The following is a 55355-nucleotide window of genomic DNA, read 5'->3' as shown; positions in this document are numbered from 1 at the left end:
GCGATCCAGCGGTTCGGAAAATATGCCGTCAGCCGAGAGGAAGTGATCGATTTTGCGTCAAAGTACGACCCGCAACCGTTCCACCTGAGCGACGAGGCGGCGGCGCAGACCCATTTCGGTCGGCTGTCTGCCAGCGGCTGGCATACTTGCGCGATGACCATGGCGATGCTGGTGGAGAATTTGAAGGAACGAAAGCAGGCTGGGCTCGGGTCACCCGGGCTTGACGAGATACGCTGGTTGAAGCCCGTCTATCCAGGTGACACGCTTTCGGTCGAAACGGAAATTGTCGACAAGAAGCGAAGCGCGTCACGTCCGGAGATGGGGAGCTTCCGCTCGAACGTGCGCGTCTATAATCAGGACGGCGTGGTCGTGATGACCATGAAATCCATCGGACTGATCCGCGTACGGGACCAGAAGGCTGCTACCTGACGGGTCAGATCGCCTTGCATTGAACGTCACCAGTCGCTTCATAGACCGGGCGCTCGAACGCGTCGGTCACGATCATCCTGCCCTTGAACTGTTCGGTTGTGCCTACGGGTGTAACCGGGCCGTCAGCCGTTAATGTGACCGCATTTTCCTTGCCGGTATAACGCGAAAAGCTGCCCTTCGGCATCCTTGCAGAACCGGCATCAGGCGCAAGAACCTGGATGTGGTCGCCATATTTGATAACTCCGCGCTTGTCCTGCGCCAACAGGACTGCGCCAAGGCCGCCGCCTTCGGCGACGAATGCACAGCCGGTGCCGTGGAGCTTGTTCTGGCTGATATCCGGGTAGAGGATCGGCTGCAGCGCCAATGGCTTGACCGGTGGCTTGCCGTCCTGCGCTGCCTCCACTGCGGCGACAGCTTCGGCATCGGTTGGCTCCTTGTCTGAACAAGAGGCAAGTCCGAGAACCATGGCGGACAACACGGCAATCTGCGCCTTGGCGTGCAGCATCACTTTCTCCCGAACAGCTTTTCTATATCGGCATGGGCCAGCTTGACCCATGTTGGACGGCCATGGTTGCACTGCCCCGAGCGGGGTGTCACTTCCATTTCGCGCAAGAGGGCATTCATCTCCACGACGGACAATGTCCGCCCTGCCCGCACCGAACCGTGGCAGGCCATCGTCGCCAGGACGAGATCGAGCTTTTCTCCCAGGAGCAAGGCATCGCCATGGTGCGCTAGGTCATCTGCCACATCCGCCACGAGTTGTGCCGGATCCCCCTTGGCCAAGGCCGCAGGGACGGATCGTACCAGCATCGCGCCAGGACCGAAGCGCTCCAGCGCGAGACCGAACTCGGCAAGCTTGGGCGACGCTTCTTCCAGCCGGTCACACGCGACTTCTTCAAGCTCGACAACTTCCGGGATCAACAACGCCTGAGCGGGTGCAGTGCCCTGCCCTGCCCCGGCAGCACGCAGCCGTTCGAGGACGAGACGTTCATGCGCCGCATGCTGATCGACAATCACGAGACCGTCTTCCGCTTCTGCAACGATATAGGTGTTGGAGATCTGTCCACGGGCAACGCCAAGGGGATGCCGTGCAGATTCAGTGACCGGTTCGACGGCGACTTCGGCTCGCGCCTGAGGCGGCGCCAGCACGGATTGCTCGTAGCCACGCCACGCTTGCCCAGCCTCGCTCACGCGCGTCTCGGGGCGCCATTGCTGCGAGAACATGCTTCCCTGCGTACCGGGCGAGGGTGACGGCACGATCGGCTCTGCCTGCCAAGCCGCCATTGCGCTTGCCGAAGGAGCTTGCGCACTGCGCTGATCGCCTGTGGACAGCGCATGGCGCAGGCCAGAGACAACCATGCCGCGCACGAGGGCCGGATCGCGGAAACGGACTTCGGACTTGGCGGGATGGACATTGACGTCAACTTCGCTCGCCGGGACCTGCAGGAACAGGGCAAGGACTGCATGGCGATCGCGTGCCAGCATATCGGCATAGGCACCACGCACCGCACCGATCAGCAGGCGATCCTTCACAGGGCGCCCATTCACGAAGAGATATTGGTGATCGGCAACGCCGCGATTGTAGGTTGGCAATCCGGCTATCCCGGTGAGGTGATAATCACCCCGGTAGAGGTCCACCTCGACGGAATTTCCGGCCAGTTCACGGGCAACGAGTTGAGCGACCCGCGCCTCGAGCGTGTCTCCGGCCTGCACATGAAGCGCGCGGCGGCCATCATGTTCCAGGGTGAAGCCTATGTCAGGCCGGGCCATGGCGAGGCGGCGAACGACGTCGGAAGCGGCCGCCCATTCCGAACGCGGGCTGCGCAGGAACTTGCGGCGCGCGGGGATCTTCTCGAACAGTTGTTCCACCCGGACGCGCGTCCCCGGGGGAAGCGCAGCAGGTCCTTCTGACACGAGAACACCGTTATCGACCACGCGCTTCCAGCCATCGGCGGTGCCTTGCGGTCGGGATTCGATGGTGATGCGAGCGACGGAGGCGATTGATGGCAGGGCTTCTCCACGGAAGCCGAGGGTTTCGACCATCTCGATCGCCTCGTCTGGGAGCTTGGACGTGGCATGACGTTCGAGCGCGAGCTCGATCTCGTCGGGCCGCATGCCGCACCCGTCGTCCGACACCTCGATCATCGCCAGCCCACCTTCGGACAGGCGCACGTGGAGGTGGCTTGCGCCGGCGTCGATGGCGTTTTCAACCAACTCCTTGAGCGCGCTTGCAGGGCGCTCGACCACCTCTCCGGCGGCGATGCGGTTGATGAGCGTTTCGGGAAGGCGGCGGATGACTCGCATGGTCCTGACACGACTAGCGCCGAAGCCGATTTATTTCGAGACAAGTGGTGAAGTTATCCGTCCAATCCCGCACAAACCCATGGGCTTTGCGCCAAGCGCCTGCTAGGAAGCCGCCTTCCCGGGCGCACTTTCTGGAGGGGTCTGGCGCGTGCCCGTGCGCCAAACCGCAGATTATCACGGATTCTTAGATGGCTTCGATCTTTTCCCGATTCTTCAAGTTCGGTTCCCAGAACATCGCGATCGACCTCGGCACGGCCAACACGCTGGTTTATGTGCAGGATCGCGGCATCGTTCTGAACGAACCTTCCGTCGTCGCCATCGAGACGATCAACGGGATCAAGCGGGTCAAGGCCGTGGGCGACGATGCCAAGATGATGATGGGCAAGACGCCCGACAACATCGAGGCGATCCGCCCGCTTCGCGACGGCGTGATTGCCGATATCGAAGTGGCCGAGGAGATGATCAAGCACTTCATCCGCAAGGTTCACGGGTCGAAGAGCCTCCTGCGCTATCCCGAAATCGTGATCTGCGTGCCCTCGGGTTCCACCAGCGTCGAGCGCCGCGCCATTCGCGACGCGGCCAGCAATGCGGGTGCCAGCCAGGTCTACCTCATTCTTGAACCGATGGCTGCGGCGATCGGCGCCGACATGCCGGTAACCGAACCGGTCGGTTCAATGGTGGTCGACATCGGTGGCGGTACGACCGAGGTTGCCGTCCTTTCGCTGCGCGGCCTTGCCTACACCACCTCGGTGCGCGTGGGTGGTGACAAGATGGACGAAGCGATCGTCTCCTATGTCCGCCGTCATCATAACCTGCTGATCGGTGAAGCCACGGCGGAGCGTATCAAGAAGGACTACGGTATTGCCACGGCCCCGGCCGACGGCATCGGCGAGACGATCCACATCAAGGGACGTGACCTGGTCAACGGGGTGCCGAAGGAAATCACGATCACGCAGGCAAACATTGCTGAAGCCCTGTCCGAACCGATCGGCGCGATCGTTGAAGGCGTGCGCATCGCGCTTGAAAACACGGCGCCTGAACTTGCTGCCGACATTGTCGACCAGGGGATCGTGCTGACCGGTGGTGGCGCGCTGATCCGCGGTCTCGACGAGCATCTGCGCGAGGAAACCGGCCTGCCTGTCAGCGTCGCCGAAGATCCGCTGTCGTGCGTGGCGCTCGGCACCGGTCGCGCCATGGAAGACCAGATTTACCGCGGCGTGCTGATGACCGCCTGAGGCATTTCGAGTATTGCTGAGGCACACGGGTTGCATCGCGGCGCGGTTCCATGCGTCGGATTGAAGGGGTTGAACGGATGGCGCGGTCGCAGGACCGGCGCCCGGGCTATTCGCGCAGGGCGCAGTACGGAATCTTCACCGGCTACGTTGTCGCCATTCTGGGCGTCGTGGCCGGTGTTGCCGTGCTCATCACTTCGCTCGTAAATCCGGATGCATTCTCTTTTGCGCGAAGCGCAGCTGCCGAAGTCGCCCGACCAGTCGGACGGGCCGGCGCGACCGGGCGGACTACCGGCCAGGGCGTGTTCGCTGCGATCGGAGCCTACTTCAATGCCGGCCGCCAGAATGCCGAGCTTCGCCGGGAGGTAGAGGCGGCACGTGCCAACGCGGTGTCGATGCAATCGCTGCAGAATGAGAACCGCAGGCTCAAGGCCCTGCTCGGTATCGTCGATCCGCAACGCAAGCCGATCGCCACTGTGCGACTGATCGGATCGACCGCTGCCAGTACGCGGCGCTATGCGATCATCGACGCCGGAACATCGAGCGGTGTCCGGCCAGGACTCCCGGTGCGGGCGGCGTCGGGCCTGATCGGCCGCGTTGTTGAAGCAGGTCCAGGAACGGCACGCGTGCTGCTCGTCACAGATCCGGAGAACGTCGTTCCCGTAAAGCGAGCCCGCGATGGGCTGACGGCATTTGTTCAAGGGGCCTCCAACGGCCGCATAGACATCCGCCTGATCAACCAGGGCATCAATCCGGTAAAGGCTGGCGATGTGTTCGTGACGTCGGGGTCCGGCGGGCTCTATCCGCCCGGCATCCCCGTGGCGGTGGCAACTGACCCGCATCGCGACGGCGCCATCGGCCATCTCGCCGCAGATCCCGCGGACAACGAATTCGTCATCGTCGAGCCCGCCTACAGCGCGGCAGCTCGTACAGAGATGGAGGCAATCGAGGAACGTGGCGCCAAAACCGCCGCAGGGGAGCCGTAATGCTCGGCCCGCTGCGCGGAACGCCGGAAGAGATCGCGCGAAAGCGGATCAATCGCGAGCCTTGGCCAGTCCTTGCAATCGGTCTTCCATGGGCCACGATCATGCTGGCATCGATGGCGAGTTTCTCACCGGTGATAGCCTCTGCCCCGGTGATGCCGCCATTCGCCTACATGATGCTGCTTGCCTGGCGCATGATGCGCCCCGGAATGTTGCCGCTATGGGCCGGCCTGCCGCTGGGACTGTTCGATGATCTCTACTCTGGCATGCCGTTCGGATCGGGCATCGTTCTGTGGTCTGCGACGATGCTCGTCATGGAGCTGATCGACGAAAAGTTCCTGTGGCGGGGCTTCGTTCAGGACTGGCTGGCAGCCAGCACGCTGATTGCTGCCTATCTTTTCCTCACATCCACACTGGCGGGGCTCGCGGTGGCTTATCCCCTACCCACGGTGATCGTGCCGCAGTTGCTGATTTCGGTGGTGCTCTATCCGGTCAATACGCGACTGGTGGCTCTGCTCGACCGTATCCGCCTGCTTCCGCTGAAGAGGATCTGACCATGCGGCAAAGGCTGCCGGTCACCTCGGCGATCCTGACCAATCGGTTCGAGAGACGCAGCTTCGTGCTGGGTGCGCTTCAGGGCGGCGTGGGCCTGCTTTTGGCAACGCGGCTTGGCTATCTTGCCGTAGCGCAGAACGAGAAGTACCAGGCCGCATCCGAGAGCAACCGCGTGAACCTCACGCTCATTCCACCGCGCCGGGGTTGGGTGCTGGATCGATTTGGCAAGGCGCTTGCCGCAAATCGCGCTGATTTTCGCGTCGATCTTATTCCTGACCGGGTCGACGATCCGGACAGGACAATGGCCACCTTGGCAGGCTTGCTGTCACTTGCCCCCGACAAGGTGCGCGATATCCGCGACAAGCTCGACAAGGCACGGGGGTTTCAGCCCGTTGAAGTCGCCTCGAGTCTGGACTGGGACAAGTTCGCAGCGGTTTCGGTCCGTCTGCCGGAACTGCCCGGCGTCATCCCGCAACGAGGCTATTCTCGGTACTATCCAGCCGGCGCGTCAGTAGGACATCTTGTGGGCTATGTGGGTGCGGCATCAGCCGAAGACTACGAGAAGGAGCGCAATCCACTCCTGATCACCCCCGGCTTCAAGATCGGCAAGGACGGGCTGGAGAAGCACTTCGAGGCTCGGCTGCGCGGGGTGCCCGGAGCCCGCCGTGTCGAAGCGACCGCCTCTGGGCGTATCGTTCGCGATCTCGGCACTCGCGAAGACGTGCCGGGCAAACCGATTGCCCTGACGATCAACGCGGGGCTTCAGGACTATGCTGCCCGGCGCATCGGGCTGGAATCAGGCTCCGTCGTGGTCATGGACTGCGAGACCGGCGACATTCTTGCCATGGCATCGATGCCGAGCTTCGATCCCAACAGCTTCTCCGACGGCATCGGCCGTGTCGAGTGGAAGATGCTGTCCGAAGATGACCACGTGCCGCTGCGCAACAAGGTGCTACGAGGATTGTATCCGCCGGGATCGACCGTCAAGCCGATGGTGGCACTATCGTTCCTTGAGGCCGGGCTCGATCCCAATGCGAGCGTTGGGTGCGGTGGCGGCCTGCGTGTTGGCAATCGCGTGTTCCACTGCTGGAACCGGCGCGGCCACGGCACGGTCGACATGGCCAAGGGAATTTACCAGTCCTGCGACGTGTATTTCTACCATTTCGCGCAGCAGATCGGGATGGACAAGATCGCTGCGATGGCGCGCAGGCTGGGGCTTGGGCAGGAATTCCCGATGCCCTACCCCGGCCAATCCTATGGCACGGTTCCCGATCCGGCGTGGAAGCTTCGCAAATACAAGAAGGAGTGGGCCCTTTACGACACCGTGAATGCAACGATCGGCCAAGGGTACATGCTGGTCAATCCGCTTCAGCAGGCTGTCATGGCTTCGCGCATCGCATCAGGGCGTGAAGTCATGCCGCGACTGCTGCTTGATCGTAATGCTCCGCCTGTGAAGTCGATGGGTTTCTCGCAGGAACACCTTGATTACATTCATGCGGCCATGAGCGAGGTGGTCAATGGCCGTGGCACGGCTGGCAGGGCACGGTTGCCGGTGGACAACGTGCTGCTTGCCGGCAAGACCGGTACCGCGCAAGTGGTCGGTCTCAACATTGCCAACGGCAAGAGCGGGGCCTGGAAGTACCGCGACCATGGGCACTTCATCTGCTTCGCACCGTTCGACAAGCCGAAATACGCTTGCGCGGTGGTGATCGAACACGGCGGCGGTTCGGCAGCCGCCTATCCGATCGCGCGCGATGTCATGACCTACATCTTTGCACCGGACAAGGCGATGGCTGTGCTCGAGGAGTTCGAGAAGCAGTGGGGCGGCAACGTGCAGCAGCGCATGTCTTCACGATACAACGCTTTTGCCGCCAAGTATGGGGAGACCGCCCCGAAGACCGTGCCGGACGACGAATCGTTGACCGAACGGGTAGAGGATGGCCGAAAGACAGCGGAAGAACCAGCAACCGCACAGACTGACGCTGCGGCGCCCCGGCCTGAACCTGAACAACCGCCACCCGTTGTCGTCCTGCAACCGGCTGCGCCGAATACTGCGCCTTCCGTATCCGCGGGTGTGCAATAATGCCGCGCGCCTACGTACCGGCGGCGATAGCCAGACAGCCTTGGAGCGTCCTGCTTCCTCTTATCGCGCTGGTTGCCTTTGGTGCGGCGGTGCTGGATTCGGCTGCGGGCGGGCGCTTCGAAATCTGGTCGATGTCGCATTTGCTGCGCTTTGCGGTTTTCCTGGTGATGGCGATGGTCATTGCCCGTCTGCCACAGGAATTGTTCAGGCGCATGGCCATGCCGGTTTACGTGGTTCTATGCCTGCTGCTGGTCCTCGTCGAGCTGATCGGCGGCGTCGGTGGTGGCAGTCAACGCTGGCTGAACCTCGGCTTTATGACGCTGCAACCTTCGGAACTGATGAAGCCCGGCATCGTGCTGGTGCTGGCGTGGTTCTACTCCGTCCTTCCCATCGGCGAGACCCAGGGCTGGCGTGGACTCGTGCCCGCAGTCATACTGCTTGCCGTTCCGGCAGGTCTGGTCATGCTGCAGCCCGATCTGGGCACGGGCCTTGCGATCAGTTTCGGCGCGGTGATGGTGATGTTTCTTGCAGGCCTGCCGTTGCGTTGGTTTCTTGGCGCGGGTGCCGCTGGCCTGATCGCTGCGCCCCTTGCCTTCTTTTTTCTGCTTCACGACTACCAACGTAATCGCGTGCTGGTGTTCCTCGATCCGGAAAGCGACCCGCTTGGCACCGGATACCACATCACGCAGTCGAAAATCGCAATCGGTTCGGGCGGGATCATTGGCAAGGGGTTCGGCAACGGATCGCAGAGCCACCTGAACTATCTGCCCGAAGCGCACACGGATTTCGTGTTTGCGACGATGGCTGAAGAGTGGGGCATGGTAGGCGGCCTCTTCGTGCTGATCGTGTTCGGCCTGATCTTCCGCTGGGGCCTGAAGGTCGCCAACCGGGCACCGGATCGATTCTCACGCCTGCTGGCAGCGGGCATGACCATGACGATCTTCTTCTACATGTGCATCAACCTGATGATGGTCATGGGCCTCGCACCGGTGGTCGGTATTCCCTTGCCCTGGATGAGCCATGGCGGATCCTCCATGATGACAAACATGATCTGCATCGGATCGATCATGGCCGTGGAGCGCTGGAGCCGGTCAGGCCAACGAAGCCTGTCCTGAAAAACGCAAATTTGGGGCTTGGCAGGGCTGATAAAATCGCTATTGGGGCGGCTCCCGAACGGGAATGCCTGATGGCATGGACGCATAGCTCAGTTGGTAGAGCAGCTGACTCTTAATCAGCGGGTCCTAGGTTCGAGCCCTAGTGCGTCCACCACCATCGCCTTCCCCTCGCCGCCACCAAGCGGCCCCTTGCCGGGTACGGACGCATAGCTCAGTTGGTAGAGCAGCTGACTCTTAATCAGCGGGTCCTAGGTTCGAGCCCTAGTGCGTCCACCACCTCCCAATCAGCCAGACCTGATGGAAACGCCAATTCCGCCTTGGCGTATGCGCGCCTAGCTTTTTGTCATCACGAACAAGGAGAGCAGGCGTGGAGAGGGTGACACTGTGGGGATGGATCGACTTTGAAGGCAAGGATGCGGCAGCGATTGTTCGCGGTGGCGCGCAATTCATACTGCCGACGTACGAGGAGCGCGGATGCATCCACTATGTCTGGAATGCCGATCCGCTCAAGCCTGACCGTATCTGGGTGTTTGAGGAATGGGACAGCATCGAGGCGCTGGCCGAACATCTCGAAGGGCCACTTTACCGCGCCATGGCCGGCTACCTTGCAGAGGCCGGCATGACCGGTGCAGAGGTCGACAAGTATCGCGTGGTCCAGAAGCAACCGGTGTACGACGGCAGCGGGGTCCCTCAGGCGGCGTTCGACTGACTTGACATAAAAAGCGCCGGAACCCGAAGGCTCCGGCGCAAGGTTTTCGCGTCTGGTTCGACGTCGAAGGTCAGAACTTGAAGCCGGCAGCCACACCGTAGCGGCGCGGCTCCAGCGTGAAGATGTTGGTGAACAGCCCCGAAGACTGGTCCGTCACGTACAGACCGGTCGTTGCGTTGTTATTGGTGATATTCTGGATGTAGCCACGCAGGTACCAGCGATCATCGCGGCCGTTCAGCTGGATTTGGGCGTTCATGACCTCGTAGCCCTTGATCCGGTTGATGTTGCCATTGAAGATCGTGCCGTAGCTTTCACCGGTGTAGTTGATGTCGAAACGCGGTACGATCGACATGTCGCCCATCTCGATGGTGTACTGGATACCAGCCGACCACTTGAACTCCGGCGCCTGCGGCAGTTCGTTGCCCCGGACGTTCTTTTCGATGCCCGAACTGACCCGGATGCCACCGAAGGCGGCACCAGCGGCGCCAGCCGCCTGCGCTGCAAGCGCACCGCAGATAGAGAACGCGCCAGTGGTGTTCGTGCCGGGAATCGGGGTGGTCGGACGCAGGCCGACACCGGCGTTGATGGCGTTTACGAAGCCATTTGCCGCCGCAGCGCTGACGCCGGTTACGGCGCAGTTCGAACCAAGCGTGATGTCCTTGATGATCACGGTGTCCGAGCGCCCCGCCGACACGTCACGGGTATCGACGAAGAATTGATCGCCTACCACCTTGGTCTTGAGATAGCTGGCCGACAGGTTGACCAGCAGGTTCCGCGTCGGAGCCATGATTGCTTCTGCTTCAACGCCATAGATATTCGCGTCAATGTTGTCGTTGACCGAAGTACGCGCGGTGATGCGGCTGAGCTGCAGATCCTTGTAGCGATAGTAGAACGCCGAGAGGTTCAGTTGCAGGGCGCCAAAGCGGTTCTTCGACCCGATTTCAAAGGAATCGACCGATTCCGGCTTGAACGAGTCATTGACCGAGCCGACCGAAAGCGGCGGGTTGATACCGCCTGACTTGTAACCGCGCGAGTATGACAGGTAAATCAGGTTGTCCGGGCTGATCTGGTAATCGAGCACCGCACGGCCGGTGAATCTGCCAAAGCTGACCGAGCGTTCCTGGAATGCCTGCACGCCAGCAGTACCCTTGTCGAAGTCGCCAGCCGTTGCATAGTTCAAGGCATTTTCGAGCGCTTGTGCCCCCACGGGAGCGTAGATTGCACCACCGCCGGCGAACTCACTCGACAGGCCGTTGCTGAGCAAGGTGGTGCGTGCCCGGGTGAACTTCTTGTCGTGGTTATAACGCAGGCCAAGCGTCAGCTTAACCTGGTCATTGAACTTGAAGTAGGTCTCACCGAAGATGCCGTAGCTGTCGAGCGTACCCCGCGCCGTGTTACTGCGGAAGAAGGGCGAAGGACGGAATACAGCTTGGGGACCGAATGCACCAGTTGCTGCTGCCGCCGCGCCGAGAAGGCCCGCCGCATAATCGAGACCGAATGAATTGACGTAGTAATTGTTGTTCGTCGTGATGCCACGCAGGTAATTTGCGCCGATCAGGAAGTTGAACATCCCGTCAAAATCGGAGTCAATGTGCGCCTCGGCAGCGTACTGCTTGTATTCCTGTCCGGACTCGTCGAAATCAAGCGACGTGTTGGCGCAGACTGCCTTGTTGCCAGCACCATAGACGCCAACGTTGTTCGGATCGATGTCGGACTGACAGATCTTTCCGGTGGGACCGTTGGGGATAAGCCTTGCCGCAATCGGGGCGAAGGCAAAGCCCAGCGTCGGGCTTTGTGCGAATGCAGCTAGAGCAGCCAGACCCGGGTTGCCGACCAGGCTGCGCTGCGTGGCGAGGTTGTAGTCAGAACGGCTGCGGACCGTATTTCGCGAGAACCCTGCCGTGACGTTCAGCGTCAGGCCGGTGCCAAGGCTTTGCTGCAGCTTGCCCTGGTAGACTTCTTCCTGCGCGAAATAGGTCGGCAGGTAATCGATGTCGACAGTACGGACGTCTGCCGGGTTAACCACACCGGTATTGGCGTCACCGTCGTTGCTGTAGATGCTGCCGAGGCCAAGCGCAGCAAACGCTGGTGAAACGGCAATGCCAAGGAATTCCCGCGAAGAGAGCAGCGAGGCGAGGGTCGAGTCTGCGTTTGTCGTCTCGTTTGCAAGCTTGTCGGGCAAGCACCCCAGAACCCCGGTCGGATCACGATGACAAAGCTGCTTCTGGATGCGGCTGCGATTGTCGTTTTCGCGGAAATAGTATGCCGAAAGATCGATGGTTGTATCGGGGCTTGGCTCCCAGCGGAGCGAACCACGGAATGCGTACATGTCGCGACCGTCGATACGGCTGTTTGTGCCGATGTTGTAGGTATAGCCGTCACGACGATTATACATGCCCGCCACGCGGACGCCCAGCGTCTCGCCCAGTGGGACGTTAACCATACCTTTCAGCCGGACAGAGTTATATTTTCCGTAGTCAGCCTCGCCTGCAGCACCGAAGCCTGACAGGTCGGGCTTCGCTGTAATGATGTTGACCACGCCCGATGTCGCATTTCGCCCGAACAGCGTCCCCTGGGGCCCGCGAAGCACCTCGATACGCTCGAGATCGAAGAATTCGGTTTCGAAAAGTCGGCTGGAAACCATCGGCATGTCATTGAGATGGATGCCAGTCGCGGCGTCGCAGGAGACGCCAACGCACAAGTCACCGATACCGCGGATGGTAAAGCTGGAGGACGTGAAGTTCGTCTTCGTGAATGTCACGTTTGGCAGCGAAAGCTGCAGGTCAGTCGAGTTCTGGATCTGCTGTTTAGTCAGGTTTTCTGCCGAGAATGCAGAGACCGCGATCGGCACGTCCTGCAGTGACTGGGCCTGGCGCTGCGCAGTAACGATGATTTCCTGCAAACCAATGCCTTCATCGGCGGATTGCGGCGCACTCTGGGCGAAAACCGGTGTAGCGACGGCTGCGGCGCACACGCCCGCAAGCAGGGAAAGCTTGCCCCTCATAGTCAGACCTCTCTCTCCAGCGGCCCCCGTCATTAACCGCGGGTGACCTGGAGACAGGACATAACTTCAGCAATTCTTTGTCAACCGGATAATTAAAAGTGCGGGTTTCCGTAGGGGAATGCCGTTGCAGAAGAGACCATTCTGGCAAGGTTTGCATGAAAATGCATGACATCGTAATGGGGAAATCTATGCATGATACGACATTCTAGTGTGCATATGCTAAATTAGATCGCTATTTCCCCTCACCAAGCGAATCGGTTGCAAGAATCAGCGGCCGAACAATCTCGCCCATGGCCTACCGGCCAAGCTCGCACTATGGCGGGCGCAAACGCGCCCTGCGGATGTGCAATCACTGAAGGATCAAGTTCCAATGGCCAAGTTTCTGATCGTCGAAGCCAGGTTTTACGACCACCTCAACGACATGCTGATCGCCGGTGCCACGGCCGCTTTAAAGGAAGCAGGCCATAAGGTGGAAGTACTCACTGTACCCGGCGCCCTCGAGATTCCCGGCGCCATTGCCCTCGCAGATGAGTCAGGGGATTTCGACGGCTACGTCGCCATCGGTGTGGTCATTCGGGGCGAAACCTATCACTTCGAGATCGTAGCCGGGGAAAGCGCACGCGGCATCATGGCGCTGACAATGGATGGCGTCGCTATCGGCAACGGTATCCTAACCGTCGAGAACGAAGCGCAGGCCATCGTGCGCGCCGATCCTGCGCAGAAGGACAAGGGTGGCGAAGCAGCGAAGGCTGCACTCGCCCTGCTTGCACTTCGCGAACGCTGGGCCTGACCTATCAGCCAACCGGCGCGCAGCGATCGTCGCGGCGCGCCTTGTCGGCCAGATCAAATTCCTTCTGGGTAGGCGCCAACCTACGATCGAGAATGATGCCCCGCTCCGTTGGCGTGTAGATGACCGGCAGTTCGACGGGGTGAACCAGCCCACCTTCCTTTTGAAGGATAAAGCGGATGCCGTCCGGGCTGCGCAGTGAATCCATCACCGCCACGTTGTCTGTATTCGCCGCGAAGACCGATACCGATACGTAGCCCTTGTTTGGGCTGGGCGGGACATCGACAAGTATCGGGCCGGCAGACAAGTCATAGACGCAACTGGCGTAGGCAAGGTCTGGCGACGGACGAACGATCTGCCGGGAAGCTGCGGTCGTGCGATCTGCGAAGCGGAAGACGTTTACGCTTTCTCCGTCGCCGGAGAGCCTCCGCATCGCGATGTGCATTATGACTTGAGGCGCTGCCAATATCGTTGCCATGTGACCGACAGCCACTGCCGCGATGAAGGCAACGCCATATAGCACCCGGCCCCTCACCGGCTTTCTCCGCACGAAATGCGCTCGACCTTCGGGAATGCGATCGAAGCAAAATCCCGCTGTGCTTGCGAAGCAGGATTGTAGATTCGCAGCGTCAGGTCGAACTCGCCCGCTTGCCTGGTTGACAGCCACGGCATGGCCGGATTGGCCGACGGGCCGACTTCCGCCTCCCAGATGCCACGCTGGTCCGGCGTGACTTCCGAGGCGTCGACAGAAAGCGCGTCGTCCTTGTTCTGCGGAAGGTAGTCGTCAGAGGCATATGCGGTGATTGACCACCACTTCCCCGGCAACGGCCCGCCGACCAGCCGGTAATGGCAGTCCTCTCGCAGGGGTTCGCCAAGATCATCGACCTTGCGGGTGAAATAGATTGCCTGGCTGCGGTTGAGCGCCAGCAGTCCTGTCAGCGCCACTCTGGCACGCAGCAAGGGCCCCGCCTCGGCCGATCCGGTTACGCGGCTGCCACTCCAGCCGCTGTACTCCTCGCTTCCCATGCCGACGTGCTTCAGCGCAATGATCGCCGATGCAGCACCGACAACGAGGCCGATCGCGACCATAGCAAGCACGCCGACAGCCTTTGCGGGGCTACGCACCGACATCGAAATATTCAGTGAGGCCCCACGGGCCATATGGGCCGATAACAAGCTGCTCGAAACCACCGATGCCGGTCTCGCCATCGCTGGTGGACACGCGAGAGATGATCTGGACGTGGAGATTGTCGAGCGTTGGAGCCATCGGGTCGAGGTCAGCCAGGACAAAGTCCTCGCGCTCGACGGCGAGCGGCCCATGATAAAGGCCATGCCCCCACTTGGGACTGGTGTAGCCAAGCCCCCTCATCTGAAATCTCACGAGCGGTTCAAACGTCAACGCCAACGAACCTTCGGGCCGCTGGATGGTCAGCATCCCGCCAGCGGGCCACCGTGTGCCCGGCTGCATCGGGGAGACCATGGCTGCGGCGGGGGTTTCGAAGAACGATTCCGTTTCGCCACCGTCCGGTGCGATCACGGCGCGAGTGTTCCACGGCGCACCATGGCGATCAGCGTTGATGTGGAAAAACAGGCTGCGATTTGGCAGATTAACCGGCGTCCATTGCCAGAAGAAGGATGAGACCACGCCATGCCCGTGAGGCTGAGCGTCGGACGCGCCGACGGGACGCACACCCCAACTGCGGTCACGGGTGCCGCAAGTTCCGGTGGCCAGATCAATTCTTTCGCCATCGACTTCGATCCACCCCGTGTAGCGGCCGTTCTGCGTCAGGCGGGTGTAGTCCATGAACGTCCGCGGGCCGATACGATGGATGAACCGTGGCTCTTCAATCGGAAAAGCGCGGCCGGTGAAAGTGAGGTCCGCCGCCAGCCCTTCCCCGCGCACTCGTACCCGAAGGACGTTCAGGGGTTCGATAATCTCAATGCTGATGGGCCCGACCACCAGATCGAACCGCTCCATGTTCAGTTCGCGCGAGGCATGGAGGTTGTACTGAACTCCCTCTCGAATGCAGGAGAAATGGGCATCAGCGACGTTCAGATGCGGGTAGATGCCGAGTGCAACCGCAAAGAACCCGGAGCCGTCGGGTGCATAGCCATTAAAGAAGTATCGATCGTAGAAGTTACGGTCCGTACCGGCATAGGCAATCGGTTCCGGGGTCTGGTGCAGCGGATAGTCGTCTCCCTTGGTCAACATCAGGCAAGCTCCATCCGGCGCTTCAGCGCCCCGAGACTGTCATGTTCAAGCGCAAGTTCGCAGGCACCGCGAGCCATCGACAGGAAATTGGCATCACCACGGTCAGTGCGCACCACGAAAGCGGCACTGAAAACGGCGGTAGACACACCATGGAGCGCTCCAATGCGATAGTCGTCCCAGACATCGTCTAGAGTAAGTGGCGCGCCCAGACGGGTCATTTCAGCGCAGTAGATGTCGAGCAACGCCCGTTCGTTCGGGCGGCGCAATTCCGAGCCGATGCCACAGCCAAGGAAGTACCCGACGTCGGTCAAGCCGCATCCTGCCGCCGCCGTCTGCCAATCCACCAAGGCAATGGGCTGCTGACCTCCCATGATCCCGAAGAGCATGTTGTCGAGCCGAAAATCTCCGTGGAGGAAGGACCGGCGTGAATGTTTCCGATCGAACCACAGGTCGAGATTCTCGTTCAACGCCTCGCAGACCCCCATGAGATCGGGCTCCAGGGCATCGGCATAGCGATCCCGAAAGATTGCCTGGGCTTGCGGGTACAGGTCCCGCAACATCTGGCTCGCTTGCGGGTCGGGCTGCAGCCATGCAGCGTCGAGCACGGGATGGTCCATAGTGGGCGCATGCAGGGCTGCAGCTTGGCGCATGGCTGCTTGCGCCTGAGGCAAGGTACATCCCGCCAGCTGGTTTCCGGCATTACAGGGACCAAGATCTTCGAACAGCAGCACGAAATCGCAACCGTTGTCGTCGAGCATAGCAGCATAGACCTGCGGTACCCGCATCTGTGTCAGAGATGCCACTTCCCGGTAGAACATGACTTCACGTGAATAGAGCGAGAACAGGGCCGCGGTCTGGCAACTGGTAGCATCGCTTGAGGGAAACTTTGCAGCGACAGTTGCTGGAGCCTGAGGTGCATTGTTGGTGTATCGCAAAGTGAACCGTGCGGTATCGCCCACCTGCCCCGTACCGATTGCCTGCCACTCGATATCAGCAATCCGCGCGTCACCCAGCACACCGGCCTTGGCAAGTTGCACTTCAAGCCATGCGACGTCGACCTCGTCGGCGCGCGTCGGAAAATCAGCCATCTCGTTCTCCCGAATGCAGGCTGACAGAGACTGCCATACTTTGGAAGGGCGATTCAAATGACCGATTAAATCAGTGCGAGGGAACGCTCCGTCGTCCGCAGTTTTGGCAGAACGACACATGGAGAAAGGACAGCGATGTGGATGGCCCACTCGAATGGTTTGCAGCCCTGGGTACAATTGTCGCGGCGAGTCTCGTAGCGGCAGACCTGGGGCGTCGTTGGACGGGGTGGGGATTCGTCCTGTTCATGGCGGTGGCAATCACGTGGATCGTGTCGGGGTTGAGGAGCAATTCAGGTTCGCTCGTAATACAGAACGGCGCATTGCTGCTCATAAATGCCTGGGGAGTTTGGCGCTACCTGATCTCACCAAAACGTAGACTGTCGTCCGGTGAGCATTGAACCTGCTCCATTCTGGTTCAACTACGGATGAATACAACACGTCATCATTGCATCATATAATTGAAATTTGCGGATTTCTTTTGGCCATACCCCAAGGACTACGAGCCAGCCCTAAGTGGAACGCCGAATGGCTGCGCCACGCACTCCTGCCAATTTCGCAAAGCTAACAAGGCTGATGGCGGACTGGTCCCGTGAAGCGCTTTGCGGGCGCACAGTAGGGGTGATGGGATGGGCAGGGAACAGGTGAGGTCACGGGCCAGGCGACTCATTTCCGTCGCCAATGAATTGCTCGCGATGGCCCATGAAATGGAATTGAACGAAGGTGAACTGCAGATCGACCGGGAAGCCATCACCATCCCGAAGGATAGCCACGTCTGGGCCGAAGTCGCCAGAACCGCCTATCGCGACAGGCGCCGGCGGTTGGACATTTTCGCAGACGCGACCCTATTTGGAGAGCCAGCCTGGGACATCCTGCTGGACCTTTTTATCGCCGCGAAAGAACGCAAGCGACTGCCGGTCACCAGCGCATGCATCGGGGCGGCAGTGCCAGCCACCACCGCATTGCGCTGGTTGACGGTGCTTGAAGACAAAGGCCTGATCGTCCGTGAAGCCGATGCGACCGACGCCCGCCGCGTGTTCGTCCGGCTGTCGAGCGATGGCTACGAAAAAATGGTGGCCTACTTTTCGAATATCGCCGGTGATCTGCAGAGCGAAGAGGACATCGTGAAGCGCTCACTGAGAATAGCACATTAAACTGCGTGAGAGGGACCGCCCTCAAATTGAGGCTGCCCCTCCGAACGCAAGTTCAGTTATTACGAAGATCAGGCACCAAGCCGACCGAAGGCAGCCTTGCCGGCGTAACGCGCCGATACACCCAGCTCTTCTTCAATGCGGATGAGCTGGTTGTACTTGGCGAGACGATCGGAGCGGGCGAGAGAGCCGGTCTTGATCTGGCCGCAATTGGTGGCAACCGCCAGGTCAGCGATGGTCGCATCTTCGGTTTCGCCCGAACGGTGCGACATGACTGCGGTGTAGCCATTGCGCTGCGCGATCGACACGGCCTCGAGCGTCTCGGTGAGCGACCCGATCTGATTCACCTTGACCAGCAGCGAGTTTGCCAAGCCCTTTCCGATGCCCATCTCGAGACGTTTGGGATTGGTCACGAAGAGATCGTCTCCCACAAGCTGCACGCGCTTGCCAACCTTCGCAGTCAGCGCTGCCCAGCCTTCGAAATCGTCTTCGCTCATACCGTCTTCGATCGAGATGATCGGATAGGCGTCGCAGAGCGCGGCGAGATAGTCAGCCATGGCATCGGGCGAGAGCGAAAGGCCTTCTCCGCTGATTTCGTACTTGCCGTTCTTGAAGAATTCCGTTGCGGCGCAATCGAGCGCGAGCATCATGTCTTCACCGGGCTTGAAGCCCGCCTTCTCGATGGACGCCATCACGAAGTCGAGTGCGTCGCGCGTGCTGGCAAGGTTCGGAGCGAACCCGCCCTCGTCTCCGACCGCCGTTGCGAGGCCCTTTTCGTGAAGACCCTTCTTGAGGGTGTGGAACACTTCCGCTCCCCAACGCACGGCTTCGGCCAGCGACGGCGCGCCGACGGGCATGATCATGAATTCCTGGAAATCGATAGGGTTGTCGGCGTGCTCACCGCCGTTGATGATGTTCATCATCGGTACCGGTAGAACATGAGCAGCCACACCCCCGACATAGCTGTAAAGCGGCAGTCCGCGGGCGTCCGCCGCTGCCTTGGCAACTGCGAGGCTGGTGCCAAGGATCGCGTTCGCGCCCAGGCGGCCCTTGTTTTCAGTCCCATCGAGCTCGATCATGGCGAGATCGATGTCCCGCTGATCTTCAGCGTCCATGCCGAGGATGCATTCCGCGATGTCGGAGTTGACCGCAGTGACGGCCTTGGTCACACCCTTGCCCAGATAGCGGGCCTTGTCGCCATCGCGCAGTTCGACTGCTTCGTGGGCGCCTGTTGATGCACCTGAGGGAACAGCAGCGCGGCCAAAGCTTCCGTCTTCGAGAAGGACGTCGACTTCAACGGTGGGATTGCCACGGCTGTCGAGAATTTCACGCGCATGGATGTCGATGATCGCGGTCATTATCTGCTCCCTGCAGTTCGGCGAGAATTGAGCGCCAAGGTTGCCGCGGCTCCTATCGGCTGGAACCGTGGCAAGCAAGCCGCGTTTGCAGTGCAACATGCCTATCCGGGCCGGTCTTGTGCGCCAAGGCTCTTGCATTCCGCTGCAAGGGTCTAGCAAGATGGACAAGACCGCCCATATCGAGGGTCTAGCACCCGTGCGAACTGCCGAAGGGAAACAAACATGGCCGACACCACAATGACCCCCGCTGACACCCCCAAGAAGCGCGCTTCGAAGGCGGCAGAGAATGTGGTCGCCACTGTAGCCGACACCAACGAAAGCGCCGCAGATACTGCAAAGGGCCGCTTTACCAAGGCTATCGAGGAGGCAAAGGCTGGCGCCGAAGCTCTCAAGGGTGAGGCGATGGAAAAGGGTGCTGCCTACAAGGCCAAGGTCAGCGGCACGACCGCAGACTGGGTCGACGAAGCCAAGGTTTACGCGGGGCAGGCAAAGGAAAAGGGCGCGGCCCTTGCCGTAGAAGGCAAGGCCCGGGCCAGCGACGCACTCGGCGCGTTGGGCAAGACCATCTCCGACACTGCGACCATGATCGACGAAAAGCTGGGTGTGCAGTACGGCGACTATGCTCGCAGCGCAGCGCGTTCGATCCAGGAGACCGCGGCAAAGCTCGAAGCCAAGGACCTTGGCGAGCTTGGCGAGGACGTGAAGGAATTCGTGCGCAAGAGCCCGGGCGTGGCAATCGGTGTTGCCGCGGTGGCCGGCTTTGCCATCGCGCGATTGCTGTCGGGCGGATCGGACGACTGACCGCGCTGAACGCGGCGGCATTGGTCCGATGAGCGAGCACAATTCAACCTGGACGCCTGATCCCTCCCCGTCTGAGGCAGGGATCGGTGCGGCCATCAAAGCCCTGATCGATGACGGGCAAACCCTCCTTGAAGCCGAAATCGCGTACAGGAAGGCTCAGGCGTCATATGGCCTGGGCGAAGCAAAGGCGATCATCGTCTTTCTGCTGCTTGGGTTGGCATTCGGCTTCTTCACCCTGCTGGCAATCGTCGTCGGGCTGTTGCTTGCTCTTGCCCACTACGTGGGCGTTTGGGGAGCTCTTGCCATTGTCGGCGGTGCACTCGCTCTCTTGGCTGTCATATGCCTGGCGCGAGCGACCAAGCGCATCCGCGCTGCCAAGGCGGCGCTCAGCGCAGGAGGGAAGCCATGACCGCCCCACCAGAGTTGGCTGCCGCAAGGGCACTTCGGGATGAAGCGCTGGCCGTGGTCAAGGGCGATCTGGAAATAGCCAAGCTGGAGCTTTCTCCGGGGCGCGTCAAGGAACGTGCGGTGGGGGAAGCCGTTGAAATGCTCGATAGCGCTCGTGCAGTTGCCGACGAGAACAAGGTGGTGATCGGCGTAACCGTCGCTGCACTGTTTGGCTGGTTCCTCCGGGAACCGATCCAGGAATTGGCCGAGCGCGTGATCGACAAAGTCCGATCCGGAGATTGAGATGAGCGAAGAACTGCAAGTAAACGGCGCAGAGACCCTGCGCGAAAAGGTTGACGCGGCCAAGTCGCGCCTGGCGGAACGCACTGCCAGCTCGAAGTCGGTCCAGACCGTCAAGGGGCTGATCGAGGAGCACCCGGTGGCGTCGGTCGCCGCCGGTATACTTCTGGGCGCGCTCGTTGCGAAGGCCTTGCCCTCTGTCGGCCGGCGCAGCACCAAGGCCAGGGGCACCGCTGAAGACGCGGCCAGTTCGTTGCGCAAGAGCGCGTCGGGTCTGGCGGCAGTCGCCGGAAAGCTCGCAATCGACTATGCAACCCGTGCGCGGGACGTTGGTCGTGACGGCCTTCACAAGGTTGAGGAGCTCAGTGGCACGGTTGGCGAAAAAATTGCCGACGGCAGCGAAGAGGCCCGTCGCAAGGCTTTCGATCTTTCCGAGATCGTTCGCTCAGCCGCCATAGAGGCGAGCGAAGCGGCGCTGCGCAAGGTGAACGAACTCACTGCGCGCGTTAAGCCTTAAAAAGGGCTCAGGCGAGCCGTTCGCATGACTTGCGCGCGGCTCGTCTTTTTGTCAGTGGCGCACACGAATCCTCCCCAAAGGAAAGTCGCCAATGCAAAAGCTGCACCTCGTTATGGGCGGGCGGGTCAAAGACCCCCAGGGCCTCGAATTTCAAGACCTCAAGGCAATCGACGTTGTCGGCGTGTTCCCCGACTATGCCAGCGCTGAAGAAGCCTGGCGCGGTGCCGCACAGAGGACCGTGGACGACGCCGAGATGCGCTACGTGATCGTGCACCTCCATCGCCTGCTTGAACCGGCCCTGCCGAAGGATTGAGCAAGCTTATAAAAAAAGGCCCCGGATCGCTCCGGGGGCCTTTTTTCGTTAGTGATGCCGATCGCTCAAATGAACTCGATCTTCTGGACAAGGTAGAACTTGTCGCCCGAGGGGACAGTCACCTCGATCTCCTCATCGACCTTGCGGCCGATCAGTGCCTTGCCGAGCGGCGAGTTGTAGCTGATCATGCCCTTCTTGGCATCGGCCTCGTATGGACCGACGATCTGGTACTTCACCGGCTTTTCGTCATCGTCGAGCAAGGTCACGGTGGCACCGAAGATGATCTTGTCACCCGAGAGAGTCGCCGGATCGATGATCTGCGCGCGGCTGACGCGATCCTCGAGATCGGCGATAGTCGCTTCGACCTGGCCCTGACGTTCCTTGGCCGCATGATATTCCGCGTTTTCCGAAAGGTCGCCATGGGCGCGCGCTTCCTCGATCGCGTCGACGATCTTGGGCCGCTCCTCGCGCAGCGCTTTCAGCTCGGCAGTCAGCTTTTCATAGCCTTCCGCAAGCATCGGCAGCTTTTCCACACTCGCCATCCGTAACTCTCTTTCCTGTCACGCCCCGGTTACCGCTACGGCAACCGAGGGAAAACCTGCCCCCGCCGACCGACGCCGAATGCGCCGAGCCGGACCAGTCTCATGACAATGCCGGGGGACTAATAAGGTTCAAGCATAATAGTCCTGCAACGAACGCACTTCAAGTTCGGCAGAGCGAAGTGCCTCGATTGCCTCGACCGCAGCGACGGAAGCAGCAGCCGTCGTGAAGTAGGGAACGCGCGAGTTCAACGCCGAAGCGCGGATCGATTGCGAGTCCTTGTGGCTCTGCCAGCCTTCAGTCGTGTTGAAGATCAGCGCGATGTCGCCATCGATGATCCGGTCGACGATGTGCGGACGGCCTTCGGCCACCTTGTTCACTCGTTCGATGATCAAGCCCGCATCGGTCAGATAGCGAGCCGTACCACCGGTGGCCACGATCTTGAAGCCCAGGCTGATCGCCTTGCGCACGGCGGGCAGGATCACCGCCTTGTCGCTATCCTTGACCGAAACGAAGATCGTTCCGCTCTGCGGCAGCTTGGTGCCTGCACCAAGCTGCGACTTGGCGAAAGCGACCGCGAAGGTCTTGTCGACGCCCATGACTTCGCCGGTTGACTTCATTTCCGGCGAGAGCACGGGGTCGATGCCGGGGAAACGGGCGAACGGGAACACGGCTTCCTTGACTGCCATGTAGTCGATCTCGCGCTTGATCGCGGGGAGATCGGCCAGTTTCTCGCCCGCCATGACGCGCGCCGCGATCTTGGCAATGGGCGTACCCACGGCCTTGGCGACGAACGGCACCGTGCGGCTGGCACGCGGGTTCACCTCGATCAGATAGACCTCGCCGTCCTTGATCGCGAACTGGATGTTCATCAGACCGCGCACGTTGAGGCCGCGTGCCAGCAAAACCGCCTGGCGCTCCATCTCTGCGATGATTTCGGCTGACAGGCTGTAGGGCGGCAGGGTGCAGGCGCTGTCGCCCGAGTGAATGCCCGCTTCCTCGATATGCTGCATTACACCGGCGACGGTTACATCCGTGCCATCGGCCAGAGCATCGACGTCGCACTCAATCGCGTCGCGCAGGTACTGGTCGATCAGCACCGGGCTGTCGCCCGAGACCTGCACGGCAGTGGCGATGTAGTCATCCAGCTGCGCCTGGCTGTCGACAATCTCCATCGCGCGGCCGCCGAGCACGTAGCTCGGACGGATCAGCACGGGATAGCCAATGCGGCTCGCCACCGCGACGGCCTCATCACGACTGCGGGCAATGCCGTTGGCGGGCTGCTTGAGGCCGAGCTTGGCGACCAATGCTGCGAAGCGCTCTCGGTCTTCGGCAAGGTCGATTGAGTCCGGCGATGTGCCGAGGATCGGGATGCCCGCATCCTGGAGCGCCTGCGCGAGCTTCAGCGGGGTCTGCCCGCCAAACTGAACGATCACGCCGACCAGTTCGCCCTTCGACTGTTCGACCGCGAGGATTTCCAGCACGTCTTCGGCGGTCAACGGCTCGAAGTAGAGGCGATCCGAGGTGTCGTAGTCGGTCGACACGGTCTCCGGGTTGCAGTTGACCATGATGGTCTCGAACCCGGCGTCACCCAGCGCGAAGCAGGCGTGGCAGCAGCAGTAGTCGAACTCGATGCCCTGACCGATGCGGTTCGGACCACCGCCGAGGATGACGATCTTCTTGGCGTCAGTCGGAGCAGCCTCGTTCTCCGGCTCGCCGAACAGCGCGCCTTCGTAGGTCGAATACATGTAGGGCGTGACCGCCTCAAACTCGGCGGCGCAGCTGTCGATGCGCTTGAACACCGGGCGCACGCCGAGCTTGTGGCGCAACGACCGCACTTCGGCTTCGCTGGTGGCACCGGCCATGGCGCGCAGCGCGTCATGCAGCAGGCCCGAGCGCTTGGCCTGGGTCTCTGCCATGCCACCGGCAACGCCAATGCCGCGCACGGCCAGCGTGGCGAGGCGCTTGTCGGAGAAGCCCATCGCCTTCAGGCGGCGCAGGCCCGCCGCGTCGTTGGGCAAGCCATCGCGCTGGATGACGTTCTCGGCTTCGACGATCTCGTGGATATGACGCAGGAACCACGGCTCGTACTTGGTGACGGCGTGGACTTCATCCACCGACAGGCCCTCGCGGAAAGCCTGCGCGATCACCAGCAGGCGATCGGGCGTGGCGCGGGCGAGCGCGGCGGTGATCTCATCGCGGCTGGCGCCTTCGAGGCCGACGACGCGGTTGAAGCCATCAAGGCCGGTTTCCAGCCCGCGCAGGGCCTTCTGCATCGATTCCTTGATGTTGCGGCCAATCGCCATGACTTCGCCGACCGACTTCATTGCGGTGCCGAGCAGCGGCTCCGCGCCCTTGAACTTCTCGAAGGCGAAGCGCGGGATCTTGGTGACGACGTAGTCGATGGTCGGCTCGAACGCCGCCGGGGTGGCCCCGGTGATGTCGTTCATGATCTCGTCGAGCGTGTAGCCCACGGCAAGCTTGGCCGCGACCTTGGCGATCGGGAAGCCGGTGGCCTTCGAGGCCAGTGCCGAGGAGCGCGAAACGCGCGGGTTCATCTCGATGACGATCAGGCGGCCGTCCTTCGGATTCACTGCGAACTGTACGTTCGAACCGCCGGTCTCCACGCCGATTTCCCGGAGCACCGCGATCGATGCGTTGCGCATGATCTGGTATTCCTTGTCGGTCAGCGTCAGCGCCGGGGCGACGGTGATGGAATCGCCGGTGTGGACGCCCATCGGATCGACGTTTTCGATCGAGCAGATGATGATGCAGTTGTCCTTTTTATCGCGGACAACCTCCATCTCGTATTCCTTCCAGCCGAGGAGCGATTCCTCGATCAGGACTTCGGTAGTGGGCGATGCTTCAAGCCCGCCCTTCACGATCTTGACGAACTCTTCCTTGTTGTAGGCAATGCCGCCGCCGGTGCCGCCCATGGTGAAGCTGGGGCGGATGATCGAAGGCAGGCCGGTGCGCTCGAGGATTTCGAGCGCCTCGTCGATGGTGTGCGCCACGCCCGAGCGCGCGGATTCGAGGCCGATCTTGTCCATCGCCTCGCGGAAGCGCTGGCGGTCTTCGGCCTTGTCGATGGCATCGGCATTGGCGCCGATCATCTGGACGCCGTACTTTTCCAGCGTGCCATCGTTGAACAGCGCCAGCGCGGTGTTGAGCGCGGTCTGCCCGCCCATCGTCGGCAGCAGCGCATCGGGGCGCTCTTTCTCGATGATCTTGGCGACGACTTCGGGCGTGATCGGCTCGACGTAGGTCGCGTGCGCCATGTCCGGATCGGTCATGATCGTCGCGGGGTTCGAGTTGACCAGGATGATGCGATAGCCCTCTTCCTTGAGCGCCTTCACCGCCTGCGTGCCCGAATAATCGAACTCGCAAGCCTGGCCGATGATGATCGGCCCGGCGCCGATGATCAGGATGGAGGAGATGTCAGTGCGTTTGGGCATTAGAAGTGCTTTTCCGCGAGTTGCTGGAGCTGTTCATACGCCGATTGGGATAGGCGCAGGCTCTGGGACACTTTCCCAGGCATTGCTCGGTTCTTTGATCCATAAGTGTCGATCTGAACGAATCTTTCTCCGTCCACTTCGACAAGCGAAATAGTTGCTTCAACTTCGGAATGGGCGCTCGACCGATCCAGCTCTTTCTCAGTGAATTCGCGAACGACAGCCATTGCTACCTCCGTTGATTAAAGCATCCCCACGAACTTCTCGAACAAGTAGAAACTGTCCTGCGGTCCCGGCGATGCCTCGGGGTGATACTGCACCCCGAACGCGCGCTTGCCCTTCACCGCGATACCGCAATTCGAGCCGTCGAACAGAGAGACGTGGGTTTCGATCACGTTGTCGCCCAGCGCGCCGGGGGCGTTGTCGACCGCGAAGCCGTGGTTCATCGAAGTGATCTCTACCACGCCGTCCTCGATGCGCTTGACCGGATGGTTCGCGCCGCGATGGCCCTGGTGCATCTTGGTGGTGCGGGCGCCGGCGGCGAGCGCCAGCATCTGGTGGCCAAGGCAGATGCCGAAGATCGGCACGTCGCGCTCGAGCAGCTTCTGGATCACCGGCACGGCATAGGCGCCGGTCGCCGCCGGATCGCCCGGGCCGTTCGACAGGAACACGCCATCGGGATTTAGTTCAAGGATCGTTTCCAGCGAGGTCTCGGCGGGAACCACCGTCACCGCTGCGCCTGCCTTCACGAGGTTGCGGAAGATGTTGTCCTTCGCACCGAAGTCCATGGCGACGACGTGGGGGCGCTTGTCATGCGGTGAGCGGCCATAGCCCTTGCCGAGATGCCAGACCGAGCCTTCCCAAGCCTCTTGTCCATCACGCGTGACGACGCGGGCAAGGTCCATGCCTTCAAGGCCGGGCCAGTTGCGCGCACGCTCGACCAATGCGGGGATGTCGAACTCTCCCTTGGGATCGTGCGCGATCACGGCGTTGGGCGCGCCGCTCATGCGAATGCGGCGGGTCAGGGCGCGGGTGTCGAGGCCGGAAATGCCGATCTTACCCTGCTTTTCCATCCACTGCTGGAAGGTGCCGGCGCTGCGGAAGTTGGAAGGCGCAGTCACATCCTCGCGCACCACGCAGCCGACGGCGCCGGGCGTGTCATGGCTTTCCATGTCTTCGGGGTTGGTGCCGACGTTGCCGACATGCGGGAAGGTGAACGTCACGATCTGCGCCGCGTAGGACGGATCGGTCATCACTTCCTGATAGCCGGTCATCGCGGTGTTGAAGCACACCTCGCCGACGGCTGCGCCGGCAGCGCCGAAACCACGTCCCCAGGCAACAGACCCATCGGCAAGTACGAGGACTCCCGTCGCGCCATCTGGTTGAGGCGCGTGCGAAAGTGCGGGGTCGGCCATGATATGGGGCGCTCCGTTGGCAGGTGTTCTGGCGATGTTGCTAAGGGGCGGCTGCTAGACCCGACTCGACGCAGCGTCAACCTAGCGATTCCCGAAAGTTTGGCCTACATGGAAGGTTTCTCGCCATGACGGCGGAGAACTCCACGGGAAATACGATTACATGATCCGCGATACCATCAAGGCCGCGCAGGTTTCGGCCATGAAAGCGGGCGACAAGCCCCGCCTCGCCGCTGTCCGCCTGATCCTCGCCAAGCTCAAGGACAAGGACATCGAACTGCGCACCGCCTCGGCTGTGCCGGAGGATGACGTGCTCGTCACCGACGTTTTGCAGAAGATGGCGAAGCAGCGCCGCGAATCGATCTCGCTTTATGAACAGGGCGGCCGCCAAGAACTCGCAGACGTCGAGAAGGCCGAGCTTGCGGTGATAGAGGAATTCCTGCCCCAGCAGATGAGCGAGGACGACACCAAGGCCGCCATCGCTGCGATCATCGCCGAAACCGGCGCTGCGGGCATGAAGGATATGGGCAAGGTGGTTGCTGCATTGAAGGCCAAGCACGGCACGCAGCTCGACATGGGCAAGGCCAGCGGGCTGGTGAAGGCGGCGCTTTCGGCCTGACCGCGCCATGAGCCTCTCTCCGCAATGGCTGGACGAACTCCGCTCCCGCATCTCGCTTTCGGGCGTGATCGGGCGGAGCGTTCGCGTCACCAAGGCGGGGCGCGAATTCAAGGCCTGCTGCCCGTTCCATAACGAGAAGACGCCCAGCTTTACCATCAACGACGAGAAGGGCTTCTACCACTGCTTCGGCTGCGGCGCGCATGGCGACGTCATCCGCTGGATGACCGACCATCAGGGCCTGCCCTTCATGGACGCGGTGAAGGAACTGGCGCTGCAGGCTGGAATGGAAGTTCCTGCCCCCGATCCGCGCGCAGCAAGGAAGGCCGAGCAGCAGAAGTCGTTGCATGACGTTATGCAGGCGGCGCAGGACTTTTTCGTACGCTGCCTTGGCGAGGAGCGTGGTGCGGAGGCGCGACGCTATCTCGCCTCTCGCGGGTTCCCGGCGCAGATCGTGCGGGATTTCGGCTTCGGCTTCGCTCCGGATAGCCGCACTGCGCTGAAAGAGGCGCTGTCGGCCTTCCCCGATGAGATGCTCATCGAGGCTGGCTTGCGAATCGTGGTCGAAGGAAAGGAACCCTACGACCGTTTCCGTGGCCGCCTGATGCTGCCGATCCTTGACCCGCGCGGTCGCGTGATTGCCTTCGGCGGACGCATCCTCACTGCGGAAAAGACCGACGCGCCGAAGTACCTGAACTCTCCCGATACGCCGCTGTTCGACAAGGGCCGCACGGTCTACAACCTGCATCGCGCCGGGCCTGCTTCGCGCCAGAGCGGACGCGTAGTGGTCGTCGAAGGATATATGGACGTGGTGGCGCTCGCGGCCGCAGGCATCGGCGAAGCGGTCGCCCCGCTTGGCACGGCACTGACGGAGCATCAGATCGAACGCCTCTGGCGACTGGTCGAAACGCCAACGCTTTGCTTCGATGGCGACAGCGCAGGCCAGCGCGCAGCGATGCGGGCGATCACGCGCGCCCTGCCCCTGCTCCGCCCCGGACATTCGCTGCGCATCGTCACGCTGCCAGCAGGCATGGACCCGGACGACGTCGTGAAAAAGCACGGCGCGGCGGCGATGGAGGAATTGCTGGACGGTGCCCGAAGCCTCGTCGACGTTCTCTGGGAAGCGGAACGCGATGCTGTCCCGCTGGCGACGCCAGAAGACAAGGCAGGATTGAAGGCCAGGCTGCTTGCCCATTGCGAGACCATACAGCACCCCGACATCAAATCGCTCTACAGGCGCGAACTGACCGAGCGATTTGGCGAACTGGCGTTCGCCCGAAAGGAACGGGCGCCTTTTCAGCCACGACCGTCAGGTTCACGCGCGAAAGGCCAGCCCTGGAAACCGGCACCGCCACCACTTGCCGAGCAGGACAAGGCGAAGATGCTTCGCATCGGCACGGGGCCGAGCAACAGCCTGCTGGCAGCCGTGCTCGACGGTCTGATCTGCCATCCGCAGCACATTGCGCGCAATGCTGACGCCCTCGCCCGCCTTCAGCCCGAGAATCCAGACACTTGCGCGCTGATCGATGCATTGCTTGTCATGTCGGACGGGGCACAACCGCTTGAAAGCGCGACCTTGCGCACCATATTGCTGGAACGTGGGCTCAGGCTCCCGTCGGCGCAGGACTATGCCGGGATGCGATTCGGTTTTTTGGCCAGCGGTGGTGATTCGGCAGGAGACGAACTTGCCGAGGCAATTGCCATTCTGGTTGAATGGCCAGCGGTTGAAGAGGCGCTTGTCGAGGCAAACAAGCGCGTTGAAACCGAGCTTTCGGAAGAAAACTTCGCCGAACAGCAAAGATTGATAGCGCGGAGTATGGCTTTGCGTGCCCGTTTGGGGCAAATGGGCCGTGCTCGTGCTGCGTTATAATTATAGCAATGGCGCAAACCGGGTCGCCTTCGGCCCGGTTCTCAGATGGTGGTACCTGGGTTAAATGGCTTCGAACGACAAGACCGATAGCGGCGACGCTCCGCTGATCGACCTCAACGATGCATCGATCAAGAAGTTGATCGCGCGCGCCAAGCGCCGCGGGATCATCACGTATGACGAGCTGAACGAGGCCCTTCCCCAGGACCAGATGTCTTCCGAGCAGATCGAAGACATCATGGCCGCGATCTCCGAGATGGGCGTCAACATCGTCGAGAGCGACGAGGACGCGGTTGATCCCGAGGAAAAGGCTCAGGACGACGAACTCGACGAAGCCGAGACCGTCGAGGACCGCCCGGACGTTATCAAGCGCAAGGAAACGGTCGAGCGGACCGACGACCCGGTGCGCATGTATCTGCGTGAAATGGGCGCCGTTGAACTGCTCAGCCGCGAGGGCGAAATCGCCATCGCCAAGCGCATCGAGGCCGGTCGCGACACCATGATCATGGGCCTGTGCGAGAGCCCGATCACATTCCACGCCATCATCCAGTGGTCCGACGCGCTGAACGCCGGCGAGATGCAGCTGCGCGAGATTCTCGATCTCGACGCCATGCTTTCGAAGGAACCGCAGCCCGAAAACCTGTCGGAAGACGGTGAAGAGGCCGAGCCCGAAATCAGCGAAGCCACCGCCGGCCCCACCTTCAAGGAAGAAGAGGACGTCGAGGAGGAAGAATCCTCCGACGACGAGGACGACGAACTGCGCGAGCGCCGCGCCCGTCCGGCCGAGGAAGAAGAAGAGGACAACACCCTCAGCCTCGCCCAGATGGAAGCGCAGTTGAAGCCGGCAGCGCTTGAGCGCTTTGCCGAAATCACCTCGCTGTTCCGTGCCTTCGAGAAGATCCAGGCAGAGCGTCTCGACGCTCTTGGCATGGGCAATGATTTCCCCGCCGCCAAGGAAGCGCAGTACCAGAAGCTGCGCGAAGACCTGACGGCGCAGGTGGAATCCGTGCAGTTCCACGCTTCGAAGATCGAATACCTCGTCGACAATCTCTACGCCTTCAATCGTCGCCTGACGACGCTGGGCGGCCAGATGCTGCGCCTTGCCGAGCGCCACAAGGTGTCGCGCAAGGACTTCCTCGACATGTATGTCGGGCATGAGCTTGACGACGGTTGGCTGCAAGCCTTGGCCGGCCGCGACAAGAAGTGGGCAGCGTTTGCTGCGAACGAGGCAGCTCCGGTTGAGCGTATTCGGGCCGAGATTGCCGACATCGCGGCTGCCACCGGCATGTCGCTGGGCGAATTCCGCCGCATCGTGAACATGGTCCAGAAAGGCGAGCGTGAAGCACGCATCGCAAAGAAGGAAATGGTCGAGGCCAACCTGCGCCTCGTGATCTCCATCGCCAAGAAGTACACGAACCGCGGCCTGCAGTTCCTTGACCTCATTCAGGAAGGCAACATCGGCCTGATGAAGGCGGTCGACAAGTTCGAATACCGCCGCGGCTACAAGTTCTCGACCTATGCCACCTGGTGGATCAGGCAGGCCATCACCCGCTCGATCGCAGATCAGGCCCGAACGATCCGTATCCCGGTCCACATGATCGAGACGATCAACAAGCTGGTTCGCACCAGCCGCCAGTTCCTGCACGAGCAGGGCCGCGAACCGACGCCTGAAGAAATGGCCGAGCGTCTGTCGATGCCGCTCGAAAAGGTTCGCAAGGTGATGAAGATCGCCAAGGAGCCGATCTCCCTCGAAACGCCCATCGGCGACGAGGAAGATTCCCACCTCGGCGATTTCATCGAGGACAAGAACGCGATCATTCCGGTCGATGCGGCGATCCAGGCCAACCTGAAGGAAACGGTCACCCGCGTGCTTGCCAGCCTCACCCCGCGTGAAGAGCGCGTGCTGCGCATGCGCTTCGGTATCGGCATGAACACCGACCACACGCTGGAAGAAGTCGGCCAGCAGTTCTCGGTCACCCGCGAACGTATTCGTCAGATCGAGGCCAAGGCGCTGCGCAAGCTCAAGCATCCGTCGCGGTCGCGCAAGATGCGCTCGTTCCTCGACCAGTAAGCAATCCGCTGATGGAAGGCGCTGCCCCCGGACCAGTTCTGGAATGGGGGTATCGTCCCGAAAGTTGGCCATTGCGCGAACTGCGGAGGCAGTTGCGAGATCTGCAGACGCATTTTCCCGCGGTGCGTCGCGCAAAGTTTTCGGCCTACAACCTTGCCACGCGCCATCTTGGCCTGTTTGTCGACCCCGAGATACGACTGCTGCGAAAGCTCGCCCCGCTGGACCTCGCGATCGACATAGGCGGCAATTGGGGGCAAAGCGTTGTGGCCTTGCAGCGCTATGCACGGCCGCGAAAGATCATCACCATCGAACCGATCCCCTCGCTGGCGGAAGAACTTCGCCAGCGATTCTCAGGGGACAGCGACGTGGATGTGCGTGAGATTGCACTCGGCGCTGCAACTGGCGAACAGCACATCCACGTGCCGCGCTATCGCAACTTCGTCTATGACGGCATTGCCTCTCTTGACCGCGAAGCTGCGGTCCAGTGGCTTGATAAGCGGCGCATGGCGCGTTTCACGCCAGATCGGCTTGTAATCGACAGCTATAAGGTAAGGATCGAGAAGCTCGACGCGCTGGAACTCGCCCCGGACATCATCAAGATTGACGTGCAAGGCTTCGAATCGCAAGTCATCGGCGGTGGCATCAAAACGATCGCCTCGCATCAGCCGGTGATCTTGATCGAACGGCCCGACGCGTCTGCCGTTGCGGTCCTCGGCAAAATCGGTCTGTCGCCTTATGGTTGGAACGGAAAACGCCTCGCGCCGGGCGATCTCACCCGCAAGAATGCGATCTTCCTCTCCAGCCGACACCGCGCATTGCTGGACTGACTTCCGGACCTGCAGTCAAGCTTGCTAGTCAATCCTGTAGACCGCCAGGCGGACCGTATTCCCAACCTTCCCGCCCTTTGCGATGAACAGGGCGCGGTTGACCCAATCGTATCCGGCATGTCCGGCCTCGAGCCGGATCGCCGTGCGCATGTAGTACTCGGCCGGGTCGACTTCCTCGCCCCCAGCAATGCGCGCATGCACCTCTGCCGTTGCGTGGCGAATGCCTTGGCTGATGACTTCGATCACCGCGCCGTCGCTGGTCTGGATCGCATAGCGGGCATCCAGTTCGGCGATCCCTCCGCGTGAGACGGTCTGCCAGTCGGCCCCGATTGGCAGAATGCGGCCGCCGAGCAGCGGTCCATCGGCGCTACCTCCGACAATCGGGATGATCCGCCGGACACCCATTGGGCATTCGCCCATCTCGTGGGGCCTCGACAGTTCGACAACCAGATCGGTCACATGGGTCAGCGCAATGGTCACGCGGGCACCCTGGCGACTTGCGCACCTTCAGGAATGGTCCTCGGCGCGCCGTTCAGGCGGTCCTTGGCAAAGCCCGCAGCCTGCTGGTAGGCCAGCATGAAGGCACTTCGCTCCGCAGCCGGGATGACATCGTCGATATTCTCGAACTGACCGCCGCAACGTTCGTCCACCATATTGAGCAGGCCAAACGGGCCCGCCCCGCGGTTGCGCATCGCGACCTGGCCGATCGGGCCACAGAATTCGGCGTCGAACTGGGCAAGCGCCTCGGGCGTGACGCCGCGCTCCACCATGATGCGTCCAATCTGGCGTGCGTCGACAATTGCCTGCGAGGCGCCGTTGGACCCCGTGGGATACATCGGATGTGCCGCGTCCCCAATCAGCCCGACCGGCCCATCGACCCAGGTCGGCAAGGGATCGCGATCTATCATCGGGTTCTCGTAAGCCATGTCCGACTTTGCCAGCAGAGCCGGCAGATCAAGCCAGTCATAGACGAACCCGTCGAACTCGTGCGCAAACTCCGCCATTTCGACAGGCCTGAACCATCCCGACTTGGTCCAGTCGTGACTGGTGTCGTACGTCTGCTCGGCGATCCAGTTGATATCGGACAAGCCGTCCGCATCCGGGTGCGAAATCGGGTAGATCACCACGCGATGCCGGCTCGTGCCAAGGCCGACGAACGATGATCCCGAACGGATCGGTACGCCCTTGGCAGTGCCGCGCCACATGATCGTGCCGCCCCAGTGGATCGGAGGCTGATCGGGGTGCATCTGCGCGCGGATTGCCGAATGTATGCCGTCTGCCCCGAACAGCAGCGTTCCTGCCGCCTCTTCGACTTTGCCCGAGCGGTCCTCGACCAAGGCGGTGACCGAACCATTCGCTTCCATGCGATAGCCCGTAACCTTGCTGCCCAGTCTCACCGCTTGCGGCCCGATGCGCTCGATCACCTTGCGGTAGAGCAGCATGTGGAATTCGCCGCGGTGCACGGCATACTGGTGCCAGTTATACCCGGCCAGCTTGCCACGCGGTTCGGAGTAGATCTCGCGTCCATTCAGCCCGACCAGGGCCCACTCACGCGCCGGAATGCCCACGGCATCCATCTCGGCCTCACCGATGCCGAGGTCTTCGAGTTCGCGAACGGCGTTGGGCTGGAGATTTATGCCGACACCCAGCGGCTTCAATTCACGAACGGATTCGAAGACCGTGCAGGAGACCCCGATCTGGTGGAGCGTCAGTGCGAGCGTGAGCCCGCCAATGCCGCCCCCGGCGATGAGCACGTGTTCCTGCGGCATTCCTGTTCGTCCCGTCCGATCCTGAATGCCGGGCCTTTACGCATCGCGCGATCCGGTCGCAACCGCCATGACGCTCCCACCTGTTAGGATGAGCCCCATCGGGCAGATTTCCTCCAGCGATTTGCGGTGGCTTGTTGCGCTGCAAGAGCCTATGGGCGCGCCAACGAATCCCCTAATACCGCTGTCGAGTAACGATCCCCATGCGTATCGCCATCGCTTCCGATCACGCCGCTGTCGACCTGAAGGCCGCACTGCGTGAGTATCTCATCGGCCTTGGCCATGAAGTTGCCGACCTCGGGCCAGAGACCGCCGATCGCGTCGACTATCCCGACTATGGCTACAAACTGGCCTCGGTGGTAGCCGAAGGCATTGCCGAGCGGGGCGTCGCCCTGTGCGGATCAGGTATCGGCATCTCGATCGCAGTAAACCGCGAACCGGCCTGCCGCTGCGCACTGGTTTCGGAACCGCTCTCCGCAGCACTCGCGCGCGAACACAACGATGCAAATGTCATTGCGATGGGCGCACGCCTGACTGGCGAGGACATGGCCAAGGCCTGTCTTGACGCATTTCTTTCCACCGAATTCGGCGGTGGCCGCCATGCCGGCCGCGTCGAAAAGCTTTCCAACCCCGCAATCTGAAGGAGCCCCCAGAGATGACCACCGCCACAGCAGCGCCGGAAATCCGCAAAGCCGGCTTCTTCACCGAGCATCTGGAAACGGCCGATGCCGAAGTGTTCGCCGCCATCAAGGGTGAGCTGCACCGCCAGCAGACCAAGATCGAGCTGATCGCTTCGGAAAACATCACCAGCCGTGCCGTGCTCGAAGCCACCGGATCGGTTTTCACCAACAAGTACGCCGAAGGCTACCCGGGCAAGCGCTACTACGGTGGGTGCGAATACGCCGATATCGTCGAGAACCTGGCGATCGAGCGCGCCAAGCAGCTGTTCGGATGCAACTTCGCCAACGTTCAGCCCAACTCGGGCAGCCAGATGAACCAGGCCGTGTTTCTCGCGCTGCTGCAGCCGGGTGACAGCTTCATGGGCCTCGACCTGAATTCGGGTGGCCATCTCACCCACGGCAGCCCCGTGAACATGAGCGGCAAGTGGTTCAACGTGATCCCTTACGGCGTGCGCCCTGACGATCACATGATCGACATGGACGAGGTCGCCCGTCTTGCCCGAGAGCACAGGCCCAAGCTGATCATCGCCGGTGGCACCGCCTATTCACGCACCTGGGACTGGGCCGCCTTCCGCGCCATTGCCGATGAAATCGGCGCGTGGCTGCTGGTCGACATGTCGCACATTTCGGGCCTCGTTGCAGGCGGCGCCCACCCCTCGCCGTTCCCGCATGCCCACGTCGTCACCACGACGACCCACAAGAGCCTGCGCGGCCCGCGTTCGGGCGTGATCCTCACCAATGACGAGGATCTGGCCAAGAAGTTCAACACCGCCGTATTCCCCGGCCTCCAGGGCGGTCCGCTGGTCCACGTCATCGCGGGCAAGGCGGTTGCCTTTGGTGAAGCGCTGCGCCCCGAATTCAAGGCCTATGCCCATCAGATCGTCGCCAATGCCAAGGCGCTTGCCGAAAGCATCAAGGACGCCGGCCTCGGCATCGTTTCCGGCGGCACTGACAACCATCTTATGCTGGTTGATCTGACTGCCAAGGACGTGACCGGCAAGGCCGCCGAGAAGGGTCTCGATCGCGCCTGGCTCACCTGCAACAAGAACGGCGTCCCGTTCGACAAGCGCTCCCCCTTCGTCACTTCGGGCATCCGCCTCGGCACGCCGGCTGGCACCACCCGCGGTTTCCGCGAGGAAGAGTTCCGCACCATCGGCAAGCTGATCGTGGAAGTGGTCGATGGCCTTGCGCGCAACGGCGATGAGGGCGATGGTCAGGTCGAACAGCGCGTGCGCGATCGCGTCGCGGAGCTTTGCGCGCAGTTCCCGATCTATCCGGAGCTGTAAGCTTATGAACGACCACGACGATCTCGCCGCTCGCGCCAAGCAGGAAATCTCCGGCATGGCCAAGGAGGGCATGGCCCACCCATCGACCAAGCCGGTCCTGACCGGCGCGGCCATCGGGGCGGTGGCCGGTGTGCTCCTTCCTGTCGTCTCGCTCCCGCTTGGCCTTGCCGTGGGTGCTGGCATTGCCTTCTGGCAGAGGATCAAGCGCTAAGCCGTGCGTTGCCCGTTCTGCGCCCATGACAACAGCCAGGTGAAGGACAGCCGGCCGAGCGAGGACAACACCTCGATCCGCCGGCGCCGTCAGTGCGAAGGCTGCGGGGCGCGGTTCACGACGTTCGAGCGGGTGCAGTTGCGTGAGGTCGTCGTAGTCAAGAGCGGGGAACGACGTGAACCGTTCGACCGGTTCAAGATCGAACAATCGGTTTCGCTCGCCTGCCGCAAACGCCCCGTCGCCCAAGAGCGCCTCGACCAGCTCGTGTCGGGCATACAGCGCCAGATCGAAACCATGGGCGATTCAGAAGTCCCATCCAAGGTCATCGGAGAGATGGTCATGGAAGGTCTGCGCCAGCTTGATAGCGTGGCCTACATCCGCTTTGCCAGCGTCTATCGCGATTTCACCGAAGCGCGTGACTTTGAAGAATTCGCTTCAAGCGTCCAGGAAATGAGCGGCCGCGCCTGAACATGACCGATACTGAACAGCGCCAGCCGGTCATCGTCCTGGTCCGCCCCCAGCTTGGCGAGAACATCGGCAAGGCCGCACGTGCCATGCTCAATTTCGGCCTGACCGAGATGCGACTTGTATCTCCCCGTGATGGCTGGCCCAATCCATCCGCCGGTCCCGCCGCTGCTGGTGCCGACAGGGTTCTGGAGAAGGCACAGGTCTTCGATACCCTCGCCGATGCCGTCAGCGATTGCTCGCATGTCTTCGCCACTACTGTCCGCAAGCGTGGCGTGACCAAGCCCGTGCTGACGCCGGAACAGGCAGCGAAGGATATCATCGCCGCGCAGGGCCGCAGCGCGATCATCTTCGGGCCGGAACGGTCAGGCCTTGAGACGGACGACGTGGCGCTGGCCCGCGCCATCATCACCGTACCGATCAACCCGGAATTCGGTTCTCTCAACCTCGCTCAGGCTGTCATCCTGTGTGCGTACGAGTGGTCGAAGCACGTCGATCTGGTTCAGCCTACCGTAGAGGACATGCTGCCCCCTGCCCCGCAGGAAGAGTTTGAAGGCATGTTCGAACAGCTTTGCACGATGCTTGAACCGCGCGGCTACTTCGAGCCCGAGGCACGGGCCGCCGCAACGCGGCGTACATTGCGCACCATGCTGACCAAACCAGGCTGGAATCATCTCGAAGTCCGCACCATGCGCGGCGTGCTGAGCGCCCTGCGCCGCAAAGAAGGCTCGAAGCCGGGCGACGAGCCACGCAGTTGAACTTCAGTCGTCGATTGCGCGATGGCTACGCTGGGCTTGTACCGCATCTGCGGCGTCCATCAGCCGGTCCCAGAAATCGGTCACAAGCCCGACGGGAATACCGAGCTCGAAAGCGCGACGACGAATCACCGTCATCTGGGCCTTGCGCTCGTCGTCAGAAAGCTCTCGTTGAGCCGTAGTGCTTGCAGCCAACCCAAATCGTTGAGATAGAAGCGAAAGTATTTGAAGGTCGATTGCCTCCAACCCGCCGGAAAGGGATTCCAACGGCTGCGACTGGTCAGAACGAGGCGGCCCTTCGTGCATCATTTTCAATAGCACCCCAATTTCGCTGCCCTGTCTATGGCCGCTGCCCTTGACAAAGGGCTAATTGTCTGTTCTTGGCCGCGCTTCGCAATTGGCCCTGCACTCCCGGTGAAGCGGTGGCCGCACTTCGCAATTGGCAAAGTGGTGCGTGTCCGGGACTTGAAGCATCGGCGCACTGCCGGTGCAGGCAGATTGAAAGGCAGCGCATGTCCAAGCGCAAGGCATCCAAGTACAAAATTGATCGCCGTCTCGGCGAAAACATCTGGGGTCGTCCCAAGTCGTCGGTGAACCGCCGCTCGTATGGCCCGGGCCAGCACGGCCAGCGCCGCAAGAGCAAGGTCTCGGACTTCGGCATCCAGCTCCGCGCCAAGCAGAAGCTCAAGGGCTACTACGGCGACGTGACCGAGAAGCAGTTCAAGCGCACCTACCAGGAAGCGTCGAAAATGAAGGGCGACACCGGTCAGAACCTGATCGGCCTGCTCGAACAGCGCCTTGACATGGTCGTGTACCGCGCCAAGTTCGCGCCGACCATCTTCTCGGCTCGCCAGGTCGTTTCTCACGGTCACATCTACGTCAACGGCGTGAAGTGCAACATCGCCTCGCGTCGCGTTCGCCCCGGCGACGTTATCAGCCTCGGCAAGAAGGCCAAGGAAATGGCCCTCATCGCTGAAGCGCAGTCGCTGCCCGAGCGTGAAGTTCCCGACTACGTCGCCGCCGAAGGCGACAAGGCCACCTTCACCCGCGTTCCGACGCTGGACGAAGTACCCTATCCGGTGAAGATGGAACCGAACCTGGTCGTCGAATTCTATTCGCGCTGATCGGTATTCCAACCACTGCGACACATGGAAGAGGCGGGGCGCAAGCTCCGCCTTTTTCGTATGTGCAAACAAGCTGTTACGTGTCGTTTCGCAGGTGAAATTTACAGCAATTCTGGGAACTCTCGAGGCACGCGACCATTGGGAAGGCATGTGTCTCTATCGCTTCGTCACCCCGCATCGCATCGGCAAATGGTATCCGGACTTGCTCACCGCGCAGCGCCAGGCTTTCGCCATCGGCGCCGGCTTTCTCGATGAGCGTACCGGCGAATTCTATGCCTACAAGGACACGAGGCTGGAAACGCAGGACCCGGTGATGCAGGACGGTGCAGAGGGCATTGCCGCCTAACGCGCGAAGTAGTCCCGTCTGAAATCGGCTGCGAAGGCCGCAAAGCGCCCTTCTGCGATCGCCGCGCGCATGCCTGCCATGAGTTGCTGGTAAAACCACAGGTTATGCTCGGTCAGCAGCATGGCCCCAAGCATTTCGCCCGACTTGTGCAGGTGGTGCAGGTAGGCGCGGCTGTACTTGGTGCAAGTCGGGCACGGACAGCGTTCGTCGAGAGGGCCGGTATCTTCCGCATGCCGGGCGTTGCGTATGTTCACCGGACCGTTCCACGTAAATCCCTGCCCATTGCGCCCGGACCGGGTCGGCAGGACGCAATCGAACATGTCGACCCCGCGCTCGACCGCGCCGACCAGGTCATCGGGCTTGCCGACGCCCATCAGATAGCGCGGACGATCCGCAGGCAACTGCTGCGGCGCGAAGTCGAGCGTAGCGAACATCGCCTCCTGCCCTTCCCCCACGGCAAGGCCACCAATGGCATAGCCGTCGAACCCGATGTCGGTCAGGGCGTCGGCACTGGCCTTGCGCAAGCCTTCGTCAAGCGCGCCCTGCTGAATTCCGAACAGCGCCGCGCGTTCGGCATGTTCGGCCCCGGCGTTGAAAGCTTCGCGACTGCGCCTTGCCCAGCGCATCGACATTTCCATAGATTTTGCGATCACATCGCGCGGCTGGTCGGCGCGCGGGCATTCGTCGAAGCACATGACGATGTCGGACCCCAGCAGACGCTGGATTTCCATCGAACGCTCCGGGCTCAACAAGTGACGCGAACCGTCGAGGTGGCTGGCGAAGGTCACGCCTTCCTCGGTGATCTTGCGTAAGTCCGAAAGGCTCATCACCTGGTAGCCGCCACTGTCAGTCAGGATCGGGCGGTCCCAACCGCCAAACTTGTGCAGGCCACCCAGACGCGCGACACGCTCTGCTCCGGGGCGGAGCATAAGGTGATACGTGTTGCCTAGGATGATGTCCGCACCGCTGGCGTGCACGTCTTCCATCTTCATCGCCTTTACCGTTGCGGCGGTACCTACCGGCATGAACGCCGGGGTGCGGATATCACCGCGCATCATCCGGATCGTCCCGGTGCGCGCCTTTCCGTCGGTGGCGTGGATATCGAAGGCAAAACGGGTCATCGTGCGGAGATCTCGGCAAAAAGAGTGTTGCGGCCCTTAGGCGCAATCGCCAAAGCGCGCAAATGCCAGACCTGCTGCTGATAGAACCCGCCCATCTCGATCTCTGGTTCTACCCGGCGTTGACCTGCGTTGCGGTGCTTTCGGGGTTCATCGACGCCGTGGCGGGCGGCGGCGGGCTGGTGATGATGCCGGTGCTGCTCTCCACCCCCCTGCCCCCGCATGTGGTGCTGGGGACCAACAAGATCCAGTCAATGTGCGGCACATCGATGGCCACGTGGCGCTATCACAAGGCAGGTCTGTTCAGTTTCCGCAAGAACGCCGCGACTGCCGCCATCGTTTTTGTCGGCGCAATGGCAGGATCGCTGGCAATTCAGCACCTTAGCGCGGACGTCCTCAAACTCGTCGTGCCAGTGCTGCTGATTGCTGTGGCGCTCTACACTGTCCTGTCGCCGGGCATGACCGACGAAGACCGCAAGGGCCGCCTGTCCGAGCGCGGCTACATGCCGGTAGGGGGCGGGGTTGCGTTTTACGATGGCTTTTTCGGGCCGGGCGCCGGACAGTTCTTTGCAACAACGCTGGTTGGCTTGCGGGGCATGGGGCTTACCCGTGCCACTGGCCTGACGAAATTTCTCAACGTCACCAGCAACATAGCCAGTGTGATCGTGTTCAGCATCGGTGGCCAGGCGATGTGGATTCTCGGGGCTTGCATGGGCGTCGGTGCCATGACCGGCGCGTGGATCGGCTCGCACTATGCCACCAAGTTCGGCGCCAAGGTGATCCGCCCGCTGCTCGTGGTGGTGAGCATCGGGCTGACCGTGCGACTGGTATGGGGCTGGTTTTCCTAGGGATTCCAGACCAATGGCAGCGAAGTGCAGGCACCGACGTTGCCGCCCTTCATGGTGACGGGACGCTCCGGATCAAGGCGAACCGCGGGCATGCCAGCAAGCCACTCCTCAAGAAAAACAATCACTTCCATGCGCGCAAGGCCTGCGCCGACGCAGCGGTGGGCGCCCACGCCCATCGTGGTGTGTCGGATCGGGGTCAGGCCGCGGTCGAAACGCACCTCTTCCGGCGCAGAAAAGCTTCTCGGATCAAGGTTATGGAGTACGCTGGGCAAGTAGACCAGGTCACCGGCACGGATCGTGACGCCGTCGATTTGGATATCTCCAACTGCATTGCGACTCACGGCAACTGTCGGGTAGCGACGCATCAACTCATCGGCAACTGCGGGCAACTCTCGCGGGTTGTGGCGCATCCACTTCTGGTGCTCGGGGTGCCTCGCCAAGTGGAGCGCGACCATCCCGATCATCGCAGCAACCGTATCGAGTCCACCGAACAGAAGATTGCGGCACATCCGCCGCGCCTCGTCCACCGTCCACGGCCTGCCGTCGACCGGTTCCGACAGGATGCGGCTGAAGAGGTCGTCGCCGGGCTGCGCCATGCGCCTTTCAATAAAGGGCCACAAGTAATCGTCAGCCGCCTGCCGGAGTTGTTCGACCGTCATCGAACCGTCAGGGCGCGTGAGTTGGACACCGAGCTGGCGAAGTCGAGGACGGTCTTCGAGCGGTACGTCGATCAGGGTGAGGAAGATGTTCAGCGGCAGGATTTCGGCGAAGTCGCTGACGAAATCGCACTCGCCACGCGGGCGCAGCCCCTCGATCAGTTCGCGCGCGACTTCACGCACCTTGGGTTCCAAGGCGACGACAAAACGGGAGGCAAGGCCCTTCATCACGGGCGTGCGATACGCCTTGTGCGCTGCTCCGTCCTCCTGCAGCGGAATGAACTGCATGACTTCGCCAAGGCCCGGAGTCACGGCAAGGCACTGATTGGAGAGCCTTTCTGCATCTCCCCACAGTTGGCGCACAACGTCACCGCGCGCTGCGATCCAATGACCGCCATTGACCGTAGTCCACACAAGACCGGGGCCATCAAGCAGCGTCTTCCACGCGGCGAAGTAATCGCTCTCCACCCCTGGCGGATTGAAGATGTCGAAATCCACCACCCGGTCTGCCGGAACGTGTGCCGGTATCATGCCCTTCTCCCATATCTGTTGGGGGGCAGGCTAGTCGGCACACCGTCGGCCGAAACTGCGCTTTATGGCAGGAGCAGGCTGGAATCGCCGTAGGAGTAGAAGCGGTAGCCGCTGGCAATGGCATGGGCATAGGCCGCCTGCATCCGGTCGAGCCCCATCAGCGCCGAAACGAGCATGAACAATGTGGACTTGGGCAGGTGGAAGTTGGTCATCAGCCCGTCGATTGCGCGGAAGCTGTAGCCCGGCGTGATGAAGATCGCGGTATCGCCTTCGAACGGGCGAATGACCCTGTCTTCGCCCGCCGCGCTCTCAAGCAGGCGGAGCGAGGTGGTGCCGACGGCGATAACGCGGTTGCCGTCCGCGCGGGCGGCGTTGAGACGGTCTGCAGTGGCGGAGTCGATCGTGCCCCACTCGGCGTGCATCTGGTGGTCCTTGGTGTCGTCGGCCTTGACCGGCAGGAACGTGCCTGCGCCAACATGCAGGGTGAGCGTTTCAGTGCGGACGCCGCGCTCGGCAATCGCTTCCATGAGGCGCGGCGTGAAGTGCAGCGCGGCGGTGGGGGCGGCGACGGCGCCATCCTTGGCCGCAAACATCGTCTGGTAGTCTTCGCGGTCTCGCTCGTCGGTGGGGCGCTTGCCGGCAATATAGGGCGGCAGCGGCATTTGCCCTGCCCGTTCCAGCAGGACCTCGACGGGCTCTTCGCCGGGAAAGAACAACGTCCAGCTGCCATCGGGAAAGCGGCTTTCTGCAAAGGCAGACACGCCAGCGCCGAACCTGATCTCGTCTCCCTCCCGCAGGCGTTTGCCGTTGCGAACGAAGGCCTGCCAACGGCGCAGGTCGATCCGCTTGTGGAGCGTGGCGCCGATGCGCGCCCCCTCACCGTTCAAGCTTGGACGCTGGCCTTCAAGCTGGGCTGGAATGACACGCGTGTCGTTGAACACCAAAACATCGCCGGGATTCAACAGCGAGGGCAGATCAAGCACTGTGAGGTCACGGAACGGCCCGTCCATGCCAACGCCAAGTAGGCGCGCCGAATCACGCGGCCGGGCGGGACGCAGGGCAATATTTTCCTGAGGCAGTTCGAAGTCGAAGAGATCTACGCGCATGGGCGCGCCCTAGCCGCAATTGGGCAAGGATTCGAGAGCCCTTAGTTTGACGTAGAATTGCTGAGCATGTCCGCCGTGATGGCAGCCGGTGCCGCTGGCGCGACCGGCGCCGGGGCCGCCTTGTTGTCAGCCGCAATCGAGGCCTGCACGATCTTCGTCGGGTTCTGCGGCGGTTCACCGCGCACGATCGCGTCCACAAAGTCCATGCCGGCGATCACACGGCCGAAGTTGGTGTACTTGTGATCGAGGGCAAAGCGCGGATAGAAGACGATGAAGAACTGGCTGTTGGCCGTGTCAGGTTCGTTCGTGCGCGCCATCGAAACCGATCCGCGCACGTGCGGAATGGCGTTGAACTCGGCCTTGAGGTCCGGGAGCGGCGAACCGCCCTGCCCAGTTCCCGTTGGGTCGCCAGTCTGGGCCATGAAGCCGTCGATCACGCGGTGAAAGATGATGCCGTTGTAGAAACCCTGGCGGACAAGAGTCTTGATCCGCTCAACGTGGTTGGGCGCCCACTCCGGCATAAGGCGAATGGCCACACGGCCACCGTTCGAAAGATCGAGGTAGAGGATATTCTCGCGATCCACGGACTGATCGGCATTGACCGTATAGGTGAGCGGCTTGGGCGCAGGTGCCGGAGCCTCGTCCTTCGCCATGGCAGGCGAGGCAATCAGGGCAGCGCCAAGCGCAAGTGCGGTGAGAAAGCGCGAAACCATGGAACAGTCGAACTCCGGATAACCTGCAGCGCCGATAGGCTTCTCGCGCTGTCGCTGCAATGAACGATTGCCGTTCTGTTTCAGTAGTCGCCCAGACGACCAAGCTTCTCGACCCTGGCGACCACTTCATCACGGACCATTGGCGTGACGAAATCGGCTATCTCGCCCCCGAAAAGCGCAATTTCCTTCACTAGCTTCGATGCGATGGGCTGAAGGCTGACGTCGGCCATGAGGAACACGGTCTCAATCTCGGCGTCGAGCTGCTGGTTCATGCCGGCCATCTGGTATTCGTACTCGAAGTCCGCAACGGCGCGCAGCCCGCGCACGATCACCGAAGCGCCTTGTGCGCGGGCGAACTTCATCAGCAGCGCATTGAAGCCCACGACCTCGACATTGTCGATTCCCTGGTCCGCCACTTCACGGCTGACCATGGCCATGCGTTCTTCCGGCGTGAACATCGGGTTCTTCGAGGGATTGGTGGTGACGCCGATGATCAGCTTGTCGACCAGCTTGGCTCCACGCCGGATGATATCGAGGTGGCCGAGCGTGATCGGATCGAACGTGCCCGGATAGACGCCGATGCGCTGCGCCATCAGTGATTCCTCTCGACAATGAAGCGCGCCAGTTCGCGCAGGAGATCGGCTTCAGGGCCATAGCTCGCCAGAAACTCGATCGCTTGTTCTACCAGAATGCGCGCCTGTTCGCGTGCCCTCTCTGCGCCCAGCAGCGAGAGGAACGTCTCCTTGCCCTGCGCTTCATCCTTGCGCAGGGCCTTGCCCGCCGCGGCTTCGTCGCCTTCGGCGTCGAGCAGATCGTCGGCAATCTGGAACGCAAGGCCGATGTCGCGAGCATAGCCGCGCAAGTGCGTACGGCCTTCAGGCGGAACCTTGCCGAGAATTGCGCCCATCTCAACCGAGGCGGAAAGCAGCGCACCCGTCTTGAGCTGCTGCAGCCGCGTTACGGTGGGCAGGTCGAAGCTCGAGGTTTCGGCAACGATGTCCATCATCTGCCCGCCGCACATGCCATTCATGCCGCTGGCCGTGGCAAGCGTGCGGATCAGTTCGATGCGGGTGAACGGATCGCCACTGGTTGCAGGATCGGACAGGACTTCGAACGCGAAATCGTGAAGCGCGTCGCCAGCAAGGACCGCCGCAGCATCGTCGAAAGCGAGATGCACAGTGGGCTTGCCGTGCCGCAAGGCGTCATTGTCCATGCACGGCAGATCGTCATGGATCAGCGAATAGACGTGGATTGCCTCGATTGCGGTGCCGACCCGGACCGCGGCTTCGCGAGAAACGCCGAACAGTGCAGCGGTGGCGCAGACCAGCAGCGGACGGACGCGCTTGCCGCCACCGATCGTGGCATAGCGCATGGCTTCGACAAGCCGGTCGCGGGGATCGCCGGGCACGGGCAGGAGCAGGTCGAAGCTCTTGTCGATGTCTTCGGCGATAGCCTTGAGGGCAGGCTTGAGCAGACCGGTTTCGGCCATGACGGAAGCTCCGATCAGCCCTGGGTTTCGTCAAACGGGCGCAGGCCCTGCGGCTTGCCATCACGATCGGCCACGATCGCTTCGATCCGCGCCTGCGCCGCATCGAGCCGCGCCTGGCAGTGCGCGCGCAGTGCATCGCCGCGGGCATAGAGATCGATCGATTCATCAAGCGGAGCATCGCCGCTTTCCAGCCGCCGCACGACTGTCTCGAGTTCCTTCAGAGCCTCTTCAAAGCTGAGGCCAGCGATGCTTGGTGCGATATCAGGTGCGGTTCCCATTGGGGCAGCATTGACGGGGTCATGGGGCGCGGTCAAGCTTCGATCCGCACCAAGTCGGGGACCTGCACTCCATGCAATACGTGATCGCCTATGTCGCTGCCGCCGCGGTGTTTGGCGCAATGGACGCCGTGTGGCTGGGGTGGGCCGGGTCAAAGCTCTATCGCCCCGCGTTGGGCGATCTGCTGGCGCCGCAATTCCGCGCGGGGCCGGCGATCGTGTTCTACCTGCTCTACCTTGGCGGAATGATGTGGTTCGCCGTCCGGCCAGGCCTGTCGCAGGGCCTGGGAGCGACGGCGCTGAACGCTGCGATCTTCGGCGCGATGTGCTACATGACCTACGATCTGACCAGCCAGGCCGTGCTGGCGCGCTGGCCGGTGCACGTGACCGTGATCGACGTGATCTGGGGGACGTTCGCGACGACAGTGGCCGCTACGGCAGCAACATGGATCGCGCTCAAATTCGCCTGACAGGACTAGCCTACACGCGCCCACATCGCTAAGGCGCGCGCCATGTCCGAAATCACGCCAGATGTCGTCGCCGCCCATGGGCTGTCCGAGGAAGAGTACCAGCGCGTCCTGAACGCGCTCGGACGCGAGCCGAACCTTGTCGAGCTCGGGATCTTCTCGGTGATGTGGTCGGAGCACTGCTCCTACAAGTCGAGCCGCATCCACCTCAAGAAGCTGCCGACGTCGGCGCCCTGGGTGATCTGCGGCCCCGGCGAGAACGCGGGCGTGATCGACATCGGTGACGGGCAGGCCGCCATCTTCAAGATGGAGAGCCACAACCACCCCTCTTACATCGAACCCTATCAGGGCGCGGCAACTGGGGTTGGCGGCATCCTGCGCGACGTCTTCACCATGGGCGCGCGCCCGGTGGCGAACATGAACGCGCTGCGCTTTGGCCGTCCTGATCACCCGAAGATGAAGCACCTTGTGCAGGGCGTCGTCGCGGGCATCGGCGGATATGGCAACTGCGTAGGCGTGCCGACGGTCGGTGGCGAGACCAACTTCCACAAGGCCTATGACGGCAACATCCTCGTCAACGCGATGACCGTGGGCGTGGCCGACACCGACAAGATCTTCTATTCGGCGGCCACGGGCCTAGGCAATCCGATCGTCTATGTCGGCTCCAAGACAGGCCGCGACGGCATCCACGGTGCGACCATGGCGTCTGCCGACTTCGACGAGAAGTCCGACGAGAAGCGCCCGACCGTACAGGTGGGCGATCCCTTCACCGAGAAGCTGCTGATCGAAGCCTGCCTCGAACTCATGGCGACCGATGCGATCGTCGCCATTCAGGACATGGGCGCGGCGGGCCTGACGTCGTCCTCTGTCGAAATGGCGACCAACGGCAAGGCTGGCATCATTCTCGACATGGACAAGGTGCCCTGCCGCGAAGAGGGCATGACGCCTTACGAAATGATGCTCTCGGAAAGCCAGGAGCGCATGCTCATGGTACTCAAGCCCGGCAAGGAAGCCATGGCCGAGGCGATCTTCCGCAAGTGGGAGCTGGACTTTGCCGTGATCGGCGAAGTGACCGACACTGGCCACATGGTGCTGAAGTTCAAGGGCGAGACGGTCTGCGACATTCCGCTGGGTCCGCTCGCCGAAGACGCCCCGCTCTATGACCGCCCTGCGCTTTCGCTGGCAGACTACAAGGCGTGGGCTAACGTGGCGCCGCTCGGTTCTGTGCCGGAGAGCGCGGACCTTGGCGCCGATCTGGTCAAGCTGATCGGCTGCCCCGATCTCGCCAATCGCCGCTGGATCTTCGAGCAATACGATTCGCAGGTTGGTGCCGACACGTTGCAGAAGTCGGGCGGCGATGCTGCCGTGGTGCGCATCCACGGCTCGAAGAAGGCGCTGGCGATCAGCACCGACTGCACGCCGCGCTATTGCTATGCCGATCCCTATGAAGGCGGCAAGCAGGCCGTGGCCGAAACGTGGCGCAACATCTGCGCGGTGGGCGCGCGTCCGCTGGCGATCACCAACTGTCTCAACTTCGCCAATCCGCAGCGCCCCGAAATCATGGCGCAGATTGTCCAGGCCTTGAACGGCATGGGCGATGCGTGCCGCGCGCTGGATTACCCGATCGTCTCGGGCAACGTCTCGCTCTACAACGAATCGAAGGCCACCGGCGGTGGTTCGGCCATTCTGCCCACGCCTGCCATCGGTGGCGTCGGCCTGATGCTTGATCACGACGTGATGACCACCGTCCCGTTCAAGAACGAAGGCGACGTTATCTGGCTGGTGGGCAATGAAGGCTCGCATCTCGGCCAGTCGCTTTACCTGCGTGATGTGCATGGCCGCGAAGATGGCGATGCGCCTGCGGTAGACCTTGCTGTCGAGCGCAAGAACGGCGAACAGGTGCGCGAATGGATCGCGGCCGGCAAGCTCACCGCTGTCCACGACATCTCGGACGGCGGCCTGCTCATAGCGCTGACCGAAATGGCGCTGGCCGGTGACAAGGGCTGCTCGCTCGACGTGGCGCTGACCACGGCTTCGGCATTCGGCGAGGATCAGTCACGTTATGTCGTCACGACCAAGGCTGGCGAAGTTCTCCAAGGTGCAACCAGGCTTGGCACGGTCGGCGGAACGCAGGTAGCGGGCGTCGAACTGGCAAGGCTGCGCGAGGCCAACGAAGCCTTTTTCCGGGACTGGATGGAAGCGTGACGCACGGGTCCATCCGCGTCGGTATCGGCGGGTGGACCTACGAACCTTGGCGCGGGGGAGCTTTCTATCCGGTGGGCCTCCCGCACCGGCGAGAACTTGAATACGCCGCGTCAAGGCTGAGCTGCATCGAGATAAACGCGACCTACTACCGGCGGCAAAAGCCCGAGAGCTTTGCGCGCTGGGCAGCGGCCACTCCGGAAGGCTTCCGTTTTAGCCTGAAGGCGCTGCAATATACCATGCGGCGCAAGGTGCTGGCGGACAGCAAGGAGATCGTCGGCAAGTTCCTTGATCAAGGGTTCACTGCACTCGGCGACCGGCTGGGCCCGATCCTGTGGCAGTTCCGCGAAGGGAAGCGGTTTGAACGCGAGGACTTTGCGCGCTTTCTTGACCTGATCCCGGATCGCCAGGACGGCGTGGCGCTGCAACACGTGCTCGAGGTACGCGACGTATCGTTCTGCGATCCAGCTTTCCTTGACCTCTGCCGCGATCGCAATTTTGCCGTTGCATTCTCCGACGATGCCGAGTTTCCGCAGATCGACGAGCAGACGGCGAATTTCTCGTACGCGCAGCTGCAGCAGTCGAATGAAGCTTGGGAGACCGGCTACGAACCCGCGGCGATCGGCAAGTGGGCGAAGCGCGGCCGCGACTGGGCACAAAACGGCAGGGACGCCTACATCCTGTTCATCGCGGGCGCGAAGCAGCGCAACCCGGCCGCAGCGCGGGCATTGATCGCAGCCCTCTGACCGTCAGGCGGCGAGCTTCTTAGCCGCATTTTTTCCGAGCAGGTCATAGGGATCGATTCCCATGCCGCGCCAGACGCCGTGCGCTTCCTTGTAGTGCATGGCAGGAGTGATGTTAAGGCGGGCACGCACCTCTTCGATGGGCAGCGGCAGCAGTTCCTTGATTGATTGTTCGCACAGCCGCGGGCATGCCTTGCCAAGTCGCTGGCCTTCGCGGACTGCGCGCAGGACCGGCGCGCTGCGCTTGGTCTGGCGATTGATGTTCATGCCGGCCATGTAGCCGATGAACAGATGTGCCGGGCTCGGCTGCTGGCTGTAGGTGAACGCAAGGACGCAGGCTTCGCCAAGTGCATCGCGCCCGTAACCGGTCAGCACGTGAAGCATGTCGTGCACGTCGCGCATGCGGTTGAGGTACCACAGGAACTGGTCCTCGAAGCGTTCTCGCTTGGCGGCGAAGCGATCGAACTCGTCGACCAATCCCTGCGCGGTCAGACCCTCGCTTTCCATGAAGTCGCAATAAGCGTGGGCCAGAGAACCCTCAGGCGTCTGCCGGAGCGCGGCGTGATCATCGAGAATCGCTGGGAGATAGGGCTCGGTCAAACGAAGGGCCTGACCGCGCTCGCTACGCAGAAAAGCCTCGGCCCGCCCCCGCAGGTTCCGCCACGGCAGCGCCTCGAAAATGTGGAACACCTCCTCGGTATTTTCCTTGTCTTTCAGGAGGTTCTGAAAATGGTGCCATGCCTTGAGCGGCTGCATCCGCATCTCCGGACGACGCTCATCGTAGATTGGCAGGTCAGCACTCAACGCGCCGGTCATGGCGTTCACGTCGATTCTCCCGGTTTTCTTGCCGGCGAAATACTAACAGCACTGTAAATAGATCGTCAATCGCTGTGCCCGGAGCACTGCTTGCCAGCGCCGACGGTGCAGTGCAGACTAGCAAAAACGTAGGGGGAGAACGGAACATGGCACGGAAGTGGCCAATGGCGCTGGGGCTGGCGCTTTCGTTGCTGGCCTTGGCTGCGGGTCTGGCCGCCGGCACGACGCAACATGAGAGTTGGCACCTCGCCGCACGTTGGACTGCACGAGTGGGCTTTCCGATTTTCCTCCTGACCTACCTCGCCTCCTCGCTCTTTCGCCTTTCCCCCGCCCCGTGGAGCCGTGCGCTGGTTCGTGATCGCAGGTGGTGGGGCCTTGGCTTTGCGGCAAGCCACACCGTCCACCTCGTGGCGCTGGTCGTCGCAGTCAGCCTCGATCCGGAACCGCGCACGTTGGCATCGCTTGTCCCGGGAAGCTTGGCCTACCTGTTCATTCTCGCCATGGCGTTGACCTCAAGCAGCGCTGCGATGCGCGCACTCGGCCGGAACTGGAAACGCCTGCACACAACGGGCATCCACGTGATCTGGCTAATCTTCACGCTGGCTTACGCCAAGCGCATTCCAATGCCGGAGACGCGCGCCATCGGCCTGACGATGACGACGCTCGCCCTGATGGCGCTGCTGGTTCGCGTGCTGGCGTACAGACGACGCAGCACGCCCGCCTTTGCCTGATCAGTCGAAGACCCAGTCCTGACGGGCAATGCCGAAGAGCGACAGGATCGAGGTCAGATCACCGCGGTCGACCCAGCCGTCGGCGGCAGAGCGGGCCTTGGGCTTGGCGCGATAGGCGATGCCGTAGCTTGCAGCTTCGATCATCGGAATGTCATTGGCGCCATCGCCGGTCGCAAGGCTGAACACTTCGCTGCCAAGGCGCTCTGACTCTTCGAGCAGGACCTTCTTCTTCACCGAACTATCCACGATTCCACCAACGAGCCCGCCAGTCAGCATGCCTTCGTGCAGGCCGAGGCGGTTGCCGACCACGCGATCGAACCCGAGCAGTTCCGCCACCGGATCGGCGAAGGAATGAAAGCCGCCCGTGACCAGTACGGTATGGCAGCCACGAGCCTTGAGCGTCGAAACGAGCGTCCGAGCACCCGGCATCGGGCGAATGCGCTCCTCGAGGCACTGCGCGATTGCGGTCTCAGGCAGGTCCTTGAGCAAGCCGACGCGTTCGCGCAGGGCGGATTCGAAATCGAGCTCTCCCTGCATCGCGCGTTCCGTGATTGCCGCGATGCGGTCCTTGAGTCCGGCGAAATCCGCCAGTTCGTCGATGCATTCCTGCTCGATCATGGTCGAATCCATGTCGGAAACGAACAGGCTTGGCACTTCGATCAGGCCGTTGGAGAGCAGCAGGTCGCTATCGGGGAAGCACTGGTCCAGGATCTTGCGGATGCCTGCGGGATTGCCTTCGACGACTTCGAGTTCGAGCACGTCCTCACAGAAGTCGAGCATCCCGGCGCCTGCCACTTCCCAATCGCGCGCCTCGATCATTTCCATCGCAAGCGAGAGATTGTCACCAAGTGTCTCAGGGTCTGCTATCAGGCGCACGATGATCAACGGGGAATCCTTTTCTGAAAGCACAGTGCACGACGCGGCTGACCGGCCACGCGTGGCGCTAATCGCAGGGCCGACGGCAAGCGGCAAGAGCGATCTCGCTGTGAAGCTCGCCCTCAGGCTGCGAGAGCAGGGCCGCGAGGCAGTGGTTATCAATGCCGACAGCGCGCAGGTCTATGCTGATCTGCGCGTGTTGAGTGCAAGGCCGTCGGAGGAGGAAATGCAGGGCGTGCCGCATGTCCTGTTCGGCGCGTGGGATGGTGCGCAGCCCTGCTCGGCGGCAGACTGGGCAACAGCCGCCAAGGTTGAGATCGCTTCAGCCCACGAACGCGGTGCGATGCCGCTCCTCGTCGGCGGGACGGGCATGTACATAAACACCCTGCTCCACGGCATTGCACCGGTACCGGACATCGACCCTGCTGTTCGTGCGGAGGTGCGAGCTCTGCCGGTTGAGGTCGCATATGCCGCTTTGCGCGAGGAAGACCCGGCGCGCGCTGCACTGCTTGGTCCTGCCGATGTGCAACGCGTGACCCGCGCGCTTGAGGTGGTGCGTTCGACCGGGTATTCCCTCGCACATTGGCAGCAGCAGCGTGTCGGCGGGATCGGCAACGGGGTGGACCTCGCGCCGATCATTCTCCTGCCCGAGCGGCAGTGGCTTTATTGCCGCTGCGATCTGCGCTTTGAACTGATGTGGCAGGGCGGTGCACTCAACGAGGTCGAAGCGCTGCTGGCCCGGGGCCTGCCCGAATCGTGTCCGGTCATGCGAGCAATCGGCGTGCCGGAGATCGCCGCATTCCTGCGCGGTGAAATGTCTCAAGATCAGGCAGTTTCCGCAGGGCAGCAGGCGACGAGGAACTACGCCAAGCGGCAGTATACCTGGCTGAAGAACCAGAATCCCGGCAGTTGGCCACGCTTGACGTACGAAAATTCCATTGACTTCGACTATGCAGCAAGTTTATTGCGCGGTTAGCCGCTTGACACCACCTTTTATGTCAAGTAGCAGGCCGTCAATTGCCTGATCCATCTTGCATGCCGATCAAGCACCCGAGAGGGAGAGACGGCCCGGCGCAGCCAAGCTGCAGCCGGGCCGAAATTTTTGATGGTTTTTTGTTTTTTCAGCGAAGCATCGGGTCTATCGGCCCGGTCACGCGAAGAAGGATGAAGTAACGTGACAAGCGAGCGCAGCGGCGCCGAGATCCTGGTCGAAAGCCTTGTCGCCAAGGGCGTCGAATTCGTGTTCGGCTATCCCGGCGGCGCGGTACTGCCGATCTACGATGCGCTGTTCGGCGATGAACGCATCCGCCACATCCTCGTCCGCCATGAAGCCGGCGCGGCCCACGCCGCCGAAGGCTATGCGCGCGCTACCGGCAAGCCCGGTGTCGTGCTCGTCACCTCCGGTCCTGGCGCGACGAATGCTGTCACCGGCATTGCCGACGCCTTCATGGATTCGATCCCGATGGTCGTGATCACCGGGCAGGTCCCCACCGGCCTGATCGGGTCCGACGCATTCCAGGAAGCCGATACGGTCGGCATCACGCGCCACTGCACCAAGCACAACTATCTGGTGAAGGACCCGTCGCAGCTTGCCGCGACCATCGACGAGGCGTTCCGCATTGCCACCGAGGGTCGTCCAGGCCCGGTCGTGATCGACATTCCCAAGGATGTGCAGATCGCGACGGCGACGTGGAGCAGCGCGGCGCCGCAGCAGCGCAACCGCTATTCGCCCCAGACCGAAGGCGGCGCCAGCGAGATCGCCGAGGCGATCGAAATGATCGCCCAGGCCAAGGCACCGGTGTTCTACACCGGTGGCGGCATGATCAATTCCGGTCCCGAAGCCGCGCGCCTGCTGCGCGAGCTGCAAGCGCTGACCGGCGCGCCCGTCACGTCGACCCTGATGGGTCTGGGCGCATTTCCGGCGGATCATCCGGCATGGCTCGGCATGCTCGGCATGCACGGCACCTACGAAGCCAACCTGACGATGAACCAGGCCGACCTTATCGTCTGCGTCGGCGCCCGCTTCGATGACCGTGTCACGGGCCGCCTCGATGCCTTCGCGCCCAATTCGAAGAAGATCCACATCGATATTGACCGCGCGTCGATCAACAAAACCGTCGCCGTGGACCTGCCGGTGATCGGCGATTGCGGCAAGGTTCTCGGGCAGCTGATCGAAGCGTGGCTGGAGCGTGGCTACAAGGCGCAGGACCTCACGGGATGGTATGCGCGCATCGATGGCTGGCGTGGCAGGAAGAGCCTTGCCTACCCGCGCAAGTCCAAGGCGATCATGCCGCAGTACGCGGTCGAACGTCTGTACGAGCTGACCAAGCATCTCGAGCCGATCATCTCGACCGAAGTCGGCCAGCACCAGATGTGGGCGGCGCAATATTTCCACTTCATGAAGCCCAACAAGTGGCTGACCTCGGGCGGTCTCGGCACGATGGGCTACGGCCTTCCCGCCGCCATCGGCGCGCAGGCGGGCTTCCCCGAGACGCTGGTCATCGATATCGCCGGCGACGCCTCGATCCAGATGAACATTCAGGAGCTGGGCACGGCCACGCAGTATCGTCTTCCGGTCAAGGTCTTCGTGCTCAACAATGAATGGATGGGCATGGTCCGCCAGTGGCAGGAGCTGACCTACGAGAGCCGTTACTCCAACTCCTATTCGGACAGCCTGCCCGACTTCGTTCGCCTTGCCGAAGCCTATGGCTGGAAGGGCATCCGCATCACCGACGAAAGTGAGCTGGACGCGGGCATCCAGGCGATGATCGACCATGACGGTCCGGTCTTTGTCGATTGCCTCGTCGCCAAGGAGGCCAATTGCTTCCCGATGATCCCGTCGGGGGCTGCACATACCGACATGATCCTCTACGGGGACGAAGTCGCCGGCACGATGGACGACGAAGCCAAGGCGCTGGTCTGAGGGACACCGGAACAATGATGCACATCGCTCAGGAGGCGCAGGAGCGCCACGTCCTCACCATCACGGTCGACAACGAAGCGGGCATTCTCGCCAAGATCGCCGGCCTGTTCACCGCGCGCGGCTACAATATCGACAGCCTGACCGTGGCCGACATCACCGATGGCCACGACGTCAGCCGCATCACCATCGTGACGCACGGCCCCCGCCGGTCATCGACCAGATCCGCGCGCAGCTTGAACGACTGGTACCGGTGCACAAGGTCACCGACCTCACCGAAGTGGGCCCCTTCGTCGAGCGTGAACTGGCGCTGGTCAAGGTGTCCGGCAAGGGCGAGAACCGCGTCGAGGCGCTGCGCCTGGCTGACGTATTCCGCGCCAAGGTGGTCGATACCACGACCTCGAGCTTCATTTTCGAACTCACCGGGGCGCCCGACAAGATCGACAGCTTCGTCAGCCTGATGAAGGAACTCGGCCTCGTCGAAGTTGGACGCACCGGCATCGTCGGCATGATCCGCGGCGCCACCGCCGCCTGAATTTCACCGCTTATCCTTTCACGAATTCATCAAAGATTGGGAACGACATGAAGGTCTATTACGACGCAGACTGCGATCTGAACCTCATCACCGACAAGAAGATCGCGATCCTCGGCTATGGCTCGCAGGGCCATGCCCACGCGCAGAACCTGCGCGACTCGGGCGTCAAGGACGTGGCGATCGCGCTGCGCCCGGGTTCAGCCAGCGCCAAGAAGGCCGAAGCTGCCGGCTTCAAGGTTCTGGCAAATGCCGATGCTGCTGCATGGGCCGACATTCTGATGATCCTGGCACCGGACGAGCATCAGGCCGCGATCTATGCCGATGACCTGCACGCCAACATGAAGCCTGGTGCGGCACTGGCATTTGCGCACGGCCTCAACATCCACTTCGGCCTGATCGAAGCGCGCGCCGACATCGATGTGATCATGATTGCGCCGAAGGGCCCTGGCCACACCGTGCGCAGCGAATACCAGCGTGGCGGCGGCGTGCCCTGCCTGATCGCGGTGCATCAGAACGTGACCGGCAACGCCCATGACGTTGCACTCGCCTATGCCTCGGGCGTCGGCGGTGGCCGCAGCGGCATCAT

General features: G+C 62.0%; 58 protein-coding genes, 2 tRNA genes and 1 pseudogene (2 of these 61 cut by a window edge). 36 read left to right on the top strand and 25 right to left on the bottom strand.

Going from position 1 to position 55355, the window contains the following annotated elements:
• On the top strand, positions 1-429 hold the 3' portion of the coding sequence (locus IM701_RS06430; RefSeq protein WP_193828131.1) for a MaoC family dehydratase. Its footprint begins 30 nt before the window's first position; the window shows 429 of its 459 coding nt (coding positions 31-459); its start codon lies off the left edge, out of view; the stop codon is at positions 427-429.
• A 4-nt stretch (positions 430-433) separates the two neighbouring features.
• Here IM701_RS06430 and IM701_RS06425 read toward each other — a convergent pair whose 3' ends face one another.
• Both IM701_RS06425 and mutL read right to left on the bottom strand, forming a co-directional pair.
• Positions 434-934 carry a hypothetical protein gene (locus IM701_RS06425; protein WP_193828130.1) on the bottom strand — a complete coding sequence of 167 codons (501 nt, stop codon included), beginning with the start codon at positions 932-934 and terminating at the stop codon, positions 434-436.
• Positions 934-2733 carry a DNA mismatch repair endonuclease MutL gene (gene mutL, locus IM701_RS06420; RefSeq protein ID WP_193828129.1) on the bottom strand — a complete coding sequence of 600 codons (1800 nt, stop codon included), beginning with the start codon at positions 2731-2733 and terminating at the stop codon, positions 934-936. The genes IM701_RS06425 and mutL overlap by 1 nt, the downstream gene beginning before the upstream one ends.
• A gap of 188 nt (positions 2734-2921) precedes the next feature.
• Here mutL and IM701_RS06415 point away from each other — a divergent pair, with 188 nt between their 5' ends.
• The 8 genes from IM701_RS06415 to IM701_RS06380 all read left to right on the top strand — a co-directional run bounded on the left by IM701_RS06415 (position 2922) and on the right by IM701_RS06380 (position 9410).
• Positions 2922-3968, top strand: a complete 1047-nt coding sequence (locus tag IM701_RS06415; RefSeq protein ID WP_039331208.1) for a rod shape-determining protein — start codon at positions 2922-2924, stop codon at positions 3966-3968.
• Positions 3969-4045: 77 nt separating this feature from the next.
• The gene (mreC, locus tag IM701_RS06410; protein ID WP_039331210.1) at positions 4046-4951 is read left to right on the top strand and encodes a rod shape-determining protein MreC; all 906 of its coding nucleotides are present in this window, start codon (positions 4046-4048) and stop codon (positions 4949-4951) included.
• A complete protein-coding gene (locus IM701_RS06405) occupies positions 4951-5502 on the top strand; it encodes a hypothetical protein (protein ID WP_039331212.1) in 552 nt (183 codons plus the stop codon). Before mreC ends, IM701_RS06405 begins: the two co-directional genes overlap by 1 nt.
• A gap of 2 nt (positions 5503-5504) precedes the next feature.
• Positions 5505-7586 carry a penicillin-binding protein 2 gene (mrdA, locus tag IM701_RS06400; protein ID WP_062347848.1) on the top strand — a complete coding sequence of 694 codons (2082 nt, stop codon included), beginning with the start codon at positions 5505-5507 and terminating at the stop codon, positions 7584-7586.
• Positions 7586-8701: a rod shape-determining protein RodA gene (gene rodA / locus IM701_RS06395; protein ID WP_039331216.1), complete on the top strand. Its 1116-nt coding sequence runs from the start codon at positions 7586-7588 to the stop codon at positions 8699-8701. The genes mrdA and rodA overlap by 1 nt, the downstream gene beginning before the upstream one ends.
• 78 nt (positions 8702-8779) lie before the next feature.
• A tRNA-Lys gene (locus tag IM701_RS06390) sits at positions 8780-8855 on the top strand.
• A gap of 46 nt (positions 8856-8901) precedes the next feature.
• Positions 8902-8977, top strand: a tRNA-Lys gene (locus IM701_RS06385).
• 91 nt (positions 8978-9068) lie between these two features.
• Positions 9069-9410: a putative quinol monooxygenase gene (locus IM701_RS06380; RefSeq protein ID WP_193828128.1), complete on the top strand. Its 342-nt coding sequence runs from the start codon at positions 9069-9071 to the stop codon at positions 9408-9410.
• A gap of 70 nt (positions 9411-9480) precedes the next feature.
• On the opposite strand, the gene IM701_RS06375 is transcribed toward IM701_RS06380, so the two are convergent.
• Positions 9481-12414 (bottom strand): TonB-dependent receptor, encoded by a 2934-nt coding sequence (locus IM701_RS06375; protein ID WP_052241876.1) that lies wholly within the window; start codon positions 12412-12414, stop codon positions 9481-9483.
• Positions 12415-12784: 370 nt separating this feature from the next.
• Between IM701_RS06375 and ribH the strand changes: the two genes are divergently transcribed.
• Entirely contained in the window at positions 12785-13204 is a 420-nt protein-coding gene (gene ribH / locus IM701_RS06370; protein ID WP_039331220.1) for a 6,7-dimethyl-8-ribityllumazine synthase, read from the top strand.
• Positions 13205-13208: 4 nt separating this feature from the next.
• Here the strand turns inward: ribH and IM701_RS06365 are convergent, their stop codons facing one another.
• From IM701_RS06365 to IM701_RS06350, 4 genes are read right to left on the bottom strand one after another with little or no spacing between them, the layout of a single operon-like run.
• Positions 13209-13736 carry a DUF1254 domain-containing protein gene (locus IM701_RS06365; RefSeq protein ID WP_193828127.1) on the bottom strand — a complete coding sequence of 176 codons (528 nt, stop codon included), beginning with the start codon at positions 13734-13736 and terminating at the stop codon, positions 13209-13211.
• Complete coding sequence (locus IM701_RS06360; RefSeq protein ID WP_039331224.1) at positions 13733-14332, bottom strand: DUF1214 domain-containing protein; 600 nt, start codon at positions 14330-14332, stop codon at positions 13733-13735. The genes IM701_RS06365 and IM701_RS06360 overlap by 4 nt, the downstream gene beginning before the upstream one ends.
• A complete protein-coding gene (locus IM701_RS06355) occupies positions 14319-15413 on the bottom strand; it encodes a hypothetical protein (RefSeq protein ID WP_193828126.1) in 1095 nt (364 codons plus the stop codon). The genes IM701_RS06360 and IM701_RS06355 overlap by 14 nt, the downstream gene beginning before the upstream one ends.
• Entirely contained in the window at positions 15413-16501 is a 1089-nt protein-coding gene (locus IM701_RS06350; RefSeq protein WP_193828125.1) for a phosphotransferase family protein, read from the bottom strand. Before IM701_RS06350 ends, IM701_RS06355 begins: the two co-directional genes overlap by 1 nt.
• Positions 16502-17127: 626 nt before the next feature.
• Between IM701_RS06350 and IM701_RS06345 the strand changes: the two genes are divergently transcribed.
• Complete coding sequence (locus IM701_RS06345; RefSeq protein ID WP_039331229.1) at positions 17128-17652, top strand: MarR family transcriptional regulator; 525 nt, start codon at positions 17128-17130, stop codon at positions 17650-17652.
• A gap of 68 nt (positions 17653-17720) precedes the next feature.
• Here the strand turns inward: IM701_RS06345 and eno are convergent, their stop codons facing one another.
• Positions 17721-19007 (bottom strand): phosphopyruvate hydratase, encoded by a 1287-nt coding sequence (gene eno / locus IM701_RS06340; protein WP_193828124.1) that lies wholly within the window; start codon positions 19005-19007, stop codon positions 17721-17723.
• A gap of 222 nt (positions 19008-19229) precedes the next feature.
• On the opposite strand from eno, the gene IM701_RS06335 reads away from it, so the two are divergent.
• The 5 genes from IM701_RS06335 (at position 19230) to IM701_RS06315 (ending at position 21325) form a co-directional block, all read left to right on the top strand.
• Positions 19230-19808, top strand: coding sequence for a hypothetical protein (locus tag IM701_RS06335; protein ID WP_193828123.1), 579 nt, complete (start codon positions 19230-19232; stop codon positions 19806-19808).
• Between the two features lie 28 nt (positions 19809-19836).
• The gene (locus IM701_RS06330) at positions 19837-20217 is read left to right on the top strand and encodes a phage holin family protein (RefSeq protein WP_052241879.1); all 381 of its coding nucleotides are present in this window, start codon (positions 19837-19839) and stop codon (positions 20215-20217) included.
• Positions 20214-20498 carry a hypothetical protein gene (locus IM701_RS06325; RefSeq protein WP_039331235.1) on the top strand — a complete coding sequence of 95 codons (285 nt, stop codon included), beginning with the start codon at positions 20214-20216 and terminating at the stop codon, positions 20496-20498. The genes IM701_RS06330 and IM701_RS06325 overlap by 4 nt, the downstream gene beginning before the upstream one ends.
• A 1-nt stretch (position 20499) precedes the next feature.
• Positions 20500-21012: a hypothetical protein gene (locus tag IM701_RS06320; RefSeq protein WP_193828122.1), complete on the top strand. Its 513-nt coding sequence runs from the start codon at positions 20500-20502 to the stop codon at positions 21010-21012.
• A 91-nt stretch (positions 21013-21103) separates the two neighbouring features.
• Positions 21104-21325: a DUF4170 domain-containing protein gene (locus IM701_RS06315; protein WP_062342193.1), complete on the top strand. Its 222-nt coding sequence runs from the start codon at positions 21104-21106 to the stop codon at positions 21323-21325.
• A 65-nt stretch (positions 21326-21390) separates the two neighbouring features.
• Here IM701_RS06315 and greA read toward each other — a convergent pair whose 3' ends face one another.
• The 4 genes from greA to carA form a co-directional block, all read right to left on the bottom strand.
• On the bottom strand, positions 21391-21867 hold the full coding sequence (greA, locus tag IM701_RS06310) for a transcription elongation factor GreA (protein ID WP_039331241.1): 477 nt from the start codon (positions 21865-21867) through the stop codon (positions 21391-21393).
• 129 nt (positions 21868-21996) lie between these two features.
• Positions 21997-25320: a carbamoyl-phosphate synthase large subunit gene (gene carB, locus IM701_RS06305; RefSeq protein ID WP_039331243.1), complete on the bottom strand. Its 3324-nt coding sequence runs from the start codon at positions 25318-25320 to the stop codon at positions 21997-21999.
• Positions 25320-25544 carry a methionyl-tRNA formyltransferase gene (locus IM701_RS06300; RefSeq protein ID WP_193828488.1) on the bottom strand — a complete coding sequence of 75 codons (225 nt, stop codon included), beginning with the start codon at positions 25542-25544 and terminating at the stop codon, positions 25320-25322. Before IM701_RS06300 ends, carB begins: the two co-directional genes overlap by 1 nt.
• A gap of 15 nt (positions 25545-25559) precedes the next feature.
• Complete coding sequence (carA, locus tag IM701_RS06295; RefSeq protein ID WP_193828121.1) at positions 25560-26732, bottom strand: glutamine-hydrolyzing carbamoyl-phosphate synthase small subunit; 1173 nt, start codon at positions 26730-26732, stop codon at positions 25560-25562.
• A gap of 160 nt (positions 26733-26892) precedes the next feature.
• On the opposite strand from carA, the gene IM701_RS06290 reads away from it, so the two are divergent.
• The 4 genes from IM701_RS06290 to IM701_RS06275 all read left to right on the top strand — a co-directional run bounded on the left by IM701_RS06290 (position 26893) and on the right by IM701_RS06275 (position 32110).
• Positions 26893-27348, top strand: coding sequence for a GatB/YqeY domain-containing protein (locus tag IM701_RS06290; RefSeq protein ID WP_193828120.1), 456 nt, complete (start codon positions 26893-26895; stop codon positions 27346-27348).
• 7 nt (positions 27349-27355) lie between these two features.
• Positions 27356-29215 (top strand): DNA primase, encoded by a 1860-nt coding sequence (gene dnaG, locus IM701_RS06285; protein WP_193828119.1) that lies wholly within the window; start codon positions 27356-27358, stop codon positions 29213-29215.
• Positions 29216-29279: 64 nt separating this feature from the next.
• The gene (gene rpoD, locus IM701_RS06280; protein ID WP_193828118.1) at positions 29280-31283 is read left to right on the top strand and encodes an RNA polymerase sigma factor RpoD; all 2004 of its coding nucleotides are present in this window, start codon (positions 29280-29282) and stop codon (positions 31281-31283) included.
• 122 nt (positions 31284-31405) lie between these two features.
• On the top strand, positions 31406-32110 hold the full coding sequence (locus tag IM701_RS06275; protein ID WP_230487824.1) for an FkbM family methyltransferase: 705 nt from the start codon (positions 31406-31408) through the stop codon (positions 32108-32110).
• Positions 32111-32134: 24 nt separating this feature from the next.
• On the opposite strand, the gene IM701_RS06270 is transcribed toward IM701_RS06275, so the two are convergent.
• Together IM701_RS06270 and IM701_RS06265 are read right to left on the bottom strand one after the other, a co-directional pair.
• A complete protein-coding gene (locus IM701_RS06270) occupies positions 32135-32590 on the bottom strand; it encodes a DUF3237 domain-containing protein (protein WP_193828116.1) in 456 nt (151 codons plus the stop codon).
• On the bottom strand, positions 32587-33879 hold the full coding sequence (locus tag IM701_RS06265) for a flavin-dependent oxidoreductase (RefSeq protein WP_193828115.1): 1293 nt from the start codon (positions 33877-33879) through the stop codon (positions 32587-32589). The genes IM701_RS06270 and IM701_RS06265 overlap by 4 nt, the downstream gene beginning before the upstream one ends.
• Before the next feature lie 200 nt (positions 33880-34079).
• Between IM701_RS06265 and rpiB the strand changes: the two genes are divergently transcribed.
• Genes rpiB through IM701_RS06240 form a run of 5 tightly spaced genes read left to right on the top strand, consistent with a single transcriptional unit; the run spans position 34080 to position 37276 of the window.
• On the top strand, positions 34080-34517 hold the full coding sequence (rpiB, locus tag IM701_RS06260; RefSeq protein WP_039331261.1) for a ribose 5-phosphate isomerase B: 438 nt from the start codon (positions 34080-34082) through the stop codon (positions 34515-34517).
• Positions 34518-34531: 14 nt separating this feature from the next.
• The gene (glyA, locus tag IM701_RS06255) at positions 34532-35842 is read left to right on the top strand and encodes a serine hydroxymethyltransferase (protein ID WP_193828114.1); all 1311 of its coding nucleotides are present in this window, start codon (positions 34532-34534) and stop codon (positions 35840-35842) included.
• Positions 35843-35846: 4 nt separating this feature from the next.
• The gene (locus tag IM701_RS06250; protein ID WP_039331264.1) at positions 35847-36053 is read left to right on the top strand and encodes a hypothetical protein; all 207 of its coding nucleotides are present in this window, start codon (positions 35847-35849) and stop codon (positions 36051-36053) included.
• 3 nt (positions 36054-36056) lie between these two features.
• On the top strand, positions 36057-36521 hold the full coding sequence (gene nrdR, locus IM701_RS06245) for a transcriptional regulator NrdR (protein ID WP_039331266.1): 465 nt from the start codon (positions 36057-36059) through the stop codon (positions 36519-36521).
• 2 nt (positions 36522-36523) lie between these two features.
• A complete protein-coding gene (locus IM701_RS06240) occupies positions 36524-37276 on the top strand; it encodes an RNA methyltransferase (protein ID WP_193828113.1) in 753 nt (250 codons plus the stop codon).
• A 3-nt stretch (positions 37277-37279) separates the two neighbouring features.
• Here the strand turns inward: IM701_RS06240 and IM701_RS06235 are convergent, their stop codons facing one another.
• Positions 37280-37582: a chorismate mutase gene (locus IM701_RS06235; protein WP_193828112.1), complete on the bottom strand. Its 303-nt coding sequence runs from the start codon at positions 37580-37582 to the stop codon at positions 37280-37282.
• Positions 37583-37785: 203 nt separating this feature from the next.
• On the opposite strand from IM701_RS06235, the gene rpsD reads away from it, so the two are divergent.
• Both rpsD and IM701_RS06225 read left to right on the top strand, forming a co-directional pair.
• A complete protein-coding gene (gene rpsD / locus IM701_RS06230; RefSeq protein ID WP_039331270.1) occupies positions 37786-38397 on the top strand; it encodes a 30S ribosomal protein S4 in 612 nt (203 codons plus the stop codon).
• A 94-nt stretch (positions 38398-38491) separates the two neighbouring features.
• Positions 38492-38743 (top strand): hypothetical protein, encoded by a 252-nt coding sequence (locus IM701_RS06225; RefSeq protein ID WP_230487823.1) that lies wholly within the window; start codon positions 38492-38494, stop codon positions 38741-38743.
• On the opposite strand, the gene tgt is transcribed toward IM701_RS06225, so the two are convergent.
• Positions 38740-39864 carry a tRNA guanosine(34) transglycosylase Tgt gene (tgt, locus tag IM701_RS06220; protein ID WP_193828111.1) on the bottom strand — a complete coding sequence of 375 codons (1125 nt, stop codon included), beginning with the start codon at positions 39862-39864 and terminating at the stop codon, positions 38740-38742. The two genes, IM701_RS06225 and tgt, sit on opposite strands and share 4 nt — an antisense overlap.
• Positions 39865-39926: 62 nt before the next feature.
• Here tgt and IM701_RS06215 point away from each other — a divergent pair, with 62 nt between their 5' ends.
• On the top strand, positions 39927-40709 hold the full coding sequence (locus tag IM701_RS06215; RefSeq protein ID WP_230487822.1) for a TSUP family transporter: 783 nt from the start codon (positions 39927-39929) through the stop codon (positions 40707-40709).
• Here the strand turns inward: IM701_RS06215 and IM701_RS06210 are convergent.
• The 6 genes from IM701_RS06210 to IM701_RS06185 form a co-directional block, all read right to left on the bottom strand.
• Positions 40706-41896, bottom strand: coding sequence for a cytochrome P450 (locus tag IM701_RS06210; protein WP_193828110.1), 1191 nt, complete (start codon positions 41894-41896; stop codon positions 40706-40708). The genes IM701_RS06215 and IM701_RS06210 overlap by 4 nt on opposite strands.
• A gap of 62 nt (positions 41897-41958) precedes the next feature.
• Complete coding sequence (gene queA, locus IM701_RS06205; RefSeq protein WP_193828109.1) at positions 41959-43002, bottom strand: tRNA preQ1(34) S-adenosylmethionine ribosyltransferase-isomerase QueA; 1044 nt, start codon at positions 43000-43002, stop codon at positions 41959-41961.
• A 41-nt stretch (positions 43003-43043) separates the two neighbouring features.
• A complete protein-coding gene (locus IM701_RS06200; protein ID WP_039331493.1) occupies positions 43044-43715 on the bottom strand; it encodes a peptidylprolyl isomerase in 672 nt (223 codons plus the stop codon).
• 80 nt (positions 43716-43795) lie between these two features.
• Positions 43796-44308: a pantetheine-phosphate adenylyltransferase gene (gene coaD, locus IM701_RS06195; RefSeq protein ID WP_039331280.1), complete on the bottom strand. Its 513-nt coding sequence runs from the start codon at positions 44306-44308 to the stop codon at positions 43796-43798.
• Complete coding sequence (locus tag IM701_RS06190) at positions 44308-45204, bottom strand: polyprenyl synthetase family protein (RefSeq protein WP_193828108.1); 897 nt, start codon at positions 45202-45204, stop codon at positions 44308-44310. The genes coaD and IM701_RS06190 overlap by 1 nt, the downstream gene beginning before the upstream one ends.
• A 14-nt stretch (positions 45205-45218) precedes the next feature.
• Complete coding sequence (locus IM701_RS06185) at positions 45219-45482, bottom strand: exodeoxyribonuclease VII small subunit (protein WP_039331283.1); 264 nt, start codon at positions 45480-45482, stop codon at positions 45219-45221.
• Between the two features lie 71 nt (positions 45483-45553).
• On the opposite strand from IM701_RS06185, the gene IM701_RS06180 reads away from it, so the two are divergent.
• From IM701_RS06180 to IM701_RS06170, 3 genes are read left to right on the top strand one after another with little or no spacing between them, the layout of a single operon-like run.
• Positions 45554-45949 carry a DUF2177 family protein gene (locus IM701_RS06180; RefSeq protein WP_193828107.1) on the top strand — a complete coding sequence of 132 codons (396 nt, stop codon included), beginning with the start codon at positions 45554-45556 and terminating at the stop codon, positions 45947-45949.
• 42 nt (positions 45950-45991) lie between these two features.
• Positions 45992-48151: a phosphoribosylformylglycinamidine synthase subunit PurL gene (gene purL, locus IM701_RS06175; protein WP_193828106.1), complete on the top strand. Its 2160-nt coding sequence runs from the start codon at positions 45992-45994 to the stop codon at positions 48149-48151.
• On the top strand, positions 48148-48894 hold the full coding sequence (locus IM701_RS06170; protein WP_193828105.1) for a DUF72 domain-containing protein: 747 nt from the start codon (positions 48148-48150) through the stop codon (positions 48892-48894). The genes purL and IM701_RS06170 overlap by 4 nt, the downstream gene beginning before the upstream one ends.
• Positions 48895-48897: 3 nt before the next feature.
• On the opposite strand, the gene IM701_RS06165 is transcribed toward IM701_RS06170, so the two are convergent.
• Positions 48898-49707, bottom strand: coding sequence for a Coq4 family protein (locus IM701_RS06165; RefSeq protein ID WP_193828363.1), 810 nt, complete (start codon positions 49705-49707; stop codon positions 48898-48900).
• Positions 49708-49853: 146 nt separating this feature from the next.
• Between IM701_RS06165 and IM701_RS06160 the strand changes: the two genes are divergently transcribed.
• Positions 49854-50438: a hypothetical protein gene (locus IM701_RS06160; RefSeq protein WP_156135687.1), complete on the top strand. Its 585-nt coding sequence runs from the start codon at positions 49854-49856 to the stop codon at positions 50436-50438.
• On the opposite strand, the gene serB is transcribed toward IM701_RS06160, so the two are convergent.
• Positions 50439-51323: a phosphoserine phosphatase SerB gene (gene serB / locus IM701_RS06155; RefSeq protein ID WP_193828104.1), complete on the bottom strand. Its 885-nt coding sequence runs from the start codon at positions 51321-51323 to the stop codon at positions 50439-50441.
• Here serB and miaA point away from each other — a divergent pair.
• Positions 51316-52290 (top strand): tRNA (adenosine(37)-N6)-dimethylallyltransferase MiaA, encoded by a 975-nt coding sequence (gene miaA, locus IM701_RS06150; RefSeq protein WP_193828103.1) that lies wholly within the window; start codon positions 51316-51318, stop codon positions 52288-52290. The two genes, serB and miaA, sit on opposite strands and share 8 nt — an antisense overlap.
• Before the next feature lie 198 nt (positions 52291-52488).
• Complete coding sequence (gene ilvB / locus IM701_RS06145) at positions 52489-54237, top strand: biosynthetic-type acetolactate synthase large subunit (RefSeq protein ID WP_193828102.1); 1749 nt, start codon at positions 52489-52491, stop codon at positions 54235-54237.
• Here the strand turns inward: ilvB and IM701_RS22245 are convergent.
• Positions 54183-54434 carry a hypothetical protein gene (locus IM701_RS22245; protein ID WP_370584370.1) on the bottom strand — a complete coding sequence of 84 codons (252 nt, stop codon included), beginning with the start codon at positions 54432-54434 and terminating at the stop codon, positions 54183-54185. The two genes, ilvB and IM701_RS22245, sit on opposite strands and share 55 nt — an antisense overlap.
• On the opposite strand from IM701_RS22245, the pseudogene ilvN reads away from it, so the two are divergent.
• Positions 54321-54769 (top strand): annotated as a pseudogene (ilvN, locus tag IM701_RS06140) (acetolactate synthase small subunit). The gene IM701_RS22245 and the pseudogene ilvN overlap by 114 nt on opposite strands.
• Before the next feature lie 47 nt (positions 54770-54816).
• Positions 54817-55355 carry the 5' portion of a ketol-acid reductoisomerase gene (ilvC, locus tag IM701_RS06135; RefSeq protein WP_039331297.1) on the top strand. 481 nt of this gene lie beyond the right edge of the window, so the window shows 539 of its 1020 coding nt (coding positions 1-539); its start codon is at positions 54817-54819; its stop codon lies beyond the right edge, outside the window.

Source organism: Novosphingobium sp. ES2-1 (genome assembly GCF_015169775.1).
Taxonomy (GTDB): domain Bacteria; phylum Pseudomonadota; class Alphaproteobacteria; order Sphingomonadales; family Sphingomonadaceae; genus Novosphingobium; species Novosphingobium subterraneum.
This window is presented reverse-complemented; position numbering and strand designations above follow the sequence as displayed.

Coding starts and splice junctions, on each gene's coding strand:
- rodA (WP_039331216.1), top strand. CDS start 7,586: ATGCCGCGCGCCTACGTACCGGCGGCGATAGCCAGACAGCCTTGGAGC.
- IM701_RS06240 (WP_193828113.1), top strand. CDS start 36,524: ATGACCGATACTGAACAGCGCCAGCCGGTCATCGTCCTGGTCCGCCCC.
- rpsD (WP_039331270.1), top strand. CDS start 37,786: ATGTCCAAGCGCAAGGCATCCAAGTACAAAATTGATCGCCGTCTCGGC.
- IM701_RS06330 (WP_052241879.1), top strand. CDS start 19,837: ATGAGCGAGCACAATTCAACCTGGACGCCTGATCCCTCCCCGTCTGAG.
- IM701_RS06250 (WP_039331264.1), top strand. CDS start 35,847: ATGAACGACCACGACGATCTCGCCGCTCGCGCCAAGCAGGAAATCTCC.
- IM701_RS06325 (WP_039331235.1), top strand. CDS start 20,214: ATGACCGCCCCACCAGAGTTGGCTGCCGCAAGGGCACTTCGGGATGAA.
- IM701_RS06160 (WP_156135687.1), top strand. CDS start 49,854: ATGGCACGGAAGTGGCCAATGGCGCTGGGGCTGGCGCTTTCGTTGCTG.
- IM701_RS06210 (WP_193828110.1), bottom strand. CDS start 41,896: ATGATACCGGCACACGTTCCGGCAGACCGGGTGGTGGATTTCGACATC.
- IM701_RS06405 (WP_039331212.1), top strand. CDS start 4,951: ATGCTCGGCCCGCTGCGCGGAACGCCGGAAGAGATCGCGCGAAAGCGG.
- dnaG (WP_193828119.1), top strand. CDS start 27,356: ATGAGCCTCTCTCCGCAATGGCTGGACGAACTCCGCTCCCGCATCTCG.
- miaA (WP_193828103.1), top strand. CDS start 51,316: ATGATCAACGGGGAATCCTTTTCTGAAAGCACAGTGCACGACGCGGCT.
- tgt (WP_193828111.1), bottom strand. CDS start 39,864: ATGACCCGTTTTGCCTTCGATATCCACGCCACCGACGGAAAGGCGCGC.
- queA (WP_193828109.1), bottom strand. CDS start 43,002: ATGCGCGTAGATCTCTTCGACTTCGAACTGCCTCAGGAAAATATTGCC.
- IM701_RS06300 (WP_193828488.1), bottom strand. CDS start 25,544: ATGGCTGTCGTTCGCGAATTCACTGAGAAAGAGCTGGATCGGTCGAGC.
- IM701_RS06355 (WP_193828126.1), bottom strand. CDS start 15,413: ATGTTGACCAAGGGAGACGACTATCCGCTGCACCAGACCCCGGAACCG.
- IM701_RS06165 (WP_193828363.1), bottom strand. CDS start 49,707: ATGACCGGCGCGTTGAGTGCTGACCTGCCAATCTACGATGAGCGTCGT.
- IM701_RS06425 (WP_193828130.1), bottom strand. CDS start 934: ATGCTGCACGCCAAGGCGCAGATTGCCGTGTTGTCCGCCATGGTTCTC.
- purL (WP_193828106.1), top strand. CDS start 45,992: ATGTCCGAAATCACGCCAGATGTCGTCGCCGCCCATGGGCTGTCCGAG.
- ribH (WP_039331220.1), top strand. CDS start 12,785: ATGGCCAAGTTTCTGATCGTCGAAGCCAGGTTTTACGACCACCTCAAC.
- IM701_RS06360 (WP_039331224.1), bottom strand. CDS start 14,332: ATGTCGGTGCGTAGCCCCGCAAAGGCTGTCGGCGTGCTTGCTATGGTC.
- IM701_RS06350 (WP_193828125.1), bottom strand. CDS start 16,501: ATGGCTGATTTTCCGACGCGCGCCGACGAGGTCGACGTCGCATGGCTT.
- IM701_RS06190 (WP_193828108.1), bottom strand. CDS start 45,204: ATGGCCGAAACCGGTCTGCTCAAGCCTGCCCTCAAGGCTATCGCCGAA.
- IM701_RS06320 (WP_193828122.1), top strand. CDS start 20,500: ATGAGCGAAGAACTGCAAGTAAACGGCGCAGAGACCCTGCGCGAAAAG.
- IM701_RS06345 (WP_039331229.1), top strand. CDS start 17,128: ATGGGCAGGGAACAGGTGAGGTCACGGGCCAGGCGACTCATTTCCGTC.
- rpiB (WP_039331261.1), top strand. CDS start 34,080: ATGCGTATCGCCATCGCTTCCGATCACGCCGCTGTCGACCTGAAGGCC.
- IM701_RS06235 (WP_193828112.1), bottom strand. CDS start 37,582: ATGATGCACGAAGGGCCGCCTCGTTCTGACCAGTCGCAGCCGTTGGAA.
- coaD (WP_039331280.1), bottom strand. CDS start 44,308: ATGGCGCAGCGCATCGGCGTCTATCCGGGCACGTTCGATCCGATCACG.
- IM701_RS06375 (WP_052241876.1), bottom strand. CDS start 12,414: ATGAGGGGCAAGCTTTCCCTGCTTGCGGGCGTGTGCGCCGCAGCCGTC.
- eno (WP_193828124.1), bottom strand. CDS start 19,007: ATGACCGCGATCATCGACATCCATGCGCGTGAAATTCTCGACAGCCGT.
- IM701_RS06265 (WP_193828115.1), bottom strand. CDS start 33,879: ATGCCGCAGGAACACGTGCTCATCGCCGGGGGCGGCATTGGCGGGCTC.
- greA (WP_039331241.1), bottom strand. CDS start 21,867: ATGGCGAGTGTGGAAAAGCTGCCGATGCTTGCGGAAGGCTATGAAAAG.
- IM701_RS06335 (WP_193828123.1), top strand. CDS start 19,230: ATGGCCGACACCACAATGACCCCCGCTGACACCCCCAAGAAGCGCGCT.
- IM701_RS06415 (WP_039331208.1), top strand. CDS start 2,922: ATGGCTTCGATCTTTTCCCGATTCTTCAAGTTCGGTTCCCAGAACATC.
- IM701_RS06315 (WP_062342193.1), top strand. CDS start 21,104: ATGCAAAAGCTGCACCTCGTTATGGGCGGGCGGGTCAAAGACCCCCAG.
- mrdA (WP_062347848.1), top strand. CDS start 5,505: ATGCGGCAAAGGCTGCCGGTCACCTCGGCGATCCTGACCAATCGGTTC.
- IM701_RS06215 (WP_230487822.1), top strand. CDS start 39,927: ATGCCAGACCTGCTGCTGATAGAACCCGCCCATCTCGATCTCTGGTTC.
- rpoD (WP_193828118.1), top strand. CDS start 29,280: ATGGCTTCGAACGACAAGACCGATAGCGGCGACGCTCCGCTGATCGAC.
- IM701_RS06180 (WP_193828107.1), top strand. CDS start 45,554: ATGCAATACGTGATCGCCTATGTCGCTGCCGCCGCGGTGTTTGGCGCA.
- glyA (WP_193828114.1), top strand. CDS start 34,532: ATGACCACCGCCACAGCAGCGCCGGAAATCCGCAAAGCCGGCTTCTTC.
- IM701_RS06185 (WP_039331283.1), bottom strand. CDS start 45,482: ATGGGAACCGCACCTGATATCGCACCAAGCATCGCTGGCCTCAGCTTT.
- carA (WP_193828121.1), bottom strand. CDS start 26,732: ATGGCCGACCCCGCACTTTCGCACGCGCCTCAACCAGATGGCGCGACG.
- mutL (WP_193828129.1), bottom strand. CDS start 2,733: ATGCGAGTCATCCGCCGCCTTCCCGAAACGCTCATCAACCGCATCGCC.
- IM701_RS06290 (WP_193828120.1), top strand. CDS start 26,893: ATGATCCGCGATACCATCAAGGCCGCGCAGGTTTCGGCCATGAAAGCG.
- mreC (WP_039331210.1), top strand. CDS start 4,046: ATGGCGCGGTCGCAGGACCGGCGCCCGGGCTATTCGCGCAGGGCGCAG.
- IM701_RS06200 (WP_039331493.1), bottom strand. CDS start 43,715: ATGGTTTCGCGCTTTCTCACCGCACTTGCGCTTGGCGCTGCCCTGATT.
- carB (WP_039331243.1), bottom strand. CDS start 25,320: ATGCCCAAACGCACTGACATCTCCTCCATCCTGATCATCGGCGCCGGG.